This window comes from Alishewanella longhuensis, from assembly GCF_014653435.1.
In the GTDB taxonomy this organism is placed as follows: domain Bacteria; phylum Pseudomonadota; class Gammaproteobacteria; order Enterobacterales; family Alteromonadaceae; genus Alishewanella; species Alishewanella longhuensis.
Genome location: NZ_BNAO01000002.1, coordinates 442,009 through 499,679 on the forward strand (window position 1 = coordinate 442,009; position 57,671 = coordinate 499,679).

At 46.9% G+C, this 57,671-nt stretch carries 53 protein-coding genes, 1 tRNA gene and 1 pseudogene (1 of these 55 running past the window's edge); 12 read left to right on the plus strand and 43 right to left on the minus strand.

Annotated features, from left to right (window positions below; all coding sequences use genetic code 11):
* Positions 1 to 10 precede the first annotated feature (10 nt).
* From IE163_RS06075 to IE163_RS06120, 10 genes and pseudogenes are all read right to left on the minus strand, one after another.
* A tRNA-Ser gene (locus IE163_RS06075) sits at positions 11 to 100 on the minus strand.
* Between the two features lie 163 nt (positions 101 to 263).
* Positions 264 to 464, minus strand: coding sequence for a carbon storage regulator CsrA (gene csrA / locus IE163_RS06080; protein ID WP_189431270.1), 201 nt, complete (start codon positions 462 to 464; stop codon positions 264 to 266).
* 123 nt (positions 465 to 587) lie between these two features.
* Positions 588 to 3,209: an alanine--tRNA ligase gene (gene alaS, locus IE163_RS06085; RefSeq protein ID WP_189431272.1), complete on the minus strand. Its 2,622-nt coding sequence runs from the start codon at positions 3,207 to 3,209 to the stop codon at positions 588 to 590.
* 23 nt (positions 3,210 to 3,232) lie between these two features.
* Positions 3,233 to 3,679, minus strand: coding sequence for a regulatory protein RecX (locus tag IE163_RS06090; protein ID WP_189431274.1), 447 nt, complete (start codon positions 3,677 to 3,679; stop codon positions 3,233 to 3,235).
* Complete coding sequence (locus IE163_RS06095) at positions 3,679 to 4,422, minus strand: hypothetical protein (protein ID WP_189431276.1); 744 nt, start codon at positions 4,420 to 4,422, stop codon at positions 3,679 to 3,681. The genes IE163_RS06090 and IE163_RS06095 overlap by 1 nt, the downstream gene beginning before the upstream one ends.
* A gap of 154 nt (positions 4,423 to 4,576) precedes the next feature.
* Positions 4,577 to 7,198, minus strand: coding sequence for a methionine synthase (metH, locus tag IE163_RS06100; RefSeq protein ID WP_189431279.1), 2,622 nt, complete (start codon positions 7,196 to 7,198; stop codon positions 4,577 to 4,579).
* On the minus strand, positions 7,198 to 8,265 hold the full coding sequence (locus IE163_RS06105; RefSeq protein WP_189431280.1) for a homocysteine S-methyltransferase family protein: 1,068 nt from the start codon (positions 8,263 to 8,265) through the stop codon (positions 7,198 to 7,200). The genes metH and IE163_RS06105 overlap by 1 nt, the downstream gene beginning before the upstream one ends.
* Positions 8,266 to 8,268: 3 nt before the next feature.
* Complete coding sequence (gene metA, locus IE163_RS06110) at positions 8,269 to 9,192, minus strand: homoserine O-acetyltransferase MetA (protein ID WP_189431283.1); 924 nt, start codon at positions 9,190 to 9,192, stop codon at positions 8,269 to 8,271.
* Positions 9,193 to 9,458: 266 nt separating this feature from the next.
* Positions 9,459 to 10,446 (minus strand): annotated as a pseudogene (recA, locus tag IE163_RS06115) (recombinase RecA).
* A gap of 72 nt (positions 10,447 to 10,518) precedes the next feature.
* Entirely contained in the window at positions 10,519 to 11,013 is a 495-nt protein-coding gene (locus IE163_RS06120) for a CinA family protein (protein ID WP_189431285.1), read from the minus strand.
* A gap of 31 nt (positions 11,014 to 11,044) precedes the next feature.
* Here IE163_RS06120 and mutS point away from each other — a divergent pair, with 31 nt between their 5' ends.
* From mutS to IE163_RS06135, 3 genes are all read left to right on the plus strand, one after another.
* The gene (gene mutS / locus IE163_RS06125) at positions 11,045 to 13,627 is read left to right on the plus strand and encodes a DNA mismatch repair protein MutS (RefSeq protein WP_189431287.1); all 2,583 of its coding nucleotides are present in this window, start codon (positions 11,045 to 11,047) and stop codon (positions 13,625 to 13,627) included.
* 48 nt (positions 13,628 to 13,675) lie between these two features.
* Positions 13,676 to 14,848, plus strand: coding sequence for a benzoate/H(+) symporter BenE family transporter (locus IE163_RS06130; protein ID WP_189431288.1), 1,173 nt, complete (start codon positions 13,676 to 13,678; stop codon positions 14,846 to 14,848).
* Between the two features lie 80 nt (positions 14,849 to 14,928).
* On the plus strand, positions 14,929 to 16,146 hold the full coding sequence (locus IE163_RS06135; RefSeq protein ID WP_189431289.1) for a dipeptidase: 1,218 nt from the start codon (positions 14,929 to 14,931) through the stop codon (positions 16,144 to 16,146).
* Between the two features lie 75 nt (positions 16,147 to 16,221).
* Here the strand turns inward: IE163_RS06135 and IE163_RS06140 are convergent, their stop codons facing one another.
* From IE163_RS06140 to IE163_RS06190, 11 genes are all read right to left on the minus strand, one after another.
* Positions 16,222 to 18,282, minus strand: a complete 2,061-nt coding sequence (locus IE163_RS06140; protein WP_189431291.1) for a prolyl oligopeptidase family serine peptidase — start codon at positions 18,280 to 18,282, stop codon at positions 16,222 to 16,224.
* 176 nt (positions 18,283 to 18,458) lie between these two features.
* Entirely contained in the window at positions 18,459 to 19,448 is a 990-nt protein-coding gene (gene rpoS, locus IE163_RS06145; protein WP_189431293.1) for an RNA polymerase sigma factor RpoS, read from the minus strand.
* 87 nt (positions 19,449 to 19,535) lie between these two features.
* Complete coding sequence (locus tag IE163_RS06150; RefSeq protein ID WP_189431675.1) at positions 19,536 to 20,312, minus strand: peptidoglycan DD-metalloendopeptidase family protein; 777 nt, start codon at positions 20,310 to 20,312, stop codon at positions 19,536 to 19,538.
* A 109-nt stretch (positions 20,313 to 20,421) separates the two neighbouring features.
* Positions 20,422 to 21,315: a DUF368 domain-containing protein gene (locus IE163_RS06155; RefSeq protein WP_189431295.1), complete on the minus strand. Its 894-nt coding sequence runs from the start codon at positions 21,313 to 21,315 to the stop codon at positions 20,422 to 20,424.
* A 41-nt stretch (positions 21,316 to 21,356) separates the two neighbouring features.
* A complete protein-coding gene (locus IE163_RS06160) occupies positions 21,357 to 21,995 on the minus strand; it encodes a protein-L-isoaspartate(D-aspartate) O-methyltransferase (RefSeq protein WP_189431298.1) in 639 nt (212 codons plus the stop codon).
* Positions 21,996 to 21,997: 2 nt separating this feature from the next.
* Positions 21,998 to 22,750 (minus strand): 5'/3'-nucleotidase SurE, encoded by a 753-nt coding sequence (gene surE, locus IE163_RS06165; protein ID WP_189431300.1) that lies wholly within the window; start codon positions 22,748 to 22,750, stop codon positions 21,998 to 22,000.
* On the minus strand, positions 22,751 to 23,839 hold the full coding sequence (gene truD / locus IE163_RS06170; protein WP_189431302.1) for a tRNA pseudouridine(13) synthase TruD: 1,089 nt from the start codon (positions 23,837 to 23,839) through the stop codon (positions 22,751 to 22,753).
* Positions 23,827 to 24,306, minus strand: coding sequence for a 2-C-methyl-D-erythritol 2,4-cyclodiphosphate synthase (ispF, locus tag IE163_RS06175; RefSeq protein ID WP_189431304.1), 480 nt, complete (start codon positions 24,304 to 24,306; stop codon positions 23,827 to 23,829). Before ispF ends, truD begins: the two co-directional genes overlap by 13 nt.
* The gene (gene ispD / locus IE163_RS06180; protein WP_189431306.1) at positions 24,306 to 24,998 is read right to left on the minus strand and encodes a 2-C-methyl-D-erythritol 4-phosphate cytidylyltransferase; all 693 of its coding nucleotides are present in this window, start codon (positions 24,996 to 24,998) and stop codon (positions 24,306 to 24,308) included. Before ispD ends, ispF begins: the two co-directional genes overlap by 1 nt.
* Complete coding sequence (gene ftsB / locus IE163_RS06185; RefSeq protein WP_189431308.1) at positions 24,998 to 25,276, minus strand: cell division protein FtsB; 279 nt, start codon at positions 25,274 to 25,276, stop codon at positions 24,998 to 25,000. The genes ispD and ftsB overlap by 1 nt, the downstream gene beginning before the upstream one ends.
* 106 nt (positions 25,277 to 25,382) lie before the next feature.
* Positions 25,383 to 26,030: a hypothetical protein gene (locus IE163_RS06190; RefSeq protein WP_189431310.1), complete on the minus strand. Its 648-nt coding sequence runs from the start codon at positions 26,028 to 26,030 to the stop codon at positions 25,383 to 25,385.
* A gap of 154 nt (positions 26,031 to 26,184) precedes the next feature.
* Here IE163_RS06190 and IE163_RS06195 point away from each other — a divergent pair, with 154 nt between their 5' ends.
* Positions 26,185 to 26,703, plus strand: a complete 519-nt coding sequence (locus IE163_RS06195; RefSeq protein ID WP_189431312.1) for a DUF1569 domain-containing protein — start codon at positions 26,185 to 26,187, stop codon at positions 26,701 to 26,703.
* Positions 26,704 to 26,744: 41 nt separating this feature from the next.
* On the opposite strand, the gene IE163_RS06200 is transcribed toward IE163_RS06195, so the two are convergent.
* From IE163_RS06200 to rlmD, 6 genes are all read right to left on the minus strand, one after another.
* Entirely contained in the window at positions 26,745 to 27,347 is a 603-nt protein-coding gene (locus IE163_RS06200; protein WP_189431314.1) for a hypothetical protein, read from the minus strand.
* Between the two features lie 184 nt (positions 27,348 to 27,531).
* Positions 27,532 to 28,824 (minus strand): phosphopyruvate hydratase, encoded by a 1,293-nt coding sequence (gene eno, locus IE163_RS06205; protein WP_189431316.1) that lies wholly within the window; start codon positions 28,822 to 28,824, stop codon positions 27,532 to 27,534.
* Between the two features lie 59 nt (positions 28,825 to 28,883).
* Positions 28,884 to 30,521 (minus strand): CTP synthase, encoded by a 1,638-nt coding sequence (gene pyrG / locus IE163_RS06210; RefSeq protein ID WP_189431318.1) that lies wholly within the window; start codon positions 30,519 to 30,521, stop codon positions 28,884 to 28,886.
* Between the two features lie 214 nt (positions 30,522 to 30,735).
* Positions 30,736 to 31,515, minus strand: coding sequence for a nucleoside triphosphate pyrophosphohydrolase (gene mazG, locus IE163_RS06215; protein ID WP_189431677.1), 780 nt, complete (start codon positions 31,513 to 31,515; stop codon positions 30,736 to 30,738).
* Positions 31,516 to 31,584: 69 nt separating this feature from the next.
* Positions 31,585 to 33,780, minus strand: coding sequence for a GTP diphosphokinase (gene relA, locus IE163_RS06220; RefSeq protein WP_189431320.1), 2,196 nt, complete (start codon positions 33,778 to 33,780; stop codon positions 31,585 to 31,587).
* 65 nt (positions 33,781 to 33,845) lie between these two features.
* Positions 33,846 to 35,168 (minus strand): 23S rRNA (uracil(1939)-C(5))-methyltransferase RlmD, encoded by a 1,323-nt coding sequence (gene rlmD / locus IE163_RS06225; RefSeq protein WP_229833452.1) that lies wholly within the window; start codon positions 35,166 to 35,168, stop codon positions 33,846 to 33,848.
* Between the two features lie 89 nt (positions 35,169 to 35,257).
* Between rlmD and IE163_RS06230 the strand changes: the two genes are divergently transcribed.
* On the plus strand, positions 35,258 to 38,011 hold the full coding sequence (locus tag IE163_RS06230) for a response regulator (protein ID WP_189431324.1): 2,754 nt from the start codon (positions 35,258 to 35,260) through the stop codon (positions 38,009 to 38,011).
* Here the strand turns inward: IE163_RS06230 and acpS are convergent.
* The 11 genes from acpS to rpoE form a co-directional block, all read right to left on the minus strand.
* On the minus strand, positions 37,978 to 38,355 hold the full coding sequence (acpS, locus tag IE163_RS06235; RefSeq protein ID WP_189431326.1) for a holo-ACP synthase: 378 nt from the start codon (positions 38,353 to 38,355) through the stop codon (positions 37,978 to 37,980). The two genes, IE163_RS06230 and acpS, sit on opposite strands and share 34 nt — an antisense overlap.
* On the minus strand, positions 38,355 to 39,086 hold the full coding sequence (gene pdxJ / locus IE163_RS06240) for a pyridoxine 5'-phosphate synthase (protein WP_189431328.1): 732 nt from the start codon (positions 39,084 to 39,086) through the stop codon (positions 38,355 to 38,357). The genes acpS and pdxJ overlap by 1 nt, the downstream gene beginning before the upstream one ends.
* An 11-nt stretch (positions 39,087 to 39,097) precedes the next feature.
* Positions 39,098 to 39,856 carry a DNA repair protein RecO gene (recO, locus tag IE163_RS06245; protein ID WP_189431329.1) on the minus strand — a complete coding sequence of 253 codons (759 nt, stop codon included), beginning with the start codon at positions 39,854 to 39,856 and terminating at the stop codon, positions 39,098 to 39,100.
* 8 nt (positions 39,857 to 39,864) lie between these two features.
* Positions 39,865 to 40,776, minus strand: coding sequence for a GTPase Era (gene era / locus IE163_RS06250; RefSeq protein ID WP_189431331.1), 912 nt, complete (start codon positions 40,774 to 40,776; stop codon positions 39,865 to 39,867).
* Positions 40,766 to 41,440, minus strand: a complete 675-nt coding sequence (gene rnc, locus IE163_RS06255; RefSeq protein ID WP_189431333.1) for a ribonuclease III — start codon at positions 41,438 to 41,440, stop codon at positions 40,766 to 40,768. Before rnc ends, era begins: the two co-directional genes overlap by 11 nt.
* A 9-nt stretch (positions 41,441 to 41,449) precedes the next feature.
* Entirely contained in the window at positions 41,450 to 42,367 is a 918-nt protein-coding gene (lepB, locus tag IE163_RS06260) for a signal peptidase I (RefSeq protein ID WP_189431335.1), read from the minus strand.
* A gap of 26 nt (positions 42,368 to 42,393) precedes the next feature.
* Positions 42,394 to 44,193, minus strand: a complete 1,800-nt coding sequence (lepA, locus tag IE163_RS06265) for a translation elongation factor 4 (RefSeq protein ID WP_189431337.1) — start codon at positions 44,191 to 44,193, stop codon at positions 42,394 to 42,396.
* A gap of 125 nt (positions 44,194 to 44,318) precedes the next feature.
* Complete coding sequence (locus IE163_RS06270) at positions 44,319 to 44,792, minus strand: SoxR reducing system RseC family protein (RefSeq protein ID WP_189431339.1); 474 nt, start codon at positions 44,790 to 44,792, stop codon at positions 44,319 to 44,321.
* A 26-nt stretch (positions 44,793 to 44,818) separates the two neighbouring features.
* The gene (locus tag IE163_RS06275; RefSeq protein ID WP_189431341.1) at positions 44,819 to 45,763 is read right to left on the minus strand and encodes a MucB/RseB C-terminal domain-containing protein; all 945 of its coding nucleotides are present in this window, start codon (positions 45,761 to 45,763) and stop codon (positions 44,819 to 44,821) included.
* A complete protein-coding gene (locus tag IE163_RS06280; RefSeq protein WP_189431343.1) occupies positions 45,764 to 46,375 on the minus strand; it encodes a sigma-E factor negative regulatory protein in 612 nt (203 codons plus the stop codon).
* Between the two features lie 37 nt (positions 46,376 to 46,412).
* Positions 46,413 to 46,988: an RNA polymerase sigma factor RpoE gene (gene rpoE, locus IE163_RS06285; RefSeq protein ID WP_189431345.1), complete on the minus strand. Its 576-nt coding sequence runs from the start codon at positions 46,986 to 46,988 to the stop codon at positions 46,413 to 46,415.
* A 196-nt stretch (positions 46,989 to 47,184) separates the two neighbouring features.
* Here rpoE and nadB point away from each other — a divergent pair, with 196 nt between their 5' ends.
* Positions 47,185 to 48,783, plus strand: a complete 1,599-nt coding sequence (gene nadB, locus IE163_RS06290; RefSeq protein ID WP_189431347.1) for an L-aspartate oxidase — start codon at positions 47,185 to 47,187, stop codon at positions 48,781 to 48,783.
* A 5-nt stretch (positions 48,784 to 48,788) separates the two neighbouring features.
* On the opposite strand, the gene IE163_RS06295 is transcribed toward nadB, so the two are convergent.
* Both IE163_RS06295 and IE163_RS06300 read right to left on the minus strand, forming a co-directional pair.
* Positions 48,789 to 49,235: a protein YgfX gene (locus IE163_RS06295; protein ID WP_189431349.1), complete on the minus strand. Its 447-nt coding sequence runs from the start codon at positions 49,233 to 49,235 to the stop codon at positions 48,789 to 48,791.
* Entirely contained in the window at positions 49,204 to 49,455 is a 252-nt protein-coding gene (locus IE163_RS06300) for an FAD assembly factor SdhE (protein ID WP_189431350.1), read from the minus strand. Before IE163_RS06300 ends, IE163_RS06295 begins: the two co-directional genes overlap by 32 nt.
* A 117-nt stretch (positions 49,456 to 49,572) precedes the next feature.
* Between IE163_RS06300 and ygfZ the strand changes: the two genes are divergently transcribed.
* From ygfZ to dbpA, 5 genes are all read left to right on the plus strand, one after another.
* Entirely contained in the window at positions 49,573 to 50,544 is a 972-nt protein-coding gene (gene ygfZ, locus IE163_RS06305; RefSeq protein ID WP_189431353.1) for a tRNA-modifying protein YgfZ, read from the plus strand.
* A gap of 9 nt (positions 50,545 to 50,553) precedes the next feature.
* Positions 50,554 to 51,039 (plus strand): FKBP-type peptidyl-prolyl cis-trans isomerase, encoded by a 486-nt coding sequence (locus IE163_RS06310; protein ID WP_189431355.1) that lies wholly within the window; start codon positions 50,554 to 50,556, stop codon positions 51,037 to 51,039.
* Positions 51,040 to 51,245: 206 nt separating this feature from the next.
* On the plus strand, positions 51,246 to 52,196 hold the full coding sequence (locus tag IE163_RS06315; RefSeq protein WP_189431357.1) for a M23 family metallopeptidase: 951 nt from the start codon (positions 51,246 to 51,248) through the stop codon (positions 52,194 to 52,196).
* Positions 52,100 to 52,528, plus strand: a complete 429-nt coding sequence (locus IE163_RS06320) for a bactofilin family protein (RefSeq protein ID WP_189431359.1) — start codon at positions 52,100 to 52,102, stop codon at positions 52,526 to 52,528. Before IE163_RS06315 ends, IE163_RS06320 begins: the two co-directional genes overlap by 97 nt.
* A 109-nt stretch (positions 52,529 to 52,637) precedes the next feature.
* The gene (gene dbpA / locus IE163_RS06325; RefSeq protein ID WP_189431361.1) at positions 52,638 to 54,026 is read left to right on the plus strand and encodes an ATP-dependent RNA helicase DbpA; all 1,389 of its coding nucleotides are present in this window, start codon (positions 52,638 to 52,640) and stop codon (positions 54,024 to 54,026) included.
* Positions 54,027 to 54,123: 97 nt separating this feature from the next.
* On the opposite strand, the gene arfB is transcribed toward dbpA, so the two are convergent.
* The 3 genes from arfB to yaaA all read right to left on the minus strand — a co-directional run bounded on the left by arfB (position 54,124) and on the right by yaaA (position 56,717).
* Positions 54,124 to 54,540 (minus strand): alternative ribosome rescue aminoacyl-tRNA hydrolase ArfB, encoded by a 417-nt coding sequence (gene arfB / locus IE163_RS06330; protein ID WP_189431363.1) that lies wholly within the window; start codon positions 54,538 to 54,540, stop codon positions 54,124 to 54,126.
* Positions 54,541 to 54,583: 43 nt separating this feature from the next.
* Complete coding sequence (locus IE163_RS06335) at positions 54,584 to 55,882, minus strand: inosine/guanosine kinase (RefSeq protein WP_189431365.1); 1,299 nt, start codon at positions 55,880 to 55,882, stop codon at positions 54,584 to 54,586.
* A gap of 61 nt (positions 55,883 to 55,943) precedes the next feature.
* Positions 55,944 to 56,717 (minus strand): peroxide stress protein YaaA, encoded by a 774-nt coding sequence (gene yaaA / locus IE163_RS06340; RefSeq protein WP_189431367.1) that lies wholly within the window; start codon positions 56,715 to 56,717, stop codon positions 55,944 to 55,946.
* Between the two features lie 358 nt (positions 56,718 to 57,075).
* On the opposite strand from yaaA, the gene tal reads away from it, so the two are divergent.
* Positions 57,076 to 57,671 carry the 5' portion of a transaldolase gene (tal, locus tag IE163_RS06345; RefSeq protein ID WP_189431369.1) on the plus strand. The gene runs 355 nt beyond the window's last position, so only the first 596 of its 951 coding nucleotides appear in the window; the start codon lies at positions 57,076 to 57,078; its stop codon lies off the right edge, out of view.

Sequence of the window (57,671 nt, forward strand, 5' to 3'; positions counted from 1 at the left end):
ATCTGAAAAATGGCGGAGAAAGAGGGATTCGAACCCTCGATAGAGTTTCCCCTATACACCCTTAGCAGGGGTGCGCCTTCAGCCACTCGGCCATTTCTCCGCACTGTGTTGCGGCGTGTATATTAATGTCTTGGGAAAATAAGTCAAACAATTTTTAGAATTGAAAAGCCTGTTTGCCGACCTTTTAAGCAGTTTGTTGGTTATTTAGCTGAAATGCGATAAAACAGCTAAATAACCAAGGCGGTGTAAAGCTAACATGCAGCTTATTCACCTTCGTTAAAGTTACCACCGTTGGTATCTTTCTCAGCTTGAATGCGCATATAAATTTCTTCACGATGCACAGAAATATCTTTAGGTGCATTAACCCCAATGCGAACCTGATTACCTTTTACACCCAATACAGTTACGGTAACTTCGTCACCAATCATTAGGGTTTCACCTACTCGACGCGTAAGAATTAGCATTCGTTTGCTCCTTTGCCTGTCATTAGCAGTGGTCTGTCACTGCACTATTCATTAGCGCTGTATAATACACAGCGCTCGTTTAATTGGAAAGCTTACAACTGCGCAGATTATAACTGAGCGCTTCTACATTCGCTCTTTAATATAGTCAACTGCCGCAGTTAACACGGCAGGTAACGCCGCGGCGTCAGTTCCGCCGGCTTGCGCCATATCTGGCCGCCCACCACCTTTACCGCCAAGTTGATTTGCCGCCCAGGCAACTAGCTGACCTGCATGAACTTTAGCAGTTAAATCGGCACTTACCCCAGCGATTAAACTCACTTTGCCGTCATTTATCGTTGCCAACAATATTACAGCACTACCCAATTTATTTTTAAGCTCATCCAATACCGAACGCAACGCTTTAGCATCAGCTTGCTCAAGTTGCTGTACCAACACCTTCACCTCACCGAGTTGCAGTGCATTGTCGGTTAAAGAGGCTCCGGCGAAGCTGGCTAGTTTTGCTTTTAGCTGCTCGATTTCTTTTTCCAGCGATTTGCTGCGATCTAACGTTTGCTGCACGCGCTCGGTTAAACTAAACATATCGCCTTTTAACAAACTGGCTGCTTGCGCAGCTTGATTTTCCAGTTGTTGTACATAAGAAACAGCACCTGTAGCACTAACCGCTTCTATCCGACGCACACCTGAGGCAATACCGCCTTCAGACACAATTTTAAACAAACCAATGTCACCTGTACGATCGACATGGGTTCCACCACAGAGTTCAATTGAAAACTCGCCCATACTCAGCACCCGGACTTCATCGTCGTATTTCTCGCCGAATAACGCCATAGCTCCTGCCGCTTTTGCAGCCTCAATTTGCATTAAACGGGTTTGCAGCGGCGAGTTTAGTTGGATCTGTTCATTCACTAACTGCTCAATAAGCTGCAATTCGTTATGTTTTACTGCTTCAAAATGTGAGAAATCAAACCGTAAACGCTCTGGTCCTACTAAAGAACCTTTTTGTGTAACATGCTCACCTAGTACCTGACGCAGCGCCGCGTGCAATAAATGTGTAGCAGAGTGATTCTTACGAATCGCATCACGCCGCTTTACATCTATTTCTGCCTGCACTTTGCTACCGACTTTTATCGCACCGTTAGCCTGTCCCTGATGCGCAAAAGCTTTGGCGACTTTCAAGGTATCATGGACATTAAAAACAGTGCCATCAGCCAGTGTTAAGGTACCAGTATCACCAACCTGACCGCCAGATTCAGCATAAAAAGGGCTGTTATCTAAAATCAGCAGCGCCGTTTCACCTGCGGCAATTTCTTGTACGCTTTGGCCCTGTTTTAGGATCTCAACAACCTCAGCGTTACCATAATGTTCAGTATAGCCGATAAATTTCGTTTGTTGCGTTGAGGTTAATTGTTGGTTGTAATCCATACCGAAATTACTGGCTTGCTGCGCCCTTTTACGCTGCTGTGCCATGGCCTCGTCAAACCCGGCCTGATCAATGGTCAGGTTGCGCTCGCGGGCAACATCGTTGGTTAAATCAACAGGGAAACCGTAAGTGTCGTATAGCTTAAAAACTAACTCACCAGGAATTTCAGAACCCGTTAATGCTGCTAGCTCCTCATCCAGAATTTGCAAACCTCGCTCTAGCGTTTTACCAAATTGCTCTTCTTCCAGCTTAAGCGCTTTTTCAATAATAGCTTGCTTAGCAGCAAGCTCTGGATAGGCTTCGCCCATCTGAGCAACTAGCGCACTTACTAACTTGTAGAAAAAGGCTCCATTCGCTCCCAACTTGTTGCCATGACGCACGGCCCGACGAATAATTCGCCGTAGTACATAGCCGCGACCTTCATTGGATGGCATCACCCCATCAACAATTAAGAAAGCACAGCTACGAATATGGTCGGCCACAACTCGCAGCGATTTATCATTAAGATCACTGGCGCCAGTGGCCTCTGCCGCGGCTTTAATTAGCGCCACAAAGGTGTCTGTTTCGTAGTTGCTATGTACATGCTGCAGTATGGCGGCAATCCTCTCCAAGCCCATACCGGTATCAACACTGGGTTTTGGTAGTGATAGCATCTCGCCGCTGGCTAAGCGGTTAAACTGCATAAAGACGATATTCCAGATCTCGATAAAGCGATCGCCGTCTTCTTCGGCTGACCCTGGCGGGCCGCCCCAGATATGCTCGCCATGATCATAAAATATTTCAGTACAGGGACCACATGGCCCGGTGTCACCCATTGCCCAAAAGTTATCAGAGGCATAAGGGGCACCTTTATTATCACCAATGCGGATAATGCGCTCTGCTGGCACGCCGATATCATTTAACCAAAGATTATACGCTTCATCATCAGTAGCATAGACCGTGACCAACAATTTTTCTTTAGGTAATTTAACGACTTCGGTCAAAAATTCCCAGGCATAGCGAATGGCATCTTGTTTAAAATAATCACCAAAGCTGAAATTGCCCAGCATTTCAAAAAAAGTATGGTGGCGTGCGGTATACCCCACATTCTCCAGGTCGTTATGTTTTCCACCGGCTCGCACACAGCGCTGTGCCGATACGGCACGGCTGTAGCTGCGTTGATCTTGTCCTAAAAAAACATCTTTAAATTGCACCATTCCGGCGTTAGTAAACAACAAAGTGGCATCGTTACCAGGGATCAGTGAACTGCTAGGTACTATGCTATGGTCTTTACTGGCAAAAAAATCTAAAAAGGCTTGCCGGATAGCGGCAGATGTCATGCTCATGAAAAATCCTGTTTATTTATCGGTTAATCATTCTGGTCGAACACCGCGCGGATCTGCTCACTGCTAAAACCGCGGCGTTGCAAATAAGCCATGCGTTTTACTTTATCTTGATAATCCGCTATCGCTTTATCAGCAAACTTTTTCTGATAAGTGTGTTTCGCTACTTGCCACCAATCAATATTTTCAGCTGCGATAACGGCATTTAATTGCTGTTCTGTTAACTGATGCTGCCGACACTCCTGCAAAATATAGCGGTAACCATAGCCCTGGTTACAGCGGTTACGCACTATCATCAGCAAAAAGCGCTCTTCATTCAGATAATTCTGAGCAAGACACCAGTCGAGTACCGCGGCTACCTGTGCAGCAGAAGCCCCTTTGCGCTGTAATTTTACCGCCAGCGCGGCCCGGCTGTAATCGCGGCGGCTTAAATAGTTTAGTGCGGCCTTGCGTAAGGCTTGCTGATCTAGCATCAAACTTCTAATACACCATCTTGTTGTGCTTTAACTTGTAACGCAAACAACTCGTTGAACGATAAGAAGAAGGCGATATGTAATATCGGCACCACTACAACTAAACCGAGCAGCATAGTAGGTATAGTAAGGACGATAAGCCCCAGACTCAACAGACTAAATAAAGCTAATGCGGCCATATTACGCCAACAGGCAATAAAACTGGCTTGCAAAATCAGCGTCACCCGTTGTTCTTTTAAAAAGTAAGCAATAGCCACGGCATAAGCGAACAACATGGTACTTAACAGCAAGCCAATTATTAGTAGTAATAATTGCCAGGTAATGGCGGGATCTTGTACACCTGTCTCTTGAGCCAATTTCATAGCGACAAAAATTTGCTCCCGAAATTGTACCAAGGGTACCGATACCAGAAAGTTTAAGGTAGCGATTAAGATTAAGATGCGGCGACTAGCCGCTTCGGTAAAGGGTTTAAACAGCCAATCGATACCTATTGTTTGTTGTTGCTGCACGCCTACCACGGCCTTATAAAAGCCAGCAGTTAAAAAAGGGCTGGCTAATACGCCTAAAATAAGTGTAATCGCGTTTAAAGTTGCCAAAAAAGTTAGCACTAACGTCAGTAAAATCATTTGAATAAACACAAAAGGATACTGTTTAAAAATATCCCAGGCTTGTTTTAGCCATTCAATAGCGGTTGTCGCCTTAACACGACGAATGATCAGTTTTATCTGAAACGGCTTTTCCACACTCACTCCACTACCACAGGCTGGTTAGCACCAGCAAATTGGTTCTTATCATACTGTAAAAGGCCGGTAATTAAGAGGGTCAGGCAGCGAAAAAAGCACAAGTTGTCAGCAAAAGCCGCCGTTAAGGCGGCCTGCGGCTGGGATACTTTACTAATTAACGAATATTTGGAGCCAACCAGCTCTCTGCAGTGGCTAAATCCCAACCTTTGCGAGCTGCATAGTCGGCTACTTGTGCAGGATCAATTTTACTTACTGCGAAGTACTTGCTATCAGGATGGGCAAAATACCAACCACTTACCGCAGCACCTGGCCACATGGCATAGCTTTCAGTAAGTTGCATGCCGATCTTGGCCTCGACATCCAAGAGCTGAAATAAAGTACCTTTTTCAGTATGTTCTGGGCAAGCCGGATATCCAGGTGCAGGTCTAATTCCTTGATAAAGTTCCCGAATTAACTGCTCATTATCCAATTGCTCAGTTGCTGCATAACCCCAATATTCGCGGCGTACTTTCATATGCAGATATTCAGCCAGGGCTTCCGCTAACCGGTCGGCCAGGGCTTTTACCATTATACTGTTGTAATCATCATGGGCTTTAGCAAACTCTGCGGCAAACTCATCGGCACCAAAACCGGTGCTTACCGCAAAGGCCCCAACATAGTCAGCAACACCTGAACCAACAGGCGCAATAAAATCACTTAAGCAGCAATTTGGCGCGTTATTTCGCAGCGCCAATTGTTGACGCAGACCATACAAACGGCAACGCTCAGTCTGTCGGCTGTCATCGGTATAAACGATAATATCATCACCATCACTATTCGCCGGAAAGAAACCAAAAGCCGCTTTGCCTGCGATCTGCTGTTGGCTGATCATTAGATCCAATAAATCATTGGCATCCTTGAAGACTTTACGCGCTTCTATACCAACTTCCGGGTGGTTTAATATCGACGGGTATTTGCCTGATAGCTGCCAGGTTAAAAAGAACGGCGTCCAGTCGATATAATCGCGTAGTACTTGTAAATCAACATCTTGCCAATAGTGCACACCTGGATGTTTTGGTGCTGTCGCCACCCTACCTAAGTCTAACGGAAAGCGGTTCGCCCGCGCTTCAGCCAAACTTAACATTTTTTCACCAGGGCGACTACGATGATGTTGCTCAACAGCTATACGGTACTCTTCGCTGATCCGCGCCAGATAATCGGGTTTATTATCGGCACTAATTAGTGATTGCACCACTGACACACTACGCGAGGCATTTGGCACGTAAACCACACCATGTTGGTAATGTGGTGCTATTTTTACCGCAGTGTGGGCTTTAGAGGTGGTGGCACCGCCGATTAATAACGGCACGGTAAAACCTAAGCGGGTCATTTCTTTCGCCACATGCACCATTTCATCCAGCGAAGGTGTAATTAGGCCTGATAGGCCGATAACATCTACATTACGCTCCTTCGCTACACGAAGAATTTCGGCACAAGACACCATCACCCCAAGATCAATCACCTCAAAATTATTACACTGTAACACCACACCGACAATATTTTTGCCGATATCATGCACATCGCCTTTTACGGTGGCCAGTAGCACCTTACCTTGTGCTTGCCCGCCCTCTTTCTCCTGCTCAATAAAAGGCTGCAAATAGGCAACAGCTTTCTTCATCACCCGGGCCGATTTAACTACCTGGGGTAAGAACATTTTACCTTCACCAAACAAATCGCCGACCACGTTCATACCGTCCATTAACGGCCCTTCAATCACATGCAGCGGCTTTTCCGCTTGTTGGCGAGCTTCTTCAGTATCAATATCAATAAAATCGGTGATGCCTTTAACCAAGGCATGCTCCAGCCTTTTGCCCACTGGTAAGCTGCGCCAGGCATCATCGACTTTTTCAGCGACGCTACCATCGCCTTTAAACTGCGCAGCGATATCAAGTAAACGCTCGGTAGCATCAGAGCGCCGGTTTAAAATGACGTCTTCTACCCGCTCCCGCAGCAGTTCAGGAATATCATCATAAACCGTTAATTGCCCGGCATTGACAATCCCCATATCCATACCAGCAGCAATGGCATGGTATAAAAATACCGAGTGGATTGCCTCGCGTACCGCATCATTACCACGAAACGAGAAGGACACATTCGACACGCCACCTGAAATTTTGGCATAGGGACACAGTCGTTTAATATCACGGGTGGCCTCTATAAAGTCGACAGCATAGTTATTATGCTCTTCAATACCCGTCGCTACCGCAAAGATATTAGGATCAAAAATAATATCTTGCGGCGGAAAACCGACTTGCTCAGTTAGAATAGTGTAGGCACGTTGGCATATTTCAACTTTACGCGCACGCGTATCAGCCTGTCCCTTTTCATCAAAGGCCATCACGACTACCGCAGCACCATAGCGCCTTAATAGGCGGGCCTGCTGTAAAAATGGCACCTCGCCCTCTTTCAATGAAATTGAATTCACGACGGCCTTGCCTTGGATGCACTTTAACGCCGCCTCTATCACTTCCCATTTCGAGGAGTCGACCATAATCGGCACTCTTGAAATGTCGGGTTCTGAAGCCAGCAAACTGAGATAACGCACCATGGCAGCTTTGCTGTCTAGCATGGCCTCATCCATATTGATATCAATAATCTGGGCGCCGTTTTCAACCTGCTGTCGTGCCACATCTAACGCTGTTTCGTAATCCCCTTTTAAAATCAGTTTTTTAAAACGGGCTGAGCCAGTCACATTGGTCCGCTCGCCAATATTGATAAATCGTGCTTGCTGTCGCATTACCACTCCACCGAAAAAGCTTCTAAGCCTGCTAAATGAAAACTGTGATCAGCGGCTCTGGGCTGCCGGGGGAGCGCATCTTTTACCGCCTCACTCATAGCCTTGATATGCTCTGGTGTGGTACCGCAGCAACCACCAACAATGTTTAAAAAACCTTGCCTGGCCCAATCAGCTATCTCGGCAGCCATCTCCTCTGCTCCCAGGTCATATTCTCCAAATTCATTTGGTAAACCGGCATTAGGATGTACCGAAACATAAGCCTCTGAGATACCCGATAAGGTTTCAACATAGGGCCGCAGTAAGTCTGGGCCCAGCGCACAGTTAAGGCCAAAGCTCACCGGCTCAACATGGGCTAATGAATGATAAAAAGCTTCTGTCGTTTGGCCTGATAAGGTTCTGCCAGATGCATCAGTAATAGTACCAGAGATCATCACTGGTAACGCAAAACCCAATTCTTCAAATACCTGCAGCACGGCAAAAGCTGCCGCTTTGGCATTTAAGGTATCAAAGATGGTTTCCAACATAATTATATCGGCCCCTCCAGCAATCAGGGCATGCGTCGATTCAGTGTAAGCAGCCACTAGCTCGTCGAAGCTGACATTCCGAAAACCGGGATCGTTCACATCTGGAGAAATAGAGGCTGTACGGTTAGTGGGTCCAAGCACTCCTGCCACATAACGAGGTTTTGCCGGATTAAGCGCTGTCACTTCATCACATACCTGCCTGGCCAGCACTGCCGCTTGCTGATTGATCCGCGCTGAAAGGTGTTCCATCTGATAATCTGCCATGGCAATGGTAGTGGCATTAAAAGTGTTGGTTTCGATAATATCAGCGCCAGCCAGTAAATATTGCCGGTGAATGTCAGCAATTAGCTCAGGTTGGCTTAACACCAGTAAATCATTATTACCTTTTAAATCTGTCGGCCAGTCGGCAAATTCCTGGCCGCGGTAACCGGCTTCATCCAGCTGCTGCTGCTGGATCATAGTACCCATAGCCCCATCTAAAATAAAAATGCGGTGCTGCAGCTGCGCGCGAAACGCTGCCGGGCTTAGTCGTGCTGTACTCATGTTTTATTTCCGGCCAATTTGGTTAATATCAAAAGGCGTAGCTTGGTAAACATAGTAGTTTAACCAATTACTGAATAATAAAAAGGCATGTGATTGCCATAACTTTTGCGGCCCTTGTAATGGGTCATTATTACGATAGTAGTTCTCCGGTACTCGGGCAGCAATACTTGCGGCGACATCCCGTTTGTATTCGTCATCTAAAGTAGTGACATCATATTCCGGATGGCCGGTAACAAAAATACGGCTACCACTACTATTTTGTAGTAAATAAGCACCGGTAACGTCGGCTTCGGCCAGGATATGTAAATCGTCATGCTGCTGGTAACGTTGTTTCGGTACCTGCGCATAGCGCGAGTGCGGCACTAAAAATTGATCGTCAAAGCCGCGCACCAAAGGGCTTAGCGGCTGCAAAACTTGCTGCCAGTAAACGCCGGATAGCTTTTCACCACGGATCTCACGTTGTAAGCCATAATAATGATAGAGGGCGGCATGGGCTGCCCAGCATAAAAACAACGTCGAGGTAACATGCGTATCGGCCCAGCGTAGGATCTCACCAAATTGCTGCCAATAGGTTACATCTTCGTAGTCGACCAATCCCAAGGGGGCACCCGTAATAATTAAACCATCGTATTTCTGGTGCTGCACATCAGAAAAATACCGATAAAAGCAATTCAGGTGACTCTCCGGTGTGTGCTTACTGACATGATCATCAATACGCAGCAATTCGATATCTAATTGCAACGGGCTGTTGGCCAATAAGCGCAATAACTGTATTTCAGTCGCAATTTTGTTCGGCATTAAATTTAAAATGGCGACTCTTAATGGCCGGATATCCTGAGCCGCAGCGCGGCTTTCGGTCATCACAAACACGTTCTCAGCAGATAAGGCCTCTACCGCAGGTAACTGATCAATTACTTTTACAGGCATAACTCACTCCAGGCGCCACCGATATGCTACTTTGCGCAATAAACCACTAGATGTCAACTTCTATACGTTTAGACGTCTAAAAATAAAGGTGCGCTATTATCGGGTGCAGCTAAAAAAAAGCAATAAAAAAATCCCCACCAAACTACAACCTAGTCAAGGTGGGGATTCTCTATACTTTGTCGCTAGATGATTGCCATGTAAGCATTACGCCATCTCGCTAGTCACCATACTGTCGTGAAATGCTAAGCCAGGCTAGGTGGTAACACTTACTCTGCTTCAGGTTCAGCAATATCCGCTAATTCAGCTGGGTTATCGACCATAGATTCACCCGGCTTCAGCAATAAACGCTCACGCAGTATTTTTTCAATCTCATCGGCTACAGCCTGATTTTCTGCCAGATATTTCATGGCATTCGCTTTACCCTGACCAATTTTATTGCCTTGATAGGCATACCAGGCGCCGGCTTTATCCACTAAGTTCTGCTGCACACCTAAATCGATCAGCTCACCTAACTTATTAATGCCTGCGCCATACTGGATAATAAATTCGGCTTGCTTAAAGGGTGGTGCCACTTTGTTCTTGACCACTTTAACCCGGGTTTCATTACCGGTGATTTCGTCACCGTCTTTCACCGAACCGATACGACGGATATCTAAACGTACCGACGCATAAAATTTTAGGGCAAAAAATACACAGCGTGTTTGAGCGTTTGATATTACCCGTTAATTTACGCAAGGCTTGCGACATTAAGCGGGCTTGTAAACCCATATGACTGTCGCCCATGTCACCTTCAATTTCAGCTTTAGGCGTTAAGGCCGCCACCGAGTCTACTACAACCACATCTACCGCAGCAGAACGCACCAACATATCGCAAATCTCTAATGCTTGCTCGCCAGTGTCTGGTTGTGAAACCAATAATTTATCGACATCTACACCTAATTTTTTAGCATAAATCGGGTCTAACGCATGCTCGGCATCGATAAAGGCACAAGTTTTACCTGCTTTTTGAGCCTCGGCAATAACTTGCAAAGTAAGCGTAGTTTTACCTGAAGATTCAGGACCATAAATTTCAACAATACGGCCATAAGGTAAGCCGCCAATGCCCAGCGCAATATCCAGCCCTAAAGAGCCTGTTGATACCGCATCGATATCCAAAGCGGTACTGTCGCCTAACCGCATAATAGAGCCTTTACCAAATTGACGTTCGATCTGGCTTAATGCTGCACTTAGGGCTTTTTGTTTGTTGTCGTCCATTTTTTGCTCCGGAAAAGTCGGTCAGATAGCTGACACCGATTTGGCACTGTATGAGCATACAGTAGTCGAGTTTTAAACCTCTGTCAACAGCAAGATGCATTGCTCAAGCGCATGATCTATTGCTTGCTGTCGAATCTGTTGACGATCCCCTGAAAAAAACAGACGCTGAGTGCTGACTTTACCTCGTATCGCAAAACCAAAACACACGGTTCCAACCGGCTTGGCTGCAGAGCCGCCGCCTGGCCCCGCTACACCAGAAATAGCGACAGCAACCTCTGCTAGCGCCGCCTTGGCGGCTCCCTCGGCCATTTCACTTACCGTCTCTTCGCTTACCGCACCAAATTGTAATAAGGTGGCACTGCGCACACTCAATAACTGCTGTTTTGCCTTATTGCTATACGTAATAAAACCACGGTCAACATAAGCAGAGCTGCCAGCAACGGCCGTTAGCCAATAAGCCAAGCCACCACCTGTACAGGATTCAGCAGTGGTGATACTGCATTTTTTCCGTAATAATAGCTGACCTAACTCGCTGGCAAGCTCAAAACTTGTTTTAGCCATCGTCATCGTTAATCCAACGGGAATTGATAATCACATTATGCCGTCAGACCAGAAACCGGAGCAAGTGTTAAGCGCTCATACCCCTATGATGCAGCAATATCTTGGCTTAAAAAGCCAACATCCACATATCTTACTGTTTTATCGGATGGGTGATTTTTACGAATTGTTCTTTGACGATGCGAAAAAAGCCGCCAGTTTGCTCGATATCTCTTTAACCAAGCGGGGGCAAAGCGCGGGTGAGCCTATCCCCATGGCTGGCGTGCCCTATCATGCCGTAGAGGGATATTTAGCGCGCTTGGTACTGTTGGGTGAATCGGTGGCAATTTGCGAGCAAGTCGGCGATCCGGCGACCAGTAAAGGGCCGGTTGAGCGCAAAGTGGTGCGCATCGTCACACCAGGCACAGTTACTGACGAAGCCTTGTTAAATGAACGGCAAGACAATCTGTTATGTGCCATTAGCCAAAGCCGGCAGCAATTTGGCTTAGCACAGCTGGATTTGAGTAGCGGCCGTTTTCTGTTGAATCAAGTGCAAAATGTTGATGATTTAGCCGCGTTGTTACAGCGCTTAAATCCGGCAGAATTGCTCTACCCGGAAGACTTTAACCAAACAGCCTTAATCGAACGCAAAGGTGCTCGCCGTCGTCCTATCTGGGAGTTTGATTTAGCCAGTGCTGAACGCGTACTGTGTCAACAATTTGGTACCCGTGATTTGCAAAGTTTTGGTGTAAAAGAAGCACCTGTCGCTTTGATGGCTGCAGGTTGTCTGATGCAGTATGTCAATGATACCCAGCGGGCGCAATTACCGCATATTCGTAGTATTGCTTTAGAAAGACCTGAAGATTATATCGTGCTGGATGCCGCTACCAGGCGTAATCTGGAGCTCACCAGTACCCTCTCTGGGCAAACGGATAATACGTTAGCCTCGGTGCTGGATCGTTGCCAAACTGCTATGGGCTCGCGCTTGTTAAAACGTTGGATCCATGCACCACTGCGTGCTCAATCTTTGCTCAACCAGCGCTATGAGGCAGTAAATGAATTAACCGATGACTACGAAGCGCTGCAACCGCAACTAAAACATATTGGGGATATCGAGCGGGTTATTGCTCGTTTAGCGTTAAAAAGTGCCCGCCCGCGTGATTTTTCCCGCTTACGCCATGCCTTAACAGCTTTGCCGGAGCTGCAGCAACATCTCACATTAGCGAGGAGCAGCTTACTGTTGCAGCATGCGGCGCACAGTGAGCCACTCCCGGAATTGCTGGCACTGTTAACAGCAGCCATCGTTGAAGCGCCACCTGCACTGATCCGTGACGGCGGGGTTATCGCTAATGGTTATCATAGCGAGTTAGACGAGTGGCGCAGCCTAGCCAGTGGCGCAACAGATTATTTGCAAACCTTGGAACTACGCGAGCGCGAGCGTACTGGTATTAGCTCACTTAAAGTCGGTTATAATAAAATTCATGGTTTTTATATTGAAACCGGCCGCAGTGCAGACAACAAAGTACCTACCGACTATGTACGCCGACAAACGCTAAAAAATAACGAACGCTATATTATCCCTGAGCTGAAAGAGTACGAAGATAAAGTACTAGGCAGTCAAAGCAAAGCATTGGCCTTAGAAAAGCAACTTTACGAGCAGCTGTTTGAGCTGGTTAGCCCCTATTTAGCCCAGTTGCAGCAGCTGGCGGCGGCCTTAGCTGAACTGGATGTGCTGGCCAGCTTCGCTGAATGTGCGGTATTACATCATTATTGTCGCCCGCAGCTAAGTAGCGAAACCGGTATTCGTATTGAGCAAGGCCGCCATCCGGTCGTTGAACAGGTATTAAAAGGTCCTTTTATTGCCAACCCGCTTCAACTAAATAGCGATAGACGCATGCTCATCATTACCGGCCCCAATATGGGCGGTAAATCAACCTATATGCGCCAGACGGCATTGATCACCTTAATGGCAGCAATAGGCAGTTTTGTACCAGCAGAGCAAGCCATTATAGGGCCTATAGATCGGATCTTTACCCGGATTGGTGCCTCAGATGATCTGGCTTCGGGTCGCTCTACCTTTATGGTCGAAATGACCGAAACCGCCACTATTTTGCACCATGCTACTGCGCAAAGTTTAGTCTTGATGGACGAAATTGGCCGAGGCACCAGTACCTACGACGGTTTAAGTCTGGCCTGGGCTTGTGCGGACTATCTGGCCAGTCGCATTAAAGCCTTGACTTTATTCGCTACCCACTATTTTGAGCTTACTCAATTACCAGACTTACTAGCCGGAGTAGTTAATGTGCATCTGGATGCGATTGAACACGGCGATAACATTGTTTTTATGCACCATGTACAAGAGGGTGCGGCCAGTAAAAGTTTTGGCTTACAAGTCGCACAATTGGCGGGGGTACCAAAAAATGTGATTGCGCAAGCTAAGCAAAAACTGCGACAGTTAGAACAACAAACGCCAGACTCAACTAAACTGCCAACGGTACAGCAGCCATTGCCGCAGCAGCAATTAGATTTACTGGCACCCGAGCATCCGGTACTAGGGCAACTACGGCAATTACAGCCGGATGAGCTTAGTGCCAGACAAGCACTGGATTTACTGTACCAACTAAAACAACAACTTAATACTTAAATCCAGACTCAGGCGATGTGGCTGGCAGCAACAGCATAAGGAAAAAACATGCTACTGAAGGACGTAAGTTTATCTGCTATTGTCGCGGGTTTTGTGGCGGTACTGGTCGGTTTTGCCAGCTCGGTTGCCATCGTCTTTCAGGCGGCAGCAGCAACGGGTGCCGGCAGCGATATTATGGCTTCGTGGCTGCTGGCACTGGGGATTGGTATGGCAGTTACCTGTATTGGCCTGTCCTGGTATTATAAAGCGCCGGTCATTACTGCCTGGTCCACCCCTGGCGCAGCGCTGCTGGCCGGTAGCTTACAAGGGCTCAGTCTGGCCGAAGCCACCGGCGTGTTTATTTTTACCGCAGCACTGGGGCTGATTATCGGTCTTACCGGCATGTTTGAACGCCTAACCAGATTGATCCCATTGCCTTTAGCCAGCGCCATGCTGGCAGGCATTTTGCTGCAATTTGGCTTTGCGATTTTTAGCGCAATGCAAAGCGAACTGCTGCTAGTCGGCATCATGTGCTTAAGCTATTTACTGGCTAAAGCCGTAAGTCCGCGCTATGCCATTTTATTGGTACTGTTAAGTGGGGTTATTACCGTCATGTTCTCCGGTACGCTCGATTTATCGCATATCACCCTGACACTAGCCAGCCCCGTTTGGGTAACACCCGAGTTTTCAATGGCTGCCATGTTGGGCGTTGGCTTACCGCTGCTAATTGTAACGATGGCTTCGCAAAATATTCCCGGTGTTGCCGTGCTGCGTGCCAGCGGCTATAGCACGCCCGTCTCCCCTTTAATCACTAGCACCTCATTAAGTACGCTGCTGTTGGCGCCTTTTGGGGCTTTTTCTATCAATCTGGCCGCCATTACTGCAGCTATTTGTAGTGGTGCTGAAGCTCATCCCGCAGCTGAAAAGCGCTATATCGCGGGTATAGCGGCAGGGGTATTTTATTTATTCTTTGGGTTAGCCGGTGCTACCGTAGTTGCGTTATTTGCAGCCTTTCCAATGGCAATGGTGGCCGCACTAGCGGGGCTGGCATTAATTAGCACCATCGCTGCCAATATACATAGCTGCACTCAGGATCCAGGTTACCGGGAGGCAGCAGTGATCACCTTATTAGTTACCGCGTCTGGCGTTAGCTTTTTCGGCATTGCCTCGGCGTTTTGGGGCTTAATAGCCGGCATTGCGACAGTGCTAATTCAACAGCTACCAAACAAAGCCTCGCGCTAAACTTTGGCCATAAGCAGGTTGCGCAAAGTTGTAATTGCAGGCTAAGCTCTGCCCAACCATAACTATAACAAGGAAACATAATGCGCTTCTCAAAAATTGCTTTATTAACCGCGGGCTTACTGCTCTCTAGCCAAGCTATGGCAACCAGCAAAAATATCACAGAGGCAGAGGCTCGTGCTTTACACCAGCAGATTTTAACCATTGATACCCATGTGGATATCGGTCGTGGTTATGCTACTCATTTATTAGATCCAGGCGGCTTTACCAAAGCTCAAGTCGATTTACCCAAGATGCGTGCTGGCGGCCTGGATGCCGTATTCCTGATTGTCTATGCCGCCCAAGGTGCGCTGACTGCCGAAGCCTATCAACAGGCCGCCAATGCAGCCGAGCACAGTTATCAGGCCATTATGCGGATGATTCGAGCTTATCCTGAGCAAGTCGGTTTAGCCCGCACCGCAGATGACGTAGAAGCCTTGCATAAAGCAGGTAAACGCATTGTGCTACTGGGTATGGAAAATGCTTATCCATTGGGTGACAGCATTAAAGATGTGCCGAAATGGGCCGAGCGCGGTATTCGTTATGTGGGTTTAACCCATATTGGCCATAATCAATTTTCGGGTAGCTCTAACCCCAGAGCAGACTTAAACGACAGCGAGAACGATCCGGGCTTATCCGCACTGGGCCGCCAGCTGGTTAAGGCACTTAATCAACATGGCATTTTAATTGATGTGTCGCATGTGGGTAAAAAGTCGATGCTAGAAGCTATAAAACTCTCAACAGCGCCTGTGATTGCCTCACATTCCAGCGCGATGAGTGTACATGCGAACTTACGTAATTTAGACGATGAGCAATTAGCAGCGATAAAAGCCAATGGTGGCGTGGCACAAATGGTGGCCTTTCGTAGCTATGTTGCCGAGCTGGACCCGGCGTTAGCTGCCGCCATTAATGAGCTACGCCAGCAATACCTGCCAAATGGCTGGGCCAATGCTAACGAAGAGCAACGTACCAGCTATGATGCGAAGCTAACACAGTTACGTCGTGAACATCCGGACGTGACCCTGGCGCAATTTGTCGATCATATTGATTACGCTGTCAAACGTATTGGTATCGAACATGTCGGCATTGCGTCTGATTTTGATGGCGGTGGCGGTGTTGAAGGCTGGAATGATGCCAGTGAAACACTCAACGTCACCTGGGAGCTAATGCGCCGTGGTTACACCAAAGCACAGATCCAGGCGCTGTGGGGCGGCAATGTGTTACGAATTTTACGTCAGGCAGAGCAAGCTGCCAAAAACTAAACCGATAAAAAAGCCCGTTTCAGTACGGGCTTCTCTCTTAACGATTATCTTAATGGCTCTCTCAACTACCGCCGACTACTTCAACTGCTGCCATAAATAGCTGTATTCCAAGGCCGCCATTCTGGCGGATTGGCGATTATCGCTGGCACCGGCATGACCACCTTCAATATTTTCATAGTAATACACCGGATGCCCTTGCTCTAGCATGCGAGCGACCATTTTTCTGGCATGCGCCGGATGCACCCTATCATCGCGGGTTGAAGTGTAAAAAAACGCCTTGGGGTACTTTTTATCCTTGTGCACATTATGGTACGGCGAATAGGTTTTAATCACCTGCCAGAATTCATCTTGATCTGGATCGCCATACTCTGCCATCCAGGAAGCACCCGCTAACAATTGATGATAGCGTCGCATATCTAATAATGGCACCTGACTAATTACTGCGCCAAATAACTCGGGGCGTAACACCATGGCGGCACCGGTAAGCAAACCACCATTAGAGCCACCTTTAATACCTAAATGCTGTGGCGAGGTGATCTTGCGCGCTATTAAATCCTCAGCAATGGCAAAAAAGTCTTCATAGGCTTTCATGCGATTTTTTTGCAATGCGGCCTGATGCCAAGCCGGGCCATACTCTCCACCACCACGAATATTCGCCAGCACATAAACGCCACCCTCAGCTAACCAATTCCGGCCAACCGCTGCTGAATACGCAGGTGTTAAAGACACTTCAAAACCGCCATAACCATAAAGTAAGGTCGGGTTTTTACCGTTATAGGTGATTGCTTTAGGCATCACCACAAAGTACGGCACCAGGGTGCCATCTTTAGACTTGGCTTTATGTTGCTCCACCTTAAACTTGCTCTCATCAAACCAACTGGGGGCTTGGCGCAGCAATTGTTTTTCTAAGGTTTTACTGTCTGCGGTATATAAACTGGCCGGCGTTAAAAAGCCAGTAACCGTATAGTGAAAAGTATTGTCCACCTCGTCAGTATTAAAGATACCAATACTGGCATTCTCTGCCAGCGGGATCTCAGTGCTATGCCATTTACCTTCGCGCTGCTCCAACCGTAACACCTTAGTTTTCACATCTTCCAGCACGCTGATTAATAAATAGTCTTTAGTCCTGGCTATCCGCTCGATGCTTAAGTTAGCGGTTGGTGCCATAACCAGCGATACCTCAGGTTTACCTGCTTTGATAGAAGCAATAGGCATAGCCACTACTGAGCCCTGTTTAAAACCGTGCTCTGGCCAATCCTGCCGCAAATTGATTAGCAGCGCGTCGGCAAACACACCACTCAAAGTGGCGCTGTCAGGCTTGGGAATGGCAATCTTCTTATCATCGACTAATAACCAGGCTTGATTGCTGTAGAAGGTAAGAGATTCATACACCAGATCGTAATGTTTGGCGGCGGTAAACATCCGAAAAGTACTCGCTGCCACAGAAGTTTTACTTCCCGCGTATACTGTTGCCGCTTCCGCTAAATTTGCGCCACGCTGCCAGATCTTGGTGATTCGCGGATAACCTGAGTCAGTTAAAGAGCCCTCACCAAAATCTGTCGCTACAAATAAACTGTTTTCATCTCGCCAGGTCACCTGGCTCTTCGCTTCTGGCAAAACGAAACCATTTTCAACAAAGCTCATCGTGGTTTTACTAAACTCTCGCACCACAGTGGCATCCGCACCGCCGCGTGACAGGTAAACCAGGCACTGCTGATACGCCGGGTACAAACAAGACATGCCTTTAAATACCCAGTTCTCTCCCTCTGCCTCTGCTAACGCATCAATATCCAGTACGGTTTGCCACTCGGGTTTACCGCTGGCATAACTCTTTGCGGTAGTGCGCCGATAAAGGCCTTTAGTGTGGTTTGCATCACGCCAAAAATTATATAAATAATTTCCAACCCGGCTGGGGTAATCAATCTTGTCGCTCGAGTCCATAACCTCCAACGTAGCGTCATAGAACTGTTGGTATTTAGGGTGAGTGCCCAGGTTTTTTTCTGCTTGGTTGTTTTGCTCGGTTACCCATGCCATGGCTTTGTCAGAAGAAACCTCCTCCAACCAAAGATAGGGATCATCAGTTGCAGCATAGGCGCCAGCACTGAGCAATAATGCAGCGGTGAACAAAGTACGCATTTTTTTTCCTTATAGTGTTTACGTTTTTGTACCATAACTGATAATTCAGCATTTTGTAAACAATAGGAAAAAAGTGATGCAAAGTAGAATCAGAGGGTAAGCTAAAATATTAACTTTTTTTGGTGAAACGCCCCATTACCGCGTCCATCTTAGCTATTGGACGCGGCGGTAACAGGCTACTCTTGAAACAAGGTTTCAATATTCAGCCCCTGATGGGTGACGATTTCTCGTAAGCGGCGCAATGCCTCTACCTGAATTTGCCGCACCCGCTCCCGGGTTAGACCAATTTCATGGCCAACATCTTCCAGGGTAGAAGGCTCATAACCAAGCAGGCCAAAACGTCTGGCAAGCACTTCACGTTGCTTAGGGTTTAATTCTTCTAACCAAATTACCAAATGCTGCCGGATATCGGCGTCCTGCAATTCCATCTCTGGACCAAGCTCTTTCTCGTCGGCAATCACATCTAGCAATTGTTTTTCCGAAGAGCCGGCCACCGGTGTATCGACTGAGGTAATTTTTTCATTGAGTTTTAGCATTTTGCGTACTTCAGCCACAGGTTTATCTAGGGCTGCAGCAATCTCTTCTGCCGTCGGTTCATGGTCTAATTTTTGCGACAACTCGCGAGCTGCGCGCAAATAGATGTTGAGCTCTTTGACAACATGAATAGGTAAACGGATGGTGCGGGTTTGATTCATAATGGCCCGTTCAATGGTTTGACGGATCCACCAGGTCGCATAGGTCGAAAAACGAAAGCCTCGTTCGGGATCAAATTTCTCAACGGCCCGAATTAAACCAAGGTTACCTTCTTCAATCAAATCTAATAATGCCAGGCCGCGATTGATATAACGGCGGGCAATTTTTACCACCAGACGCAAGTTACTTTCTATCATCCGCTTTCTGGCTGCCTGATCACCTTTAAGCGCTAACCTGGAAAAATAAACCTCCTCTTCGGCGGAAAGCAGAGGTGAAAAACCAATTTCCCCCAGATAGATTTGCGTAGCATCGAGCGTTTTCTGACTATCATCTTTAACCAGCAGTTCTTCTATACTGCTATCGTCAGCTGATAACTCAAGTAATTCAGGATCTAAATCCTCATCACTTAGCAGGCTATCCTCTGCTATATCCTCTTCTTTGAAATCAGTTAAATCATTATCTTTTGTCGCCATAAAATTTCCCCGTTACGAAGAACGCCCTGTCGGCACGCCTTTGCTTCCAAGCAAGTGATCGTCTTTTTTATTTTAGTTTTATTGTTGTTATCTCGGCAGATACCTAACAGGATCAACCGATTGGCCGCGAAATCTTATTTCGAAGTGTAACCGTGTACTCGCTGCATCGGTATCACCCATTTCGGCTATTTGTTGCCCGGCCTTCACTTCTTGTCGTTCTTTTACCAAAATACGTTTATTGTGAGCATAAGCGCTTAGATAATCATCATTGTGTTTAATAATGATTAAATTACCATAACCTCTTAACGCATTTCCCGCATAAACCACCTGGCCATCAGCGGCCGCATTAATTCGTGTTCCATCTCTGCCACCGATATCAATGCCTTTGTTGCCTTGTTCTGCGCTGGAAAACCGAGCCAGTATTTGCCCCCGAACCGGCCATTGCCAATTTACCCGTCCCAAAGCCGCAGGTGGAGGTTGCGACATAGCGGGTGTTGCAGGCGTTGAACTAACTTGACCATAACCCTTTTGCTGATTAGCTGCAACTGATTTAGTATTGTTTCCGCTGCTGTTTTTGTTGGCGGTTACCGGTGTGCTAGAGGTCGGTACAGAGCGGCTGACGCTTCCCTGTAATTGAATAACCTGTCCAGGGTAGATGGTATAGGGTGCGCCAATGTTATTTCGAGCTGCGAGGGTACGAAAATCTTGTCCAGAACGAAACGCTATAGAGTAAAGGGTATCGCCACGCTGCACCACGTAACGACTTTGCGTTAGTGAGACTTGCTGTTGCTGTTGTTGTAGTTGCTGCTTTCTAAGCTCCAACGTCGTCACAGGAGCGGGTGAAGAACGCCCGGCGCAGCCCATTAACAGCAAAAAAATAGCAAAAAGGCAGCTGCTTTGCGCAACAACCAAGCATTCTTTTGCTTTGTTTATGTAACGGCCACCAATAATAGCTTACTCCTCGACGTGCATGCTAAAGAGAAATCGGTTTTTCAGGTACTGTACCTAATAGTTTGTCCAGATTAAGTAGTACTAGCATCACTGCAACCGCTGTCGCAAAACAACCCAATGCCAGTGGCAAATCATGTTGCCCAAAACGCGCCGCATAACTGGCAGGGCTATACATCAGGTTAGCATCTTGCCATGGCCATAACCGATACATAGCGCCTACTACTACCCCAGTTAACAAGGCTAGAGTAGCATCATGACAACGTTGCAGCAGCCACTTTAAAAAGTGGCTAAAACTAAGTAGACCAATAATGCAGCCAGCTGCAAACAATAACAAGACGCTAAATTGTAACTCGCGTATTGCCAGGATAACAGGCGCATACATGCCAAGTAATAACAGAATAAAGCTACCTGAAATTCCAGGTAAAATCATCGCACAGATGGCGACAGCGCCAGCCACAAAAAACATCCAGCTGGCTGGCTGTACATCAACAGCAGCTAACATACTGATTCCAAGAGCGAAAGCCGCACCAACAATAAAAATCCCACCACGCCAGAGATTCCATTTTACTGCTGCTAGCAATACAGGTAAGGCGGTTAAGATCAAACCGTTAAAAAAAGCCCAAACCGGCACGGGCCTGTGTTCAAGCAACCAGCTAATGACCGATGCTAACGAAAAAATACTGCACAGAATCCCAGTTAACAGACAGAGTAAAAAGCTACCATCGATATGAGCCCAAAGGGCTTTAAATCGTCCGTGCCATAGTAGCTTTACCGCCTGCACATTAATGGCGCTAATGGCATTTAATAAGCGCTCATAAATTCCCAAAATAAAGGCTAAGGTGCCACCAGAGACACCAGGCACTACATCTGCCGCGCCCATCGCCATACCCTTAATAATCCATTGCAGATAGCGCATACTTTTCCTGTGAATTGTTTTATCCTGTTAAACAAGTAAGCTTAAGCCAGATCACCCGGCACTAGCGGGACAAAGCGTACTGTTTCAATATCCTGACTATGCCACTCTTCTGCTCGACGCTGGTATACCCGCAGTACCTGCTGTTCTGAGCCGACTGGGATCACTAAACGCCCGCCATCAGTTAATTGTTCTAATAACGCCTGAGGCACGTCTACCGGTGCGGCAGTTACAATGATACTGTCAAAAGGCGCCTTAGTAAGCCAACCTTGCCAGCCATCGCCATGCTTCATAGATACATTGTGTAAATCTTGTTGTTGCAAACGTCGTTTCGCCTGAAACTGTAGCGACTTAATCCGTTCTACTGTACAAACGTGGCTAAATAACCTGGCAAGAATAGCGGTTTGATAACCTGAGCCAGTGCCGATCTCTAGTACCTTGCCGCAGCTTCCACCTTGCAGCAACAGCTCGGTCATGCGCGCCACGATATATGGCTGCGAAATAGTCTGTCCTAACCCTATCGGTAAAGCTGTATTTTCATAGGCTTTGTGCGCCAAGACCGGCTCAACGAACAAATGTCGGGGTGTCTGGGAGATCGCTGCCAATACACGCTGATCTTTAATCCCTTCATGTTGTAATTTTTGTGCCAATACCTGGGCACTTCGAGAAGTCACTACTGCCATAACTATAAAGGGATCCCGTCAAGCCAACTGGCAAGAGTTTCCATACTTTTATATGCAGACATATCTACATGTAAAGGCGTAATAGAGGCGTAACCATTGGCAATAGCATAGAAATCGGTACCCTCGCCAGCATCCAGCTCAGGGCCTAAAGAACCATACCAGTAGATTTTACGACCCCAGGGATCAGTTGAACTACTCATGGTTTCGGCTTTATGGCGTCTTCCAAGCCGGGTGACCTGAATGCCTTTGAGTTCGCTAAGCGGGATAGCAGGCACATTAATATTCAGAATTTGATCAGCGGGTAATGGATGAGATTTGAGTTTACGAATGACTTCTACTGTAACGTGGGCCGCTGTTGCAAAATGTTGCTCGTCACGACCAGCCAGCGATACAGCGATCGCCGGTAACCCGAGATGACGTCCCTCTGTCGCGGCGGCCACCGTGCCGGAATAAAGTACATCATCACCTAAGTTGGCACCATGGTTAATCCCGGCGACAACTAAATCTGGAGTAAAATCCAGTAGTTGGCTAATCGCCAGATGCACACAATCAGTTGGCGTACCATTTACGGCAATAAAACCATTATCCAGACTTTGAGTTCGCAAAGGATTAAGCAAGGTCAGGGAATTACTGGCACCGCTGCAGTTACGATCGGGGCCGACGGTCGTTACTTCTGCAATCTGCATTAACGCCTGTTGTAATACTTGAATACCGCGGGCATAAACACCATCGTCATTACTTAATAATATGCGCATTTAACACTCCATCTGTGCGAGCTCGCGGGTACTATCCCGATAACATACTAATTCTCTCAGTACACTGGTGGCAAAGCAACCCGCCGGTAAAGCAAAACGCACAAGCACACTATCGCCAGCTATTTCGGCTTCAAGTTGTTCGGGTAACACCCGCATACTGCGCCGACCAGCCTGCACTCGCAACCGAATAAGCCCATCAACCCAGTGTTGCCAGGGTGCAATCGCTTGCTGTTCCAACTTCGCTGCTTCAGCGGTCACCAGCGTTTTGCCATCCCCCACTAAAGGCGCTGTAAGATGAATATCAGCACTAAGCAAGCGCTGTGTCAGGATCTCATCTACAGCAGTTACAGTGAAAATTGAACCAGTACCATTGAGCTGCACCACATCACCTGGCAACAATTGCTGATAGTTATGTTGCTGTAGTCGGGTAGAGAGAACCTGATTAAACAAAAACGAGCGACTGGCCGATAAAGCCAGACCGCGGATCTGGCGATCAGCGATACTATCTCCCCTGAAAAGTCGCTCTGCTAAATGTAAATTACCACCATTAATACCAAAACGTTGCTCGCCATAATAATTAGGCACGCCCGCTTTAAGCAGTGGCAGGCGGGCTAACAAAGCAGCACTATCAGTGACCTGACTCAAACGAATAGTAAAGTGGTTGCGTTTTAAGGCCCCTAAACGCAATTTACGATAGTGCCGGACGACTTGCAGGATCTTAGCACCATCAATTTGCCAATCTTGCCAGGATAATTCTTGTTTAATAGGCCATTTAAAGCAAAACCACTGCTTAGTCACCGCATGCCGATCTTTCAAACCTGCATAGCTAATATCTCTGACTCGCAAACCTGTTAGCCGGGCGAGCTCACGCGCAATAAACTGGGTATTTTGCCCGGTCTTTTCAATTTGCAGTAATAAATGCTCACCCGCACCACTGGGCAGAAAGTTTAATTCTTCCACTACCACAAAGTCATCAGGCACTGCTCTGATGCCGGCTCTTACGCTAGGTTCGCCATACAAGTAGCTTAACGGATATTGCGCTGCGATATTTTCAAGCTGAGTATTAGGTTGGGTATTTATCTCTGACATAACAAGACCACCGCCTCTGCAGCAATACCCTCTTTACGGCCCACAAACCCGAGTTTTTCGGTGGTGGTGGCTTTAACGTTCACTTGCGAGAGTTGACAATCAAGGTCCTCAGCAATACAAACGCGCATGGCACTGATATGCGGCGCCATCTTCGGTGCCTGCGCCATAATAGTAATATCCAGATTTCCTATCTGATAACCTAGACGCTGCACTTCACTAAATACTTTACGCAGTAAAATGCGACTATCTATACCTTTAAAAGCAGCGTCAGTATCAGGAAAGTGATGACCTATATCCCCCAGTGCCAGGGCACCTAACAGCGCATCTGACAACGCATGTAATACCACATCACCATCCGAATGTGCTAACAAGCCTTGCTCATAGCTAATTTTCACTCCACCCAGCGTAATCGGGCCTGCGCCGCCGAAAGCATGTACATCAAAGCCATGCCCTATACGTATTGTCATTATCGGTTCTGCTCCAAATAAAATGCAGCCAATTGTAAATCTGCTGGTCGAGTAATTTTAAGATTATCGCTATGGCCTTCGACCAGCAATACCGGCTCACCAGCCCACTCCATTGCGGACGCTTCATCTGTAATAGTAACACCAGCAGCTAACGCAGCTGCGATGCTTTGACGCAACAACACCGTAGGGAAAAACTGCGGGGTTAGCGCGTGCCATAGCTCGTTACGTTCAACGGTATGAGTAACCAGCGTTTGCCCGCGTTTCATCGTATCGCGCACGGGAGTGGCCAAGATGCCACCATGCCCCACAGCCAGGCAACGGCTAATTAATTGCTCAATATCCTCAACACGCACTAGAGGTCTGGCCGCATCATGCACCAGTACCCAAGGCATCTGTTCAGCATCGATTTGCATCAGGGCGTTTAATACTGAATTGACACGCTCAGCTCCGCCATCGACCCGAATCAGTTGACGGGAGGTTAAGCTGGTCGCAGCAAAATAGGGATCATCTGGGCTTAATGCTAGATAAAGTTGTTTTACTGCTTCAATTGCCAATAATGGCTTAACACTGTGCTCCAGAATGGTTTTACCATGCAATCGCAAATATTGTTTTGGTCTATCGGCTTGCATCCGCTTGCCTACACCCGCTGCCGGTATCACTGCAGCAATACTGGGGAATTTATTTACTGACATTAGGGATCTCGCGGTACTATCCGAAAAAAGACTTCATCTTCCGCTATTAGCCCCAATTCATTACGGGCACGCTCTTCTATCGCTTCCTGTCCCTGGCGCAAATCATTGACATCGGCCAACAGCATGCGATTACGCTTAATCAGCTCTTGGTTACTGGCTTGTTGCGCGGCAATTTCTTCTTGCTGCCGCAGGTAATCGGTCACACTGAGTTGTCCGAACCATAAACGGTATTGCAGTGCAGCTAATACCAGCAGCAGTAATGCTATTAATATACGCATAATCAGTATCGGTTTATCTCTGTCAGATTATTATGAAGCCTATGGCGCCTGCTGCAAAGCATTATCCCAAACAACGGCAAGAATCTTTACCCTATTTAGAGATCAATCAGTCTGCTTGGCCCAAATGCGGCCTGGCAAAGTTACGCCAGTTAAGGCGACTGGCTAGCAGTAACTCGCGTAAGCTCAGCAGTCTCGGTTCTTTTTTCTGCATATTCAGCCACTGATGCCCACAGCAGGCTGCCGTCATCATGGTTTTGTCGGGCTTTAACATAAACATATTACTATTGCCGCTTTGTAGTGGCATACCATTGAAAGAAAACCAGCCATACTGATTACAATGCAGTTTCTGCTCGGCGCTATCTACTTCATCGACACTGTCGAGTAAAATATGTTCCAAGGTTTTTTCTTCACAATAAATCGGCACGATCAGGCCCGGTCTGGCCGCCTTCAAATAAAAATTAGCAATAGGATCTGCCTGCTGTTTACTGGCCGGACAACGGCTTAATTGCCTGGAAAACCAGGAGGCATTTTGACTATCCAGCGCCAGCGTAGTCTGATAACGTAAAATACTGCTGGCCGCACGCCTGATATAAAAAGGTAAACTGGCAAGTCGCTTTGGCAGCGATGCCAGTTCACTTGCTGGAGCCATAGCCAAGCGCAGCAGCTCGCGCTCATACAAAGCATTACACAGCTCAGTATAAGTCTGATTATCTGGCGTAGCTTGCCAAAAATGTGGTTGATTTTCATGCATCATGGTCATGCTGCGATGTTAGCCAATCGCTCAATTTTTGTAAAAGCCTAAATGCGTTTAAACACAAAAAGGTCAAACGGGCTAGCATTCTTGGCTAGACGCTGTTTCAGAAAAACGTTAGTTTACTGTTTATCCTAGTTTGCTATTACTGAATCTAATGAATCGCCGTCAATTTTTGAAAACTGCTGCAATAACACCAATAGCACTGATTTTAGGTGCTAAATTTATTGCCACTTTACGCCCTTATCCATTGCAAGAGCTGCAAACGCGGCTTCGCGCCATGCAACCCGATCGGCTTATCAGCCTTGGCAGTTGGAATGTCAGTCAGATTTTTCAGCATTGCGCGCAGAGTATCCGCTATTCCATTTATGGCTATCCAGAACACTATTCGGCGCTTTTTAAGAATACCGCCGGCAAGCTGGCCTTAAATGCCTTTGCCGCAAAAGGGAGTATGCATCACCCGTTGGATGAAGTGATACCGGGGGCGCCAGCACTACAAGCCGATGTGCCAAACGATGTAGCCTTGCGCGAGCTCATGTATGAATTACAACAATTTATCAATTGGCAGGGAGAGCTGGCAGCTCATTTTGCTTATGGTAGCCTGACCAAAGCCCAGTATTACAGTGCGCATTATTTACATCTACAAAGTCACTTACAGGAAATTCAGCAAGTTTAATTGCGTAACCTTCTGTTACTTGTTTAACAAGCAACAAAAAATTAAAGCGCATTATCCCTTAATTCAAATTCACTTTGTGCTAAGCCTTTAGCAAGCGGGTCGCACTTAATTTGCACTCTAAATCCATAGAGGGTGTTATCTGCCGGATCGGGATGACCTTGCTTATTTAAGCGCAGGCTAAGTGTATTCTGACCATAAAAGTATTGTTGATTATCTGGGCTGTACTGTAGGCGAATAGCGGCGAGCTGCTCGCCAGCTAAACGCATACACTCCTCTGCACTGCTGGCCAATTGCGTTTGTGTTTGCGCGGCGATCCAGTAAATTTTATCCGCCTGGTTGAAGTGCACATTCACCGAAACACTGCCATCGGCAGCCAGGCGCTGCGCCTGACACTGTTGCTTAACACATTTAAATGCCGTCACGCTGCCAGATTCGGTCTTTCTGACATTAGAAAAATGCTGCTCTAGCAAAAGACCTGCCTGCGCTTTGTCCATACCAAGCTGCAAATGTTGCACACTAATTTGCGTTAAATCAGTCTCGGTAATTGCTGCTTTCACTGCAGGAGCATTATTGGCAACTACCGGGAAAATGCTAAGCAACAGCGATAACATCAACAATGGCAACCTGCACTGCACAGACAACATGCTTTATCTCTTTCCTAAGTACGCTAGCGTTTTACTATAGCGTAAATTGTCTGCACTTATCACCTGTCTGTAAAAAAGAACCCGTAGTAACGCAACCTTGCCCGTAACAAAAACAAACCCCGGCTAAAAAGCCGGGGTTTGGTATAAATTCGAGGCTAATCATCTCAGCCTCATCTAGCAGTAATTACTGACCTTTGATTTCGCTGCGGCCTTTATAGGGCGCTTTGCTGCCCAGCTCTTGCTCAATCCGCAATAACTGATTGTACTTAGCCACCCGATCAGAACGACATAACGAACCGGTCTTAATTTGGCCCGCGGCGGTACCTACTGCTAAATCAGCAATAAAGGCATCTTCAGTCTCACCACTACGGTGTGAGATCACCGCGGTAAAACCAGCATCTTTCGCCATTTTAATGGCTGCTAAGGTTTCGGTTAAAGAGCCAATCTGGTTAAACTTGATTAAGATCGAGTTACCAATACCTTGTTCAATACCACGGGTTAAAATTTTGGTATTAGTAACAAAAAGATCGTCACCTACCAGCTGGATCTTATTGCCAATTTTGTTGGTTAAGTCTTTCCAGCCGTCCCAATCACTTTCGTCTAAACCATCTTCAATAGACACAATAGGATAACGCTGGGTTAAGCCTGCCAGGTAATCGTTAAAGCCGTAAGAATCAAAGCTTTTATTTTCGCCACCTAGTACATATTTGCCTTCTTTATAGAATTCAGACGCGGCACAGTCCAGCGCTAAGGTTACGTCTTTATCCATTTCATAACCAGCAGCTTTTACTGCTTCAACAATCACAGATAACGCTTCTTCGTTTGATTTCAGATCCGGTGCAAAACCACCTTCATCACCCACTGCCGTGTTCAGGCCGCGTTTTTGTAACTCTTTTTTCAGGCTGTGGAAAATCTCCGCACCCATGCGCAGGGCTTCAGCGAAGGTTTTTGCGCCCACTGGCTGCACCATAAACTCTTGAATATCGACGTTATTATCGGCATGTTCGCCACCATTGATAATATTCATCATGGGTACTGGCATGCTATAAACACCAGAAGTACCATTTAAATCAGCGATATGCTGGTACAACGGGATCTTTTTATCCGCCGCCGCAGCACGGGCTACAGCTAAAGAGACCGCCAAAATAGCATTGGCACCAAGTTTAGACTTAGTTTCGGTACCGTCTAAATCGATCATCAGTTGATCAATTTCAGCTTGCAAATAGGCATTTTTGCCCACTAAGGCCGCTTGGATGGCGCCATCAATATTAGCTACCGCTTTGGTAACACCTTTACCTAAATAACGGCTTTTATCACCATCACGCAGCTCTAAAGCTTCACGTGAGCCGGTTGACGCGCCAGAAGGCGCACAGCCACGGCCCATAGCGCCGCTAGCTAAATACACATCAGCTTCAACCGTTGGGTTACCGCGTGAGTCCATAATTTCACGGGCGATAATTTTGACAATCTCTGACATAGTAGTAAGTCCCCTGTTAAAAACGAAAAAGCCGTGTACGATGTCACGGCTTGATAAAGTTATACGCGCTGCTGTTTCTGAAATTTATGCGCTGCGGCAACAAAGCTCTGAAACAGCGGGTGACCATCACGCGGTGTTGAGTTGAATTCCGGATGGAATTGTCCGGCGACAAACCAGGGATGATCTGGGATCTCTATCATTTCTACCAGCTGATTATCCGCTGATAAACCTGAAATCACCAAACCGGCCTCTTCTAATTTTGGTCGTAGGTTGTTATTCACTTCATAGCGATGACGATGCCGCTCCTGAATAACAGCCTTGCCATATATATCTCGGGCCTTAGTGTTGTCTACGAGGTTACAGTTTTGACTGCCCAGACGCATAGTGCCGCCCAAGTCAGACTTATCGGTGCGTACCTCTACTGAACCATCGGCATCACGCCATTCAGTAATCAGGCCTACTACCGGGTAAGGCGTCTCTTTATTAAACTCAGTAGAGTGCGCGCCCGGCATACCGGCAACGTTACGCGCGTATTCAATTAATGCCACCTGCATCCCTAAACAGATGCCGAGGTAAGGTACCTTGTGTTCACGGGCATATTTAGCTGCAAGAATCTTGCCCTCAACACCGCGCTCACCAAAACCACCAGGCACTAAAATACCATCAATGCCAGCAAGCACAGCCTCGCCTTTGCTTTCGACATCCTGAGAATCGATATATTTGATATTCACTGTTACACGATTTTTCAGACCGGCATGGCCTAACGCTTCGTTAACCGATTTGTAGGCATCCGGTAATTCTACATATTTGCCGACCATGCCAATGGTGATCTCACCAGTAGGATTGGACTCTTGATATAGTACCTGCTCCCACTCTACCAAATCGGCCTCTGGGGCTTCAATATAAAAACGACGGCAAACTAAATCATCCAAGCCTTGCGATTTTAACAGGGCTGGTATTTGATAAATACTGGACACGTCTTTTAACGAGATAACCGCTTTCTCTTCAACATTGGTAAAGAGGGCTATTTTAGCGCGTTCATTGGTAGGGATAGCGCGATCTGAACGACAGACCAGAATATCTGGCTGAATACCAATAGAGCGCAATTCTTTTACTGAATGCTGAGTTGGCTTGGTTTTAATTTCACCTGCCGTACCCAGGTAAGGAACCAGCGTAAGGTGCATATAAAGCGTGCGCTCCCGGCCCACTTCAGTGCCTAACTGGCGTATCGCTTCTAAGAAGGGCAAGGACTCGATATCGCCGACGGTACCGCCAATCTCGACAATAGCAATATCGTAACCTTCAGCGCCAGCCACTACCCGGTTTTTAATCTCATTAGTGATATGCGGGATAACCTGAATGGTTGCACCTAAATAATCACCACGACGCTCACGACGTAACACATCGGCATAGATACGGCCCTGAGTGAAGTTGTTCAGCTTGCTCATCTTGGTGCGGATAAAGCGCTCATAGTGCCCTAAATCCAGATCGGTCTCAGCACCATCTTCAGTGACAAAAACTTCACCATGCTGAATTGGGCTCATAGTACCCGGATCAACGTTAATATAGGGATCAAGCTTGAGAATGGTCACTTTCAGACCACGCGCTTCCAGTATCGCCGCCAATGAAGCCGCAGCAATGCCCTTACCAAGAGATGAGACAACCCCACCCGTCACAAAGATATATCGTGTTGTCATAAGACCCCAGAAACGCAGTAAAAATAAGATTAAGCCAAACAAGAAAAAGCAAAAAACTCCGGTAAGCAGGCTGTTTACTGGAAAATTAGGGCTTTAACTATTTGGTATCAGGACGGGAGGAAAGTATAGCAAAGGGCTAGGCGCTGCTCAATCTAAAGAAGCGTTTAGTCGCAACATATTTCTGTGCATCCTACATTCTTCACCGCAGCTACCATTAAGCTCCTTGCTGCTTCACCTGCTGCCACAGCGCATCCATTTCGGCTAAATCGCTTTGTGCGGGCGTTTTACCAAGCGCATTAAGTGCGTGCTCTACCAAACGAAAACGTTGTTCAAATTTGCTATTGGCCGCCCGCAATACCGCCTCTGGGTCCAACTTATGTTTACGCACGACATTGACCAGCGCAAACATTAAATCGCCGAGCTCCTCCGCAAGTTCCGGGCTAGCTGCCGCAGTTTGCTCTACTTCAAGGATTTCTTCTTTTACCTTATCCCAACAGCCGGCCACATCAGGCCAATCGAAGCCGACATTGGCACAGCGCTTTTGTAGCTTATAAGCCCGGCTTAGGGCAGGCATGGCGTTAGGAATATTATCCAGCACACTATGTTGACCAACTTGCTGGCGTTCAGCACTTTTTAGCGCTTCCCAGTTTTTTAATACCGCATCAGCATCGCTCGCGGTCACACTGCCGAAGATATGGGGATGACGTCGCTCCAACTTATCGCAAATGGCCGTTACGCAATCAGCAAATTGAAAACGCCCTTCTTCTTTAGCGATTTGCGCATAAAACACCACTTGAAATAACAGATCGCCCAGCTCATCTTTTAGCTCGTCAAAATTACCTCGAGCAATGGCATCGGCCACTTCATAAGCCTCTTCCAGGGTGTAGGGTACTATGCTGCTGTAGCTTTGCTTAAGATCCCAGGGACAGCCACTGGCCGGATCCCGTAATCGGGCCATAATATGCAGCAATCTGGCGATAGGCTCAGCCGGCATTACAGCGTCATGCCGGGCGGGCAATTGCAAAGTATTTTGTTCTCTCTCTGACACCGTTATTTTTACCTATTAATGATGGAAACGTTTAGCTTCAATAACATCGTCGATTTGACTCACTTTACTCAGCAATTTATTTAACGAGTCGAGATTATAAAGTTCCATGGTCATATTAATTACTGCGGTTTGCGCTTTGATATCGGAGCTGCTACTCATCTTGGTCACGTTGGCTTTTTCATTAGCCAGAATACTGGTGATGTCTCGCAGTAAGCCATTGCGATCATGCGCAACGATCCGGATATCCACTTCATAACCTGAAGCATATTTATCGCCCCAGGTCGCATCCACCACCCGTTCCGGGTGTGCATCCAATAGGGTTTTAAACTGGTCACAATCATCCCGGTGAATAGCGATACCGCGGCCTTGGGTGATATAACCGATAATGGCATCGCCCGGCAGTGGCTGGCAGCACCCCGCCATATGAGTAAGTAAGTTCCCCACGCCCTGCACCACCACATCACTTTTTACTTTAGGGCTGGGCAGTGGCTTGGTTTTTAAACGTGGATCAATTTCTGGCAGCTCATGCTTCGGACTTTGGCTCTGGATAAAGTGCACCACCTGAGTCACTTTTATCTCGCCACCACCAATGCCTACTAATAGCTCGTCCATACTATTTACATTAAACCGCGCTAGCACCTTCGTTGGGTGTTCCAGCACTAAGTTTAAGCGGTTTAGTTCAGCATCTAATAATTCACGGCCAGCCAGCAAGTTTTTATCCCGATCTTGTAACCGAAACCAGTACTGTACCTTAGAACGGGCCCGACTGGATTTCAGATAGCCCAAATTGGGGTTTAACCAATCCCGGCTGGGGTTAGGCTCACGCCCGGTGAGGATCTCAACCTGATCGCCGGTTTTTAATTGATAAGTAAAAGGGACTATCCGGCCAGAGATTTTGGCACCAATGCAACGATGACCAACATTAGAATGCACATAATAAGCAAAATCGAGCGGCGTTGAGCCTATTGGTAAGTCAACAATATCGCCTTTCGGGGTAAACACATAAACCCGATCTTCAATAACCTGGGTCCGTAACTCTTCAGCCAGATCGGTACCATCGGCTAAATCTTCCTGCCACTGCAACAGTTTACGTAACCAGCCAATTTTCTCATCATTGGCAGCGGTCTTACCGGCAGTCCCACCTTCTTTATAACGCCAGTGCGCCGCCACGCCTAACTCAGATTCTTCGTGCATTTGTCGGGTACGGATCTGAATCTCGATGGGTCGACCTTGCGGCCCCACCACCACAGTATGAATAGACTGATAGCCATTTTGTTTCGGCGTAGCAATATAGTCATCAAACTCTTTCGGAAGATGACGCCAGCCGGTGTGCACTATCCCTAGCGCAGCATAACAGTCTTGCACCCGCTCGGTAACAATACGTACCGCACGGATATCGTAAAGCTGTTCGAAGGGCAGCTGCTTTTTCTGCATCTTCTTCCAGATACTAAAGATATGTTTCGGCCGACCATAAATCTCAGCCTGCAGCTGCGCGTCCTGCATTTTCTGCCGCACGGCAGTCACAAAATCTTGCATGTATTGTTCACGATCCAGCCGCCGCTCTTCCAGTAAAGTGGCTACCTGCTTGTAGGTTTGCGGATGCAAATAGCGAAAGGCTAAGTCCTCCAACTCCCATTTTAATTGACCAATTCCTAACCTATTCGCCAGTGGCGCAAAAATCGCATTGGTCTCTTTAGCGGCCAGAACCCGGGTTTCTTCATCAGCGTTCTTTACATCACGTAAATAGCAAATTTGTGCCGCCAGCTTAATCACCACCGCTCGCACATCTTCTACCATGGCCAACAGCATACGACGTAAGTTATCCGCTTGCTGGCTATCGGCGCCTTGTTTCACACTGGTAGGAATAGTTCGAATCGCTTCCATTTGCTGGACTGACGTTAACAGCGCACTGACCGGCTGAGAAAAATTGCCTGCAATTAACACCAGTTCTAGCAAGCCGGCTTCAAAAGCCGGAAATAATAAAGAAGCAATCAGCGAGTCTTGATCCATTTTCAGCTCAGCAAGGATCTCCACCATTTCCCAACCGGTGCGAACTTGCGCCACTTCATCATCAAGCTGCTGTTGTTTTAGCCAAGCCGCACACTCGAGCAAGGCGCTAATTTTTTTGTCTGACAGACCTAGCGAGCACAACCACTCTATCGTCTCACCACCATGGTAGCCACTGCTATGTGACTGGCGAACCCTAACCATGCTTTGTCCTCATTTAATTGCGCCGAACAGCCTCAGTTGCCGTTCGATTTAAGTGCGTGTCATCATTAATGACGACTGAATAGTGCCATAAGTTCCAAATGACCGGTATGGGGAAACATATCTATGCCAGAAATTTTTTGCAACTGGTAACCTGCATTAAGTAAAACCTTCGCATCTCTGGCAAAGGTCGCCGCATTGCAAGACACGTACAATATTTGTGCCGGTTTTAAATGCACCAACTGCGGCATAGCACCTTCTGCACCAGCACGGGCTGGATCCAATACCACTTTTTGATATATCGGCTGATGCCATTCGGCTTTGCCCCAAGGTAAATGCAAATCCGCTTGCCAAAACTGAACATTACTCAACTGGTTAAGCTGAGCATTGGCCGTAGCTTGCTGCACCATTTTTGTTAAACCTTCAACACCATGCACTTTTTTGGCTCGCTTAGCTAAAGCCAAACTAAAATTCCCCATCCCCGCATACAGATCCAAGATACAATCATCAGCCGTGGGAGCGAGCCAATCAAGAGCCTGAGTCACCATCTTCTGATTTAACAGAGCATTCACCTGAATAAAATCATCTGCGGCAAAAGCCAAGGTTAGCTGCTGCTCGGCTAAGGGATAAGTTGGCGCAGCAGCCCCCGCTTGCCAGTAGTTCAGCTCGCCCGCTGTTGCCTCACCAATCCATATAGCTTCTGGCCAAGCATCAATAAAGGCTTGTTGCTGCTCTGACGTTAATGGGGCAGTGTGACGAATAACCACATAGGCCTGTCCATCGGCATCTATAACCTCAGCATGGGTAATAATAGCAGGCTGAGGCAAGCTCGCAACGACCTGCTTTAACACCGTAAAAATAGGTGATAATACCGGGCTTAATACCGCGCAAGTGTTGATCGAGGTCAGCTCTTTACTTGCTGCCTGTCGAAAACCAACTACCACCTTACGCTGTTTTTTATCGAACCACACACCAATACGGGCTTTACGCCGATAGCCTTGTTCTGGCCCACTTATTATCGGCTGCCAGGGTAAATCAGCCAGGCCAGTTTGATGACGCAGTAGTTCATCTACACCTTGTTGCTTTAACTTGGCTTGTTCTGGTGCAGCCAGATGTTGTAATTGACAACCGCCACAACGTTCATAATGACCACAGAAAGGCGTTACCCTCAGCGGACTGGTGGTTAGTACCTGTTCGGTGCGGGCTTTTAAAAAACCAGCCTTATCTTCAGTGACACGTACCAGCACTTGTTCACCAGGTAAAGCACCAGTGATAAACACAATTTTTTGCTGATAGCGGCTAATACCGTTAGCTTCATAGTCAGAGCGCTCTACTAGCAGTTTAAGTTGCTGACCAGTGCGCTGAGCATTTTGTTTAGGTTTATATAGCATTACCATTCGTAACAGGTCTTATAGGCATTTGGTAGTTGATGTGTCATTATGACATGGCTGAGCTTAATTGTAACAAGTGCCGTGCCCTGATGAAGAAAATTGGTTTACGCTTTTGGTTAATCTTGTGCAGTGTACTACCTGCCCTGTTGGTAGCTTTACTGCTTGGTAGCTATTTTAATAGCAAACAACAACAGGACAGTGAACAACATCTGCGCGAAAGAGCGGCCAATATTGCCCTTTCCCTGGCTATTAGCAGCCAGCAATTATTGCAACAACAAGAGTCAGCCGCCATCCAGTCGTTATTGGAGCAGGCTCACCGGTTGAATTCGCCGCTGGTTATTAGCATTTCGCTGTTTAACGCCGAGGGAGAATTACTGCTAACCAGCAATAGTCAGCATAATTTAAGCAACGAAGCTTTTCACCAACAAACTAAAAAACCAAACCAACTGAGCTACCTGAATCAACAGCAACATTTATTGGTATATCAACCATTATTAAAAACGCATCCTTTGCGCGAAGCAGCGCCAGGCTACCTACTGTTACAGTTTGAGCAACAACAACTTCTGCTGCAACAACAGATAAGCCTGCTTCACAGTGGTTTGTTAATTGCCGTTGTCTTGATCCTGGCTTTATGTCTGGCCTTGTTCCTAATCCAAAAGCTACAACCTGAGCTACATCGGATAAAAAGGCAAATGCAACAACTGATGGATGGTCAATACCGGGTACGTTCTTATCCGCTGAGTATTCGCGAAATGGACCTTTTGCAAGCAGGGGTGCTGCAACTGGCTGAGCGTTTGGCCAGGTTAGAGCAAGAGATGCAACAAAATATCGAACAAGTGACCAGCGATTTACAACAAAGCATGGAACAGCTGGAAATTCAAAATATCCAACTCGATTTTGCTAAACGAAAAGCCCTGGAAGATAACCGGCAAAAATCAGATTTCTTAGCCAAAATGAGCCATGAGCTGCGCACCCCACTCAACGCCGTTATCGGCTTTACCCGGCAACTACTAAAAACACCACTAAGCCATCATCAAAGCGATTACCTGCATACCATCCAAAAATCCGCCAACAGTTTATTAAACCTGGTAAATGATGTCCTCGATTTCTCCCGGCTGGAGGAAGGCCGGATGTCAATTAATCCAGAACCTTTCTCACTGCGCGATACCCTCAATGACGCCACAGAATTACTGGCCGCAAATGCGTTTGATAAACAATTAGAACTTGTCTTAGTGTTTGAACCTGAGTGCCCAGATGATGTTATTGCAGATCCTGCCAGGATCAATCAGGTGTTAATGAATATCGCCGGTAATGCCATTAAGTTCACGGAACACGGGAGTATCGTGATTAAAGTGGATGCTATCCCGTTAAACGAAGAGCAACTGGTGCTCCATATTTCGGTAAAAGACACCGGAAGGGGAATTAGTGAAGAAAAACAAGGTCGCTTGTTCGATGGCATAGCTCCGATTGAACAAAACGATCAACAAACCGGCTCAGGTCTGGGTTTATTAATTTCCAAAAGACTAGTGCAAGCGATGCAAGGCAATATTGGCTTCGAGAGTAAGCCTGGCGAAGGTTCTACCTTTTGGTTCACCATTAAATGCCAGCGTCATCAATTATCGGTGGCCGAACCCTTACCGTTAGAACTACTGGAACATAAAACGGTATTGTACTTTGAGCCACAACAGTATTCCCGCGAAGCTACCCTGCAACTGTTAACCAGTTGGGGCTTACAGGTAACAGTTTGTGCCACCAAGGGGCAGTTGCAACAAGCACTCAATCAGAATCCGCATTACGATATCGGCCTTGTCGGTCGAGCGGTCGCAATAAACCAGGTCAATGATATTATTTTGCTGGTACAGCGCTTAAAGACTTATTGTGAATATGTGTATCTGCTGGTAAATACCTTATCCCCCAACTTACGTGAGGCCTTACTCAGCTCGGGTGCGAGTGCCTGTTTGCCTAAACCAGCCCATATGCGCAAACTAGCGATGTCCATCGCCTTTCCTTATACCCAACCTAATGAGCTGCGGACGGAAGCAACTAACACTCTGCTCTATCCATTAAAAGTATTAACAGTAGATGACAACGAAGCTAACTTAAAATTGATAAATACGTTGTTACGTGAGCAGGTGCAATCACTCGATTCAGCTAGAGATGGCGCGGAAGCCTGGCAAAAAACCACTCAGCATGTTTATGACATTATTTTTATGGATATCAACATGCCTGTTCTGGATGGCATCACTGCATGCCAACGGATCAGACAAAGCTCTCTTAATGAGCAAACACCGATTATTGCCGTGACCGCACATGCGATGGATGGCGAGAGAGCCCGTTTGATAAGTCTGGGCTTTAGCGAGTTTTTAACTAAGCCACTCGACGAAAAAATGCTGCACTACACCTTACATGAATTTTGTCAGATACAAAAAAACAGTCAGAATCAGCAAGGCACTGCTACCGAAGCAACGCCTTTAATTGACTGGGACCTGGCTTTACAGCGTGCTGCAGGAAAACCAGAGCTGGCTCAAGAGATGTTGCTGCTATTAATTAAATCGTTACCGCAATCGGATAAACAAATTCGTCAGGCGATTACCGACAATGATCAACAAGTACTGCTACATGCGCTGCATAAACTTCATGGTGCTTGCTGTTACACCGGTGTACCTCGTCTAAAAAATTTGCTGGAAGCGCTGGAAACCCAATTAAAAAAAGGCGCCAGTATTAAACTACTGGAGCCAGAATTATATGAGCTGGATGATGTGATTCAGATGTTGTTAGAAGCCGATACCAATATGCCAGAACCGCTGATTCAAGCTTCCAGTATCACCGTGGCGCAAGCATAGGCTTGCTCGTCGCTGATACTGAGCCACACCGCACTGACTCCCATCTGTGCCGCCAATTCAGCAGCATAACCACTTAAGGTTAGCTCTGGCTTGCCGTAAGCATCATTGCTTATCTCAAAGTGTTGAAAAGAGACACCGCGGCCAATACCGGTACCCAGTGCCTTAGCGGCGGCCTCCTTGGCCGCAAACCGTTTAGCAAAGTAACGGTCGGGTTGAGAATGTTGCCCGTACTCACTCTGCTCAAACGCTGTAAGCACCCGTTGCACCAAGCGCGGGCTTTGCTGCAAGCTATGACTAATACGTGCGATCTCGATAATATCTGTACCGAGGCCACGAATAGCCATCAGCGCCGAGCCTCCACCATCAAACGCTTCATTTCAGCCACTGCTGGGCCTAAACCTGTAAAAATAGCGCGAGCGATAATGGCATGACCGATATTCAGTTCATACATTTCTGGGATAGCCGCTATAGGCTGCACATTATGGTAATGTAAACCATGTCCCGCATTAACAATTAGCCCAAGCGATGAAGCATAGGCCGCAGCTGCAGCAATCCGCGCTAACTCTGCCTGCTGCACAGCCGCTTGCGTTGCTTCTGCATACTTACCGGTATGGATTTCAATATAGGGTGCACCGCTTGCTGCAGCAGCTTCGATTTGCTTTTTATCCGCATCAATAAACAGAGACACCAAAATATCAGCCTCTTTTAACTGTGTTACGGCATCAGCAATACGGCTCAGTTGACCCGCGACCTCCAAACCGCCCTCCGTTGTCAGCTCTGCCCGTTTCTCTGGTACTAAACAACTAAAATGTGGCTGCAACTTGCAGGCGATAGCTAACATTTCATCTGTTACGGCCATTTCAAAATTTAGTCGGGTGGCGATAGTATCTCGCAGAATAAATACATCGCGATCAATAATATGGCGACGATCTTCCCGTAGATGCACAGTAATGCCATCTGCGCCCGCTTGCTCAGCCATTAGCGCGGCATGCACTGGCTCAGGATAGTAAGTGCCACGGGCATTACGTACCGTAGCGACATGGTCAATATTAACCCCTAAATAAATTGCGCTCATTTATTGCTCCATTACGACGACGAGGCCGATGACGGTTTAACCTTGACAAGTTGGCTAAACAACGCCCGGCTAGCCAGTGGTTTTTCACCCAATAAGGGCGTTAATAGTTGTCGACTAAGTTGTTTGGCCGCGAGCAAAACGCCTTGCTGCTGCCAATCAGCCGCAGCTATCGCCAACAGCAGTTGGCCTTGCCAGCAGTCACCAGCCAGCTTTGTACATGGCTTGCTAAGGCTGAGATCAGCTGTTGCAGCAATAAAGCCTTGCTCTGGCAGATAATGATAATAGTACTCTGGTTGAATTGGCTGTTGCATAGCATCATATTGCCAGTCCGGCAACACCCCAAGCTCTGCCAGCAGCGCGAATTCAAATTGGCGCAGACAGGGCTCCAATAACTCGGGTTGCTGCTGTGCCTGAGCAAGCGCTGTTAGTGCCGCCTGATAATGCGTAAATAACCATTCTGAGGCGAGATCTGCCGGCCAAAGTCGGCAAATTAGCTCATTAATATAGATACCACTAAATAACACCTTACCATTAAACACATAAGCAGGGGCTTGCTCTTCTAACTGTCTTACCGTTTGCAAATTGCTGCGTCCGACCAAAGCTACGGAGAAGAGCTGAAATGGCTGTAAGGCCCGATGCTGTTTACCGCTGCGGCGGCGAATCACCGCCGTTAAGCGACCTTGCTCTGGCAATAGCAGTTGTAAAAATAGCTTATCTTCCTGATAGGGACGGCTGTGCAAAATATAGGCAGGCCATAAGTTGCCGTCCATAATGGCGGTTAGTCTTCGCCGTAACCAAGACTTCGCAGGGCTCGTTCATCATCAGCCCAGCCAGATTTAACCTTCACCCATACCTGCAGAAATACCGGAGCATCTAGCATATCCGCCATATCAAGTCGGGCTTCAGTGGCGATTTGTTTAATACGTTCGCCTTTATTACCGATCACCATCCTTTTCTGGCTTTCGCGCTCTACCAATACTAAGGCCGCGATATGAAAATGCTTCTCTTCCCATTTAAAGCGCTCAATTTCCACCGTTACGGCATACGGCAGCTCATCACCTAGAAAGCGCATCAATTTCTCACGAACAATTTCAGCCGCCATAAAACGCTGTGAGCGATCAGTAATATAATCGTCTGGAAAGAAAAACTCGCATGGTGGCAATTGTTGTTGAACCACTTTACGTAGTGCCGTTACATTATCTCCGGTTTCAGCGGAGAGAGGCACTACATCTAAAAAGTTTAATTGGCTACCAAGCCATTGCAGATGTGGCAATAACTCTGCTTTATCTTTGTATAAATCGACTTTATTCACCACCAAAATGACCGGCTTTTTCGCCGCAATCAGTTTGTTCAGCACCATTTGATCATCATCATGCCAGCGGGTACCTTCCACCACAAAAAGTACAAACTCAACATCAAGAATTGAAGATGCGGCAGCTTTATTCATTAACCGATTAATGGCCCGCTTCTCTTCGATATGTAAGCCAGGTGTATCCACATAAACCGTTTGAAAATTTTCTTGGGTATCAATACCGACAATGCGATGACGGGTGGTTTGCGGTTTTTTTGAGGTGATACTGACTTTTTGCCCAACCAACTTGTTAAGCAGCGTTGATTTACCGACATTCGGCCGGCCCACAATAGCCACCAGGCCAGCATAGGTAGTAACAACGCTAGTGTTATCTGTCATCTTTAATCTTTTCCAGTGCATACTGAGCAGCATCCTGCTCAGCTTTACGCCGGGATGAGCCGGTCGCAGTAATAGGTGCCATACCCGGCACGGTGCAACGTACCGTAAAGGTTTGCTGGTGTGCTTCGCCAACAGTGGCAATCACATCATAAGTGGGCAAAGGTTTGCGCAAACCTTGTAAATACTCTTGTAACAAGGTCTTCGAATCTTTCTGTTGCCCCGGAGTGATCTCATTTAAACGCTGCTCAAACCATAGCATAATCTGTGCTTTACATGCTGTCATGCCACTATCTAAATAAATAGCGCCAATAATAGCTTCCAGCGCATCGGCTAAAATGGACTCGCGGCGAAAACCACCGCTTTTTAACTCCCCTGGCCCTAGGCGTAAAAATTCAGATAACCCTAATTCTTGCGCAATAGAGGCTAAAGTCACCCCTTTCACCAACGAAGAACGCATACGGGTCAAATCGCCCTCACGAGTTTCCGGAAACCGGGCAAACAACGCTTCGGCGATAACTAAACCTAACAACGCATCACCTAAAAACTCTAAACGCTCGTTATGTTGCCCCTTACAGCTACGATGTGTTAACGCCTGCTCCAACAAAGCAGGCTCTTGAAACTGATAACCTATTTTTCGCATCAAAGACGCTAATGGTTTTTGCATAACTTACTCTTAATGGATCCTACCCAAACGTCCAAAGCGAACGCCAACCGGCACCCAGCGAGGTAACCAGCTGTTAGGATCTTCACTAAATTCAAAACTCATCCAGATAAATACAGCTTTACCCACCATATTATCCTCGGGTACAAAGCCCCAATTGCGGCTATCCTGACTATTATCCCTATTGTCACCCATCACAAAATAATGGCCTTGAGGCACAATAAATTCGTCAATGGCCGTGTTAGGCTGCCGATAATAATCACGCAGCATCTCCGGACGCATCGGGGTGGTAAGAATATTATGGCTAACGTCGCCAAGCTGCTCTATGTAGCGGCGCTGCGGCATAGTGCCCATAAAATACTCTGCTTCGGCCTGAAACGCTTGCGATATGGGTTCTAACTCACCGCAACCGGTGGTTTGGCCATCTTGACAAGCCTGCTCAATATACAGCTGCTTCTCACGGTAAATAATACGATCACCCGGTAAGCCGATAACCCGCTTTATATAATCAAGGCGTGGGTCAAGCGGATACTTGAAGACTGCAACATCACCACGCTCAGGCGAGTTATTGTGCCAAAGCGTTTTACGCCATACCGGATCTTTAACATCGTAAGAAAACTTTTCCACCAGGATAAAATCACCCACCAACAAGGTTGGAATCATTGAACCGGTGGGGATCTGAAAAGGCTCATATAAAAACGAGCGCAATATCATAATACCGGCGACCAAAGGAAAAATGGATTTCGCGGTTTCTATGATGGCAGGCTCTTTCAGGAACTCCTGCTGAGCCTCCTCTGGAAGAGGGTTTGCCGCTTGCGCACTAGCCAATGCTTGCTTACGTTTTGGTGCTAGTACCAATGCATCCAGCAACCATATTAATCCACATGCCAGCGTAAGCAGCACCAGAAAAATTGCAAAATAACCTGCCATTAAGCGTCCTTAATAATTCACCGGGTTTACTTACCCACTTTCAGAATAGCCAAGAAGGCTTCTTGTGGTACTTCCACATTACCGACCTGTTTCATCCGCTTTTTACCGTCTTTTTGTTTTTGTAGTAACTTTTTCTTCCGGCTAATATCACCACCGTAACATTTCGCTAAGACGTTTTTCCGCATTTGCTTAATCGTCGTTCTGGCAATAACGTGATTGCCGATAGCAGCCTGAATAGCGATATCGAACATCTGCCGCGGAATCAGCTCTTTTAGCTTCTCCGCCAATTGCCGGCCGCGGCCCTGGGCAAAATCGATATGGCTGATAATAGCCAAAGCATCAACCCGCTCACCGTTAATCAAAATATCAACGCGTTGCATATTTGAAGTTTGGAAGCGTTTAAAGCTGTAATCGAGTGACGCATAACCGCGGCTGGTCGATTTTAAGCGATCGAAGAAATCCATCACCACTTCTGCCATTGGCAGTTCATAGACGACAGCAACCTGACGCCCATGGTAGCTCATATTAACCTGAGTACCGCGCTTCTCGATACAAAGGGTAATAACGTTACCCAGATATTCTTGCGGCACCAGTATATGTGCTTCCACTATAGGCTCACGAATTTCATCAATATCGTTAACTGCAGGAAGAGCGCTCGGATTATCAACCAATATGGTTTCACCATTTTTCTTAACGACTTCATACACCACCGTTGGCGCAGTAGTGATCAAATCCAGGTCATATTCACGTTCTAAGCGTTCCTGAATAATTTCCATGTGCAGCATGCCGAGGAAACCAATACGGAAACCAAAGCCCAGTGCACCTGAGTTCTCTGGCTCATAAAACAAAGAGGAGTCATTTAGGCTTAACTTGGCTAAGGCATCACGGAAATCTTCATAATCATCGCTGGAAACCGGGAATACACCTGCATAAACCTGCGGCTTAATGCGTTTAAAACCGGGTAATGGTTTTTCCGCACTGTTTTTTGCCAGGGTTAAGGTATCACCAACCGGTGCGCCTTTAATTTCTTTGATACCAGCAATAATAAAGCCTACTTCACCGGTTTTTAACTCGCCAGTATTGGTGGCTTTCGGGCTAAATACCCCTACTTTATCCACTTCATACGTTTGGCCAGTCGACATCACCTTGATCTTATCTTTAGCTTTGATGCTGCCATGTTTAACGCGGACCAGTGACACGACACCCTGATAGGCATCAAACCAGGAATCGATAATTAATGCTTGTGTTGGTGCATCTGGCTCGCCCTCTGGGCAAGGTACTTGCCTAACAATAGTTTCCAGAACATCTTTAATGCCTAAACCGGTCTTGGCAGAACATTGCACCGCACCTATCGCTTCGATACCAATAATATCTTCAATTTCTTCTGATACACGATCTGGCTCAGCCTGCGGCAAATCGATTTTATTCAGTACCGGGATAACTTCCAGATTCATTTCCAACGCGGTATAGCAGTTGGCAACGGTTTGCGCTTCTACGCCTTGCCCCGCATCGACCACCAATAAAGCGCCTTCACAAGCAGCCAGCGAACGACTAACCTCATAGGTAAAGTCGACGTGACCGGGTGTATCGATAAAGTTCAGCTGGTACGTATTACCATCATCTGCTTTATAGTACAAAGTCACGCTTTGCGCTTTAATGGTAATACCACGTTCACGTTCCAGATCCATCGAATCCAGTACCTGCTGCTGCATTTCACGATCGCTTAAGCCACCACAAAACTGGATCAAGCGATCTGACAGCGTCGATTTACCATGGTCAATGTGGGCAATAATAGAGAAGTTTCTGATATGTTCGAGTTTTGGCATGTTATCCGCAAAAAACTGAGCGCATGGCCGCCGACGCTATAAGCTCAAAGCAAAAGACTGGCAGCTGACAATGCAGGTTATTAACAATAATTAGCGCGAATTGTACTCTATCCGGCAGCAGCTTGCTACGGTTGTTGCGCGTCACTCACTGCGTTAGTCACCTTTAGCTGCGATAGCACACGCAGAATTTGCACAGGCTCTTGCTGTTGCTGCACCTTATTGTTGTATAAGCGTGCTAAAAAAAAGCCAAAAGCAGCAGACAGAGCAGCAGAAAGTAATAACCACCCCTCAGCAGGTTGCCATAACGACTGCAGCATTAATAGCGTGGTCAGCATTAAGATAAGCGGGAGCAAATATACCATTAAGGCCGCTAAAACTAAGCCTTGCTCGGCTACGCCTATTTGCACTTGTTCACCAGGTAACAAATTAAGTGGTGTTTTCACAAAAAAACGGTTTTGTCGCGGGGTGAAGGTTTTCGCCACTATGCCCGTGCCACAGTCCTGACTAACATTGCAGCTATTGCAACTACCAGCCGGCGTTGTTACCAACCAAACGCCAGCACTTTCATTGGCAACGACAGTGGCTATTTCTTCTACCATAAGCTCACCAATTTAACGCTAAGCAATTAGCGCACTGAAGCAGCTAAGCGCTGCGCGGTATCAACGCTGATAGGGCCAATAACAGTAACATCAAGCTGCGGATCAGACTGTACATAGATGGTGACGGCACCGTCACGGTAGGCTTGGGTTGGTAAGCGATGACTACGCTGCACAAATACAGAGACCTGGTGTAAACCGTCACTTAGCAACCAATAGCTCAACACTTCTGGTTCCAACTGCGGTACTTGCAGTGGCTCTGGCACAATCTGAAAACCCGAAGGCAACCAGCCTAACTGATGTTGTTGCGGCTGTTGCACCTTTACCTCTACAGGTAAAGCTAGCGGTAAGGTCACCTTCATTAACTGAGCCAAATTATCAGGCATCTCCGGCGTAATACGTAAGTGCGTGATCTGCCAGATCTCTAATGCCTTGTTTTCACTACGCAAGTGTTGCTCGGCTAAGGTGTCGATACGTAACGGAAAGCCAGTTTCAACGTCTATCCACAACCAGTAATGATAACGCTCGTCAGTGATTGCTGATAATCGTAACAACTGGGCGCTGCGACCATGAATAACTGAACTACTGCCGGCAACGGCATTATACAGGGTACGAATAAGTGCAGGTTCTTCAAATAATAAGGCAGGCAACTCTTTAATACTATCGCCGTGAGTGACTAAAGACGGCCGTTCGCTAATCAGGTAGTAAATTTGCTGATCGCGTCGAACAATATCAACACCATCAGCAAACATAGGGATCAGATGCTCAATCTCAGCAGCATCATCACGGCCGTGTAGCCAACGATAGGTTTCTGCCTGCCCGCCTTTGAGCACAACAAAAGACACATCAAAATTGTGCTGTCTAACGCTCTGTTGGGCTTTGTTGAATAAAGCCCAACCAGTCTCATCGGCACTTGCCGGCTGTAAAATACTTAGCACGACGATACTACAGATGCCAAACAGCCATTTCATCATTTAATGCTCACGATTTTCCTGCTCTGGATGGGCAGTGTTATGCTGCACATCGGTTACCCGAACTTGCTGGCGGTGCGCTTGCAGTAACGCCTGTAGCCGACGTTGTTGTTCTTGCATAGCTTGCTGTTCTTGTGCCTCAAAGCGGCTGTCTACCGATGTTTGGCTTAAACTAACTGGAATAGCAAAACCGGCAACAGGTCTGGTTTGCAGTATCGGCGCTGGCATTGCCAGTTCCTGCTCTAAGGGCTGTTGATACTGCTGCACACCAAATACCGCAACTAACGCGACACTAGCGGCAATAGCACCATGCGCTGCAGGTTTAAACCATTCAGCATTAGCAGCCTGACGTATGGAACCTTTAATTCTTTGCATCAAGCCAGCTTGATTCTGTAACTGATAAATTGGCTCATCAGCCAGTAAATTAGCTAAACCATCGCTGAAATCCGCGGGCAGTACACTATCGCTTTCATTACGCAGCACAGCACCCACCAGTTGGTAACGCTGCAGTGTTTGCTGCAATTCAGGCTGCTGTAACAACGCTGAGAGTTGCTCTGGCGTAACTTGCTGATTATCTGCGGCTTGTGATAGCCATTCGTGCTTGTCTGACAACATAAAGTTTCCTGTCAAATAGTCTTGTTCGGTTTAGGTTTTACCCTACTAGAGGCTTTAACTGAGCGTCTATAGCCTCACGTGCCCGGAAAATACGACTGCGTACTGTACCTATTGGACACTCCATCACTTCTGCGATTTCTTCATAGCTTAGCCCTTCCAATTCACGCAAGGTTATTGCCGTGCGCAACTCATCAGGTAACTTTTCTATAGTACTAAATACCACGTGCCTAATTTCCTCAGATAACAACAAACGCTCTGGTGAGTCTTGCTCCTTCAAGGCGTCACTACCTTCGAAATATTCAGCGTCCTCAGCATCTACATCGCTGGCTGGCGGTTTGCGGCCATTAGCCACTAAATAGTTTTTAGCACTGTTTACGGCGATCCGGTATAACCAGGTGTAAAACGCGCTTTCGCCCCGAAAACCGGGGATCGCTCTATATGCCTTAATAAAGGCTTCTTGAGCGACATCTGCCACGTCTCCATGGTTAGAGACGTAACGCGAAATTAAGTTCGCAATCCGATGCTGATATTTTTTAACCAGTATATTAAACGCAGCCTTATCGCCTTGTTGTACGCGCTGGACAATCTGCCAATCTAATTCTTGCTCGCTCATTCTGTGAGCCTGCCCCTGTAATACTTTTAGGTTTTGTAAACGAATGGCGCCAGTCAAGCGTATTCACTATGACTGTAAGCTGAATAAATAGTTCTGTTTATTTTGACAAAAACGCTAGAATAAGCCGAACCCAAGCGCCGCACTGCGGCCCAACCAGCTGTAATGCTACGGCCATCAACAGAGTTAAGTGTATCCTATGACACAGGCAAAAGAATATCTTTGTGATGTATTAATTATCGGCAGCGGCGCTGCCGGCTTATCATTAGCACTGCAATTAGCCGACCAAGCTAAAGTAATAGTGCTTAGCAAAGGCCCACTGCGTGAGGGATCAACTCTCTATGCCCAGGGCGGTATCGCCGCAGTATTTGATGAGAACGACAGTATAGCCTCGCATGTTACTGATACCTTAGTGGCAGGGGCTGGCTTGTGTGATCCTGCTGCAGTGCAGTTTACCGCTGAGCACGCCAAAGCTGCCATGGAATGGTTAATTGCGCAGGGCGTGCCTTTTGATCAGTATCAAGATACTGATGGCAGTATGAAGTATCATTTAACTCGCGAAGGTGGCCATAGCCATAGACGCATTCTGCACGCGGCAGATGCGACCGGCCGCGCTGTGCAAATTACGCTGGTTGATCAAGTAAAAAATCATCCCAATATTCAGTTACTGGAAAACTATAACGCCATTGATTTGATAACCGGTAAAAAACTCGGCTTAGATAGCAAACGTTGTTATGGTGCCTATGTTTGGAATAAAGACGCCGCCAAAGTTGAGACCATTCAAGCTCAAGCGGTGGCGCTGGCAACTGGCGGAGCCAGTAAAGTGTATCTTTATACCAGTAACCCCGATGTCGCCAGTGGCGATGGTATTGCTATGGCCTGGCGTGCGGGTTGCCGAGTAGCGAATATGGAGTTTAATCAGTTTCATCCAACCAGCTTATATCACCCTGCCGCACCCAACTTTTTGATTACCGAAGCGATGCGTGGCGAAGGGGCTTATCTGAAGCGGCCAGATGGTAGCCGCTTTATGCCCGACTTTGATGAAAGAGCAGAATTAGCGCCACGCGATATTGTTGCCAGAGCCATCGATTTTGAGATGAAACGCTTAGGTGCACATTCGGTCCTATTAGACATTAGTCATCAACCCAAAGACTTTATTATCGAGCATTTCCCGACTATTTACGCCAAGTGCTTAAGCGTCGGTATTGATATTACCAAAGAGCCTATCCCGGTGGTGCCCGCAGCACATTATACCTGCGGCGGCGTGATGACTAACCTCAATGGTCAGACCGATCTGGAGAACCTTTATGCGATAGGCGAAGTGGCCTATACCGGCTTACATGGTGCTAATCGGATGGCGTCGAATTCGTTACTGGAGTGTGTCGTTTTCGCCCAAGCGGCAGCACGACATATTCTTTCACAATTAAGCCTATCACAAGCCTTGTTGCAGCTTCCGGCCTGGGATGATAGCCGGGTTAGTAATTCTGATGAAGAAGTCGTGATCACCCACAATTGGCATGAGCTTAGACTTTTTATGTGGGATTACGTCGGAATAGTGCGCACGGACAAACGGCTGGAGCGCGCCTTACATCGGGTCGAATTACTAAAACAAGAAATTCAGGACTATTACAGCCACTTCCGCATCAGTCATAATTTATTGGAGCTGCGAAATTTAGTGCAAGTGGCTGAACTGATTATTCGTTGTGCGATGCAACGTAAAGAGAGCCGTGGTCTACACTACAATCTGGATTACCCAGAACAGCTTACTGACAGCAAGCCGAGTGTGCTTACACCCTAAATTTATTAGCGGTTTACACTGGGCCCACGCCAGCGTTGCAGTTGCAACTGCCGGGCGAGTGCCCGGTAATCTTGCTCAGTTAACTGATCTCTAAACAAGCATAGCTGATGCATCTGCCCTTGCGAATCTTGCCAATCTAGTAACAGCAGCCAGTTTGTGATTAAACTACGCTGACTTAGCTGACCTGAAGCTAAAACCTGCTGCTGCCAATACAAGGCGCCATGCTGATCAATATGTAAGACAGTTGCACGAAAAGGCTGAGGCCAGGTGCACATTAACGCATAGAACCATAGGGTTAATAACACGCCAGCTAACAAGTAACCGCTCCCACTAAGCGGCAGCAGCATAAAAAGCCCTCCCACCCAAAGCCCTGCGATCAGCAAGGCATATTGGCGATACCGGGACGCGGTTAACGCAACACTAGACTCGGACACGATTAACAATAAGCTCAATCAGCGCCTGAATAGCAGTATCATCAGAGCGATTATGCCCCATAAACCATGCGAATAAATCTGGATCATCGCAGGCCAACAAGCGCTCAAAATCGGCTTTCTGCTGATCGTTTAACGCATCGTAGCCTTCTTCGACAAAGGGAGCTAACAATACATCCAACTCCAACATTCCACGCCGACAGGCCCAGCGTAACTTGGGTTTACTCATTAATGCAGACATTAAAACTCCTTGGTGTTTAATTTGGCTTTATACTAACAAAAATTCCAGTTTGGGGTTGAGCTTTTGTACTGAGCCCCAATCTAACTAGTATTACCGGCAATAAGACTAAAGACCGCTATGCAGACATCCTGGCTTACCGCAGAACAATACGCGCATTTATCCACTCAGGTTCAGGGCGCCTTTATTGCTCCTTTACCCGCTTTTCAAGTACTGACAATTAGCGGGCCAGACAACTTGAAATATTTACAAGGCCAGTCAACCTGCGATTTATCTCAGTTAACAGCAGATAACTTTTTACGCGGTGCCCACTGCGATGCTAAAGGAAAAATGTGGTCAATTTTTCAGGTGTTCTCGCAAGCAGACTGTTTGCAAGTTGTGGCATTTCGGGACGAGCTTATCGCCTCAACCGCACAGTGGCAGAAATTTGGCGTGTTTTCGAAAGTCAGTTTCGATGCAACAGCTGGACGGTATGCGGTATTTGGGATTGGCGGTGCCGAGTCTGCGCAGCTGTTGGCAAAGTTAGGGTTTAGCCAGCCAAGTGCAGACGGTCATCTGAGTCGCTATAATGATGCGGCATTGCTGCGTCTGGCAGCAGACCATTATCTGTTAATCGTACCACAACCCCAGGCACAACAATTGATGCAATCGCCCTTGCCTTTTGCCGCACCAACTCTGTGGTTAAAAGCACATATATTGCAAGGACTTGCTTATTTAGAACAGCCACTAATTGGCGAACTAGTGCCACAAATGCTTAACTTACAAGCAGTCAACGCCATTAGTTTTACAAAAGGCTGCTATGTAGGCCAAGAAACCGTAGCGCGTTTGAAATACCGTGGCGGTAATAAGAGAGCAGCATATGTATTGGAAGCCAATACCAACGAATTACCGGTAGCAGGCTCTGACATTGAACTTCAGCTAGAAAACAACTGGCGCCGGGTTGGCCAGGTCGTAAATGCAGTAAATATTAATAACCAACTCTGGTTAATTGCGCTGCTGCCTAATGACATAACACCGGCAGAGACCTTGCGGTTAAAATCTGAGCAACTCATCATTTTGCAACAGCTACCGCTACCTTACTCCCTTACTTAAGAGGTTTGCATGACCATTTCTCAAGACAAAGTTGTCGCCATTCATTACACCGTAACCGATACTACCGGGAATCAACTCGATTCCTCTTCCGGTGGCGAGCCTCTGGTATTCTTATTTGGCCACGGTGCTCTTATTCCAGGTTTAGAGCAGGCTTTAATTGGTAAACATGCCGGTGAAAAGTTTACTAGCCAAATCGCAGCAGCAGACGCCTATGGTGAGCGTCACGACCAATTAGTGCAAGCCGTGCCTAAATCGATGTTTGAAGGTATGGACGTTGCTGTAGGTATGCGTTTTCGCGCTTCAGGACCAGATGGTCGCGAACAGCCCGTTATTATTATTGACGTCACAGATGAAGAAGTAGTTGTTGACGGTAACCACCCGCTGGCTGGCATTGAATTAAGCTTTGATGTTGAAGTAGTGCTAGTACGAGATGCCACTGCAGAAGAATTAGCGCATGGTCACGTTCATGGTTTAGACGGCCACGCCGGACATTAAAATACGCTTTATCCTCACTCGCAAGCAAAATAAACCGCAGCTCAGCACTGCGGTTTATTTCAATAATTGCCTTTAAAACAAATGTTATTAGGGTCTGTTTATATAGTGCGTTCGTCCGATGCAAAAATGAACTGCTTGACAGCTAGAATAAAGCCCCTTATTTTGAGCCATCAAATTTCACCTTACTGAGCAAAAAACCTTCACCAATGAAAGATCGTATTACCATTTCAATCTCTAGTGTCAACGGCACCCGGCATTTTAATATCGGCAAGATATTTAAACGCAATGCGGTAATTGGCTTATGGTTGATGCTATTTTCTATCTTGATTACAGCAGCGGTAATTAACTATTTAATGCATACGGTGGAACAAGCCCAAAGCGAGCAACAAACGCTTACCCAGCAAACTACTGCCCTGCAAGAACAACTGGAACAGTTAACTGCCGCTCGCCAAACGCTAGAACTGGAACTGACGTTAAAACAAGACGAAATGACGCAAGTTACCCAACGCTTGGGTGAAATTGAACTCAGTTTAGGGTTAGAACAAGATTTAGATCAAAACTTTGAAGCCCGCTTAGATATTGCCACTGTGACCTCCAGTGCCCGGATGGCGATGCTACAGTTAGTACCAAACGGCTCACCACTGGATTTTAATAAACGCTCCTCCCGCTATGGCATCCGCATGCATCCTATTCAGGGCAAACGCAAACATCATAACGGAATCGACTTAACTGCTCCGAAAGGGACCGCAATCTATGCGCCTGCTGATGGCGTCGTTGAGGTCGTTCGTCGCAGCAATAGTGGTTATGGTAATTTACTTAAGATCCGCCACGCTTTCGGCTTTGCCACCCTCTATGCACATTTGGACGACTTTAACGTTGCCAGTGGTACCTTTGTGCACAAAGGCCAACAAATTGCGACTGCGGGCAACACTGGTAGTTCAACAGCACCGCACCTACACTATGAGATCCATTTTCTTGACCGCTCACTCAATCCACAACATTTTATGGAATGGGATTCCGGTAATTTCGATCTCTTGTTCGAAAAAGAAAGGAGTATTAAATGGGATTCTTTAGTAACCATGCTACAAACCAAGGCAAGCACGCAATTACAACTGTCATCGCTGAAGGATGTATCCTCCACGGCAGTTGCCGAGTAAGTAGTGACTTACAAATCGACGGCGAACTTGAAGGTGATGTGGAGTGCAACAGCACGGTGATTATCAGTAGTTCTGGTCAAATGAAAGGTGAGATCAGTGCTGACAAAGTGATTATTAACGGTCAGTTCGAAGGCAAAATTACCGCAAATAATATCGAGGTTCTCGCCGCTGGGAAAGCTCATGGCGTAATGCAAACCGACCATCTTTGCATCGAACGCGGCGGTAGCTTTGTTGGTGAAACCTTACCTGCACCATCCCAACAACAAAATTTACTGCTCACAGAAGAACAACCTCCCGCGGTACATCAAGTCAGCTTTAAACCGGTAAAATAGTTAAAGTACAAAGATTGCACAGTGAAAGCTGCCGTCTGAAGTTGATTGAGTGTATAATACTGCACTTTTCGCGCAAACAACGGGTTTGCGCCTGTTGCAGGATGTTGTTTTGACTTACAAAACCCAATTTAGCGCCTTTGCCTTACCGCAAGCATTACTTGATACCTTAGAAAGCCTGGCATTTCATCAGCCCACGCCAGTGCAAGCAGAAAGCTTACCGGTTATTCTTGCAGGTAAAGATTTGTTAGCCCAGGCTGCGACAGGATCTGGCAAAACAGCAGCGTTTGCCTTAGGGATCTTAAGTAAGCTAAACGTAAAACACTTTCGGGTGCAAAGTTTAGTACTTTGCCCTACCCGCGAATTGGCTGAGCAAGTTGCGACAGAAATTCGCACTTTAGCGCGCAGTATTCATAATATTAAAGTCCTGACGCTTTGTGGCGGTGTGCCAACTAAAGGCCAAACGTTGTCATTGGAGCACGGTGCTCATATTATTGTTGGTACACCAGGGAGAGTGTTAGATCATTTACAACAACAACATTTGCAATTAGATGAACTTAGCATTTTGGTGCTGGATGAGGCTGACCGCATGCTGGAAATGGGCTTTGCCGATGAGATGCAGCAGATTATCGCCGCAGCGCCAGCAGAACGCCAACAATTGCTGTTTAGTGCAACCTTTGCCCCAGCAGTAAAAAAACTCGCCGATGCGCTGCTAAAAGCGCCAGAGCAAGTCATTATTGATAGCCCCAAAGCTAAAACCAGCATTAGCCAGGAATTTTATTTAGTAGAAGATAGCAGCGCCCGCGCTGCAGCCACTATTCGTTTGCTATTTGCTAAAATGCCCAGTAGCTGTGTTGTCTTCGCTAATACCCGCAAAGAAGTACAAAGCCTGACCGAGCAGTTAAAGCAAGCGGGTTTTAGCGTCGCGGCCTTACACGGTGATTTGGAACAACGGGACCGCGAGCAACAACTATTGCAGTTTGCTAACGGCAGCTTACAAGTATTAGTAGCAACCGATGTTGCAGCCCGCGGTTTGGATATTGAAAAGTTGGATCTGGTGCTAAACTACGAGCTGGCGCATGATACCGATACCCATATCCACCGTATTGGCCGCACCGGTCGTGCCGGTGAGCAAGGCGTTGCCTGTACCCTTTACACCGAGCAAGACGGTTACAAACTGGGGTTACTGGAAGATGCCTTCGAACAAGATATTACGCCTTTGCCGTTACCGCTAACCCAGAATGCTAAAGCGCCGTTGCCAGCCATGATAACCATTGAAATTGATGGTGGTAAAAAGCAGAAATTGCGCCCAGCCGATATTGTTGGCGCTTTAACCCGCGATGAGCAGGTAGCGTTTGCCGATATTGGTAAAATTCAGTTACAAGAGTCACGCGCTTATGTCGCGGTGAAACGCTCTGCCTTTAAAGCGGCATTGCAGCAGTTAAATAATAGCAAAATGAAAGGGCGCAGCTTCCGCGCGTATCGTTTAACACCGGCCTAATTATGTAATAATACCCCGCATAGCTTGCTATAAAAAGGTTATGCGGGATTCCAGAACAGCTCACCCGCCTCGCTAAAAACCCAGCTACCTTGGCTCATTAATCAAAACTTTTTTGGCGTCGTAACGATTTAGTTTGGCTTTGCTGTTTTTTGCTTTGCAGGCGTTTTAGCTGACTGCTATAGGTCGGTTTAGTCGCCAGACGCTTTTTCGGCGTTTTTGCCACACTTTGCAGCAAAGTAATAAACTGCGCCAGCGCTAGCTCACGGTTTTGTTCCTGACTACGGCTTTGCTGACATTTAATTAATACTTTACCACTGGGCGTTATGCGATGATCCGCCAGTTGCAACAAACGGCTTTTATATAATTCCGGTAAGCTTGAACTGGCGATATCAAATTGCAGCAACACTGCAGTAGAAACTTTATTTACATGTTGGCCGCCCGGGCCTGAGGCGCGGATAAACTGCCAACTTAACTCATCATCCGCCAGCTGCACACTGGCGTTAATACTAATCACCTACTGTCCTTAGTTGCCTGAAACATCGGGGAGCGTGTAGCACTTAACGCTCCCAATACGCTTCTTCTAAACTATCTTCACGCTCAGGCAAACCTTTGGATAAACGCGGCGCGTTTTGTACCAAGATCTCATAGCTAACCCGGTTAGCATACTTACACAACTGCGCAAAAGATGAATATGCTAAGTAGGCTTGCTCATGCTTGCTCGATAACGGCTGCACTTGCTTATGATAATGATTGGCCGCCATATCATGTAAAATGGCAGCCAAAGCGCCATCACCAGCGCCATTGGTGTTTTTAATTCGCTCAGGGCCGCCTAAATAGGGATCGATATGCGAATACACTTTAAGTGGCTTATGGCAATCTTTGCGCAGCATAGGCCGGCTAAATTCAAAGCGGTTAAAATCAGCCAAACTTGCAGATTTAATAGGGTTTGAGCTTTCCCGTTTGATCTCGTCATCCGTATAGCCACATAGATATAGCCCGTCAGCACCGGCGGTAATGAGCACCATATCGGTAAATTCCAGCGCAGCTTCCGCAGCCAGCAGCGGATCAGCAAAACCAGTTAATGCTTCTGCTTCTAACTCATTCATCGCCAGAACATTCACATATTGGCTTACCGTTTGTAGTATTTGCTCGCGATTTTCTTCCACTAGGTGCCGGGTACCTAAACTCATTACCACCGGCACCTGATGGGCACTGGCATCAGCCAGGGCCTTTAACATAGCTTGTTGAATTGGCTGACCGGTAGCTCGCAGCGGATAAGCACTCACCACAAAGGCCGCAGCTGAGGCAATAATCTCGGTTGGAATATAGTCGGGCGCCAGCTGGTCCATATCGCTGGGGTCAATCACGAAAGTGCGCTCGCCATCAGGAGTGATCATGGTAATACCCCGTCCGATATCACCGGCAACCCCTTGTAAGCGGTTCATATCGACTTTTGAGCTGGTATGGCAAACATAATGATAGGCCGGAGAACCCAGGGCAATGTTCGCCGACATTACACCTAAAAGTACTGATTTATCATCGGCCAATACCGAATAGTTGTGAATAGTATTGCCAATGGTACCACCGGCAAAATGATCAGAAATGGCTTGCTCAACTACCAATTCATGGTAAATCCGGTTGGCTTTTTCATGCTCTACCAGATTAGATAACCCCTTAGGAATATTATGTTTCGCCAAAAAATCATCGCTCACACTGGCCACGACATCTACGATGGTTTGATCTAAACCAACAATGTAAGTATCAAGTTCTGGGCGCACTTCAAAGCTAGGCAGCTGAGGTTTAGGTTGGGATACCGGAAAATAATGCTTAATTTTGCGCAGACCAGGAAATTTCATAACGAAGACTCAAATAAGAATATGCCGGCATTTTACCAAAAATACCGGTAAAAAAGTAATCTCAGTTTGCATCTCTTAAAAATACCGGTTTATCTGCACTGGAATGCTCTGCGCTGTAATAATAACCGGCCAGATTAAATTGATTTAATTGCTCTGCCGAGGTTAAACGCTGCTGAACCACGTAACGCGCCATTAAACCACGAGCCTTTTTCGCATAAAAACTGATAATTTTATACTGGCCATTTTTATAATCTTTAAATTCCGGTGTAATCACTCTGGCACTTAGCTGCTTTTTATCTACCGCTTTAAAATATTCTTGCGAGGCTAAATTCAGTAATACGTTACTTTGCAGCTCATTTAGCTGCTGCTGCAAATTGGTTGCGATACTTGCTTTCCAAAAAGCGTAGAGATCCGTACCGCGCCCATTGCCCAACTTAGTGCCCATTTCTAACCGATAGGCCTGCATCAGATCTAAAGGCCGCAGTACCCCATAAAGCCCACTTAAAATACGCAGATGTTGCTGCGCAAAAGCGAGATCATCCATGCTTAAACTGGCAGCATCCAACCCCTGATAGACATCGCCGTTAAACATAAAAAGCGCGGCCTTAGCATTGTCTTTGGTAAAAGGTGGCTGCCACTGAGTAAAACGCGCAACATTTAGGCCAGCCAGCTTATCACTTATATGCATTAGCGATGCTAAATCGGTTGGCGTGAGTTGCTTACAGATTGCCGCAAGCTCGATGGCGTCAGCCAGTAAGGCTGGCTGCGATAAACTGAGAGCAGACGACAGTGGAGTTAAATCAAGATCTTTGGCCGGCGATACAACCATTAACATAGGGCGGCTCCTTTAAAATGCATCATAGTATAAATAAGATTGCTACTGCTGCGCGATAACGCCGCAAAGTTCTTAGGTAAATAGGCCGTTAAAGCCTTGCAGACATTGCCTACGCCCATTATGCTGTTTAACAACCCGATTGCAAAAGGAATATGTATTTCGGCACTCTGACTGTCATCATACTTTCGCCGATATTGGGCAGACTGCTTTTACCCGCTTTAGCAGCAAAGATAGACCAAGCGTGGATCTCGTGGTTAAATGACAAAATGTTGTTTTTTTATTACATCTTATACTACACATCTAGCCATTTAGCCGTATAATCAAGCAAACCCAAGCAAATAAATGGTAAGTGAACAACATGAGTGATCTATTAAGTCAATTAAAAGCGGTAACTACCGTCGTAGTAGACAGTGGTGATCTAGGTGCTATTGAACAGTTTCGTCCGGTGGATGCCACCACTAACCCCTCTTTATTGCTCAACGCCAGTCAATTAGAATTTGCTAAGCCTTTACTGGCCGCCGCTGTGGCCTATGCGAAAACACAAACCGCAGATGCGGAGCAGCAATTAGCTTTAGCCAGCGACAAATTTGCGGTTGATGTCGGTACTGCCATTAGTAAGCTAGTACCGGGGCGAGTATCTACCGAAGTGGATGCACGTTTATCTTTTAACACCGAAGCCACAGTAGCAAAAGCCCGGCAACTGGTCGCTTTATACCAACAAAATGGTGTCAGCACTGAGCGGATCCTGATCAAAATCGCCTCCACCTGGGAAGGTATTCAAGCGGCTAGGGTGTTAGAGCAGGAAGGCATTCAGTGTAATCTGACATTACTTTTCCATATGGCGCAAGCCCGTGCTTGTGCTGAAGCCGGTGTATTTTTAATTTCGCCTTTTGTTGGTCGTATTTTAGACTGGTACAAGGCTAATACTAAGCAAGATTATACCGCTGAAACCGA

What these genes read in the sequence shown, in the direction of transcription:
- csrA (WP_189431270.1), bottom strand. Translation starts at nt 464, where the DNA reads ATGCTAATTCTTACGCGTCGAGTAGGTGAAACCCTAATGATTGGTGAC.
- alaS (WP_189431272.1), bottom strand. Translation starts at nt 3,209, where the DNA reads ATGAGCATGACATCTGCCGCTATCCGGCAAGCCTTTTTAGATTTTTTT.
- IE163_RS06090 (WP_189431274.1), bottom strand. Translation starts at nt 3,679, where the DNA reads ATGCTAGATCAGCAAGCCTTACGCAAGGCCGCACTAAACTATTTAAGC.
- metH (WP_189431279.1), bottom strand. Translation starts at nt 7,198, where the DNA reads ATGCGACAGCAAGCACGATTTATCAATATTGGCGAGCGGACCAATGTG.
- IE163_RS06105 (WP_189431280.1), bottom strand. Translation starts at nt 8,265, where the DNA reads ATGAGTACAGCACGACTAAGCCCGGCAGCGTTTCGCGCGCAGCTGCAG.
- metA (WP_189431283.1), bottom strand. Translation starts at nt 9,192, where the DNA reads ATGCCTGTAAAAGTAATTGATCAGTTACCTGCGGTAGAGGCCTTATCT.
- IE163_RS06120 (WP_189431285.1), bottom strand. Translation starts at nt 11,013, where the DNA reads ATGACGATGGCTAAAACAAGTTTTGAGCTTGCCAGCGAGTTAGGTCAG.
- mutS (WP_189431287.1), top strand. Translation starts at nt 11,045, where the DNA reads ATGCCGTCAGACCAGAAACCGGAGCAAGTGTTAAGCGCTCATACCCCT.
- IE163_RS06130 (WP_189431288.1), top strand. Translation starts at nt 13,676, where the DNA reads ATGCTACTGAAGGACGTAAGTTTATCTGCTATTGTCGCGGGTTTTGTG.
- IE163_RS06135 (WP_189431289.1), top strand. Translation starts at nt 14,929, where the DNA reads ATGCGCTTCTCAAAAATTGCTTTATTAACCGCGGGCTTACTGCTCTCT.
- IE163_RS06140 (WP_189431291.1), bottom strand. Translation starts at nt 18,282, where the DNA reads ATGCGTACTTTGTTCACCGCTGCATTATTGCTCAGTGCTGGCGCCTAT.
- rpoS (WP_189431293.1), bottom strand. Translation starts at nt 19,448, where the DNA reads ATGGCGACAAAAGATAATGATTTAACTGATTTCAAAGAAGAGGATATA.
- IE163_RS06150 (WP_189431675.1), bottom strand. Translation starts at nt 20,312, where the DNA reads ATGGGCTGCGCCGGGCGTTCTTCACCCGCTCCTGTGACGACGTTGGAG.
- IE163_RS06155 (WP_189431295.1), bottom strand. Translation starts at nt 21,315, where the DNA reads ATGCGCTATCTGCAATGGATTATTAAGGGTATGGCGATGGGCGCGGCA.
- IE163_RS06160 (WP_189431298.1), bottom strand. Translation starts at nt 21,995, where the DNA reads ATGGCAGTAGTGACTTCTCGAAGTGCCCAGGTATTGGCACAAAAATTA.
- surE (WP_189431300.1), bottom strand. Translation starts at nt 22,750, where the DNA reads ATGCGCATATTATTAAGTAATGACGATGGTGTTTATGCCCGCGGTATT.
- truD (WP_189431302.1), bottom strand. Translation starts at nt 23,839, where the DNA reads ATGTCAGAGATAAATACCCAACCTAATACTCAGCTTGAAAATATCGCA.
- ispF (WP_189431304.1), bottom strand. Translation starts at nt 24,306, where the DNA reads ATGACAATACGTATAGGGCATGGCTTTGATGTACATGCTTTCGGCGGC.
- ispD (WP_189431306.1), bottom strand. Translation starts at nt 24,998, where the DNA reads ATGTCAGTAAATAAATTCCCCAGTATTGCTGCAGTGATACCGGCAGCG.
- ftsB (WP_189431308.1), bottom strand. Translation starts at nt 25,276, where the DNA reads ATGCGTATATTAATAGCATTACTGCTGCTGGTATTAGCTGCACTGCAA.
- IE163_RS06190 (WP_189431310.1), bottom strand. Translation starts at nt 26,030, where the DNA reads ATGATGCATGAAAATCAACCACATTTTTGGCAAGCTACGCCAGATAAT.
- IE163_RS06195 (WP_189431312.1), top strand. Translation starts at nt 26,185, where the DNA reads ATGAATCGCCGTCAATTTTTGAAAACTGCTGCAATAACACCAATAGCA.
- IE163_RS06200 (WP_189431314.1), bottom strand. Translation starts at nt 27,347, where the DNA reads ATGTTGTCTGTGCAGTGCAGGTTGCCATTGTTGATGTTATCGCTGTTG.
- eno (WP_189431316.1), bottom strand. Translation starts at nt 28,824, where the DNA reads ATGTCAGAGATTGTCAAAATTATCGCCCGTGAAATTATGGACTCACGC.
- pyrG (WP_189431318.1), bottom strand. Translation starts at nt 30,521, where the DNA reads ATGACAACACGATATATCTTTGTGACGGGTGGGGTTGTCTCATCTCTT.
- mazG (WP_189431677.1), bottom strand. Translation starts at nt 31,515, where the DNA reads ATGCCGGCTGAGCCTATCGCCAGATTGCTGCATATTATGGCCCGATTA.
- relA (WP_189431320.1), bottom strand. Translation starts at nt 33,780, where the DNA reads ATGGTTAGGGTTCGCCAGTCACATAGCAGTGGCTACCATGGTGGTGAG.
- rlmD (WP_229833452.1), bottom strand. Translation starts at nt 35,168, where the DNA reads ATGCTATATAAACCTAAACAAAATGCTCAGCGCACTGGTCAGCAACTT.
- IE163_RS06230 (WP_189431324.1), top strand. Translation starts at nt 35,258, where the DNA reads ATGAAGAAAATTGGTTTACGCTTTTGGTTAATCTTGTGCAGTGTACTA.
- acpS (WP_189431326.1), bottom strand. Translation starts at nt 38,355, where the DNA reads ATGGCTATTCGTGGCCTCGGTACAGATATTATCGAGATCGCACGTATT.
- pdxJ (WP_189431328.1), bottom strand. Translation starts at nt 39,086, where the DNA reads ATGAGCGCAATTTATTTAGGGGTTAATATTGACCATGTCGCTACGGTA.
- recO (WP_189431329.1), bottom strand. Translation starts at nt 39,856, where the DNA reads ATGGACGGCAACTTATGGCCTGCCTATATTTTGCACAGCCGTCCCTAT.
- era (WP_189431331.1), bottom strand. Translation starts at nt 40,776, where the DNA reads ATGACAGATAACACTAGCGTTGTTACTACCTATGCTGGCCTGGTGGCT.
- rnc (WP_189431333.1), bottom strand. Translation starts at nt 41,440, where the DNA reads ATGCAAAAACCATTAGCGTCTTTGATGCGAAAAATAGGTTATCAGTTT.
- lepB (WP_189431335.1), bottom strand. Translation starts at nt 42,367, where the DNA reads ATGGCAGGTTATTTTGCAATTTTTCTGGTGCTGCTTACGCTGGCATGT.
- lepA (WP_189431337.1), bottom strand. Translation starts at nt 44,193, where the DNA reads ATGCCAAAACTCGAACATATCAGAAACTTCTCTATTATTGCCCACATT.
- IE163_RS06270 (WP_189431339.1), bottom strand. Translation starts at nt 44,792, where the DNA reads ATGGTAGAAGAAATAGCCACTGTCGTTGCCAATGAAAGTGCTGGCGTT.
- IE163_RS06275 (WP_189431341.1), bottom strand. Translation starts at nt 45,763, where the DNA reads ATGATGAAATGGCTGTTTGGCATCTGTAGTATCGTCGTGCTAAGTATT.
- IE163_RS06280 (WP_189431343.1), bottom strand. Translation starts at nt 46,375, where the DNA reads ATGTTGTCAGACAAGCACGAATGGCTATCACAAGCCGCAGATAATCAG.
- rpoE (WP_189431345.1), bottom strand. Translation starts at nt 46,988, where the DNA reads ATGAGCGAGCAAGAATTAGATTGGCAGATTGTCCAGCGCGTACAACAA.
- nadB (WP_189431347.1), top strand. Translation starts at nt 47,185, where the DNA reads ATGACACAGGCAAAAGAATATCTTTGTGATGTATTAATTATCGGCAGC.
- IE163_RS06300 (WP_189431350.1), bottom strand. Translation starts at nt 49,455, where the DNA reads ATGTCTGCATTAATGAGTAAACCCAAGTTACGCTGGGCCTGTCGGCGT.
- ygfZ (WP_189431353.1), top strand. Translation starts at nt 49,573, where the DNA reads ATGCAGACATCCTGGCTTACCGCAGAACAATACGCGCATTTATCCACT.
- IE163_RS06310 (WP_189431355.1), top strand. Translation starts at nt 50,554, where the DNA reads ATGACCATTTCTCAAGACAAAGTTGTCGCCATTCATTACACCGTAACC.
- IE163_RS06315 (WP_189431357.1), top strand. Translation starts at nt 51,246, where the DNA reads ATGAAAGATCGTATTACCATTTCAATCTCTAGTGTCAACGGCACCCGG.
- IE163_RS06320 (WP_189431359.1), top strand. Translation starts at nt 52,100, where the DNA reads ATGGGATTCTTTAGTAACCATGCTACAAACCAAGGCAAGCACGCAATT.
- IE163_RS06335 (WP_189431365.1), bottom strand. Translation starts at nt 55,882, where the DNA reads ATGAAATTTCCTGGTCTGCGCAAAATTAAGCATTATTTTCCGGTATCC.
- yaaA (WP_189431367.1), bottom strand. Translation starts at nt 56,717, where the DNA reads ATGTTAATGGTTGTATCGCCGGCCAAAGATCTTGATTTAACTCCACTG.